The sequence below is a fragment of the uncultured Sunxiuqinia sp. genome (genome assembly GCF_963974515.1).
Taxonomy (GTDB): domain Bacteria; phylum Bacteroidota; class Bacteroidia; order Bacteroidales; family Prolixibacteraceae; genus Sunxiuqinia.
On the sequence record NZ_CAXBDD010000007.1, the window covers coordinates 1 to 57,671 of the forward strand.

Here is a 57,671-nt window from a genome sequence, read left to right on the forward strand (position 1 = left end):
TAATTATTAAATCGTATTCGCGTCAATTTTATCGTATTCAGAATGAGTACCGATGAATCGAACAAATGCCAGCTGATATTCAAGGTTGAATTTTATAACCAATCCATATGAATTGCCTTTGATGTTAAAAACAATCCTGCCGTCTTTTAAAATACTCGCATTGGCATAACTTTGCCTGACATCATTGGGCGTTAGCCAATCTGAATTCATTGCAGTATCGTACCATGTTTTTAAATATTGTTCCGAATCAGGATATTTTGCCCAAAACTCTCTCAATGTACTTTTTGCCAATATTCGCTTCATAGTTCTTAAATTGAGAACAAAGATAGTTTGATATTCCCAAATCGGGAACTTTTTTTTGACGAATGTTTTTCAAATCACACTTTATAATTCCCTTCCTATTCGCCTTTTCGACTTTGCTAACCCCATAATCGCCCAAAGCAGGAATAAGATCGATACAATCGTGCTTGCAGTCGCTATCAAATTGATCTTCTTCAACTTGCTCAAGGCAGCGACATTTTCTTTATTCTCAATTCCTTGGGAAGAAATTGTTTGGTCAAGCGCTTCAAGAAAATTGATGTTTTCGCTCAAAGTAAGATTTCGCGGTGGTGACTCTCCCTGATCATTGACCGCATTGAGTTGAATTTCCTTAAGATAGGTTTTAACGAATTTAAAATAGATTCCGGTCGACAATACAATCGTCGAAATAATCAGCACGGCAATCATCAAAGTTTTTTTTCTCATTCTATCGGGTTTACAAATTTAGTCAGATTTCGTTGACGGTTAGCGGATCATCCACGCGGCCCATAAACAGGATGGCTCCGGTGCTTTTTTCCCGAATCAGGTACAAAAACGGGCGATTGCCAAAGAAACGTACCGGCTCAACGGGCTCTGTCTGGCGGCCAAATCCGATCATGACTACAGATGTTGCGGCAGCCGCCTCGGTTCCTTCTTCGTTCACTTCAACAAAGGTTTTTTGCCTGATGTTGGAAACAAACAAATCATCATCGGAGATCTTGTTGAAGCCTCCGGTAAAGATTTTTCCCATGCCTGATTTTCTTGTGGGTTCATCGAGCAAAAAATCGTTTTCGATTTTGAAGCGTGGCAATTTCAACCAGACTTTCTGCCGCTTCATCTGGTTCAAGGCATTTCCCCATTTTTCGTTATCCAGATAGTCAATTAGTTGATTGATATGCTTGTCTTTCGACGGCAGAACCGCGACCATGCTGAACGCCCGGTTTCCATAATCCAATTCAACCAGCTGCAAGTGCTCATCGGTGTAATAAGCCAGGAACGAGGTCTGCTCCATCATATTCACCTTTTTCTTTTGATCATTGGTTTTGGTAAACGTGTCCGGTTTTGTATCCTCCTGATCAAACTTGACATCCTGCTGCCATTTGCTTTTGAAATAGACGGCATTGACCAAGTACATCATCAGATCATCGGGGATGGAGGCGCCAACGATTTGCTTGATCCGATTATTGGTTTGATCGGCCACCCAACGGTTGATCGTGCCGGCGGCATTGGAATTACCAAAATCAAGCGCCTGCACCTCCGCTTCAAAATATTCCTTCCCGATTTCTACAAAATCGCTCTTTGCCGAAAAGCTATCCCGATACCAAATCGAATTGGCTACAGCAAGCGCTGTCGTCGGGTCAACCCTTAACAAAGCCTCGGCTATCTTTTGGTAATATTCATTGATTTCGGCGTCGGAAAAATCTGCCAGCCCGAGTGCTTGAATCATTTCGTCGCGGGTATCGCCCGACGCACCGTTGTAGAGCATTCCAAGAATCATATTCAGGCTGAATGGGGAGAAGAGCACGTTCTCTCCCTCCTGCTTAGCCACTTCCCGAAAGAATTGAAAGGCAACACGATTATCAGCCTCCGCTTTCTCGCGCTGTTTGCTTGTCAGCTTAATGGCTTGCGCAGGCTGAAGCCCCTTCGTAAACTCATCTTCCACCATGACACAGTTCACCTGTTGGCTATCGACCGTAATGTCCTGATCGACAAAACCCAAATATTGGAAACGCAGAATTGCATTTTCGGGAACATCGATTGAATACGTTCCATCACTATCCGATAATACGCCTGTGGTTGTTCCCTTTATAGTAACCGTAGCACCAACCAGGGGCTCGCCCGAGTCGTCGGTTACGGTACCCGAAACGGCCCGCGTAGCAGTTGCCTCCTGAGCCTGTAAGTGTATGGTCGCCATGCAAGCCACTGCTATTGCGACAAATAAAACTGTAATTCGCTTTCTCATTTTATTGGATCTGGCTTTGATAATCATTGATCTCGTTTATTTTTGGGATTTTCACCCAATATTCTGATAAGCAACTGTTAAATTTAGAAAAAATATTTTTTATTATTGTTAGTAAATGGCGTGCTGAAAGAAAAAAGATTGACAACCCCAAACGTTTATTAACGGTTTCATCCGTACTTCTTTAAACTTTAACAGCTATTAGATACATTTTTAATACCGATGAGATTTTTTTTATGATGGGTATTATACTTTCAATACATTCTTCCCCATTATCCATCAACGCCTTAGACAAGGGGCATCAGGTACTTGTGCTTTATCGCTGATCTCGGGGGAAAAGAGAAGAGACTCCGACACCCGGGGTGGTGCAAGCCGCTGGCAGATTCTGAAACAAGTTCGCAATGACGCCGCGATTGCGCTGGTTCGTACAGTTAGACGGTTTTTAAATCATTCTCATTCCTGCATTCGTGGCTTATCCAGAAGTATGCCTGCAAGCAGATGTATCTTTCCCATATTTTTTGTTCTTTTGTGGCATCAAAATCAATTTATTTTGCGATGAAAAACGTGCTTGGATATTTGCTGACACCGATCTTCTGGCTGGTTTTTGGCTTGTTGCTGCTGGTGTTTCACCCCACCCAAATGATTTGCCGGCGGTTAGGTGGTTACCACCTGCGGAAAAAGTCGGTTGATGTGCTCAACTTCTTTTTGGTTTACAGTCTGACCATTATGGGCTGCCGGATTCGTTTCCGGGGTTTTGAACTGCTTCCTGAAGGACGCCCTTTTATTATCGTATCCAATCATCAAAATACGCTGGATATTCCACCCATCGTTTGGGGTTTTCGGAAACATCATCCCAAGTTTGTGTCGAAGAAAGAACTGGGCAAGGGCATCCCCAGCATTTCGTATAACCTCCGCCATGGCGGCTCGGCCTTGATTGACCGCAAAAATGGCAGGCAATCAATTGTGGAAATTACCAAACTGGGAAAACACATCGAAAAAGAAAACTACAGTGCCAGCATTTTTCCCGAAGGAACGCGTAGCAAGACGGGACAGGTGGGCCATTTTCAACCTGCCGGAATTGCCACCTTGTTGCGTGCCGCTCCCTCATCGTTAATTATTCCTTTTGTTATTGATGGCAATAGCCAGGTGATGAAAAATGGGTACTATCCAATGACTTTTGGGACACGGCTAACCTACACCGTTTTACCTCCCATCGATCCGGCCGGCCGGGATTTGAAAGAACTCACACTGGAGATTGAACAACAAATCAAAAAACACCTGGGACAGGAGAGTATTGGATAATTGGGGATTGGTCATTTTGTCATTTGATAGTCATTTATCGCCGGCTGTTGGAATTTGGAACTTGCTATCGCCCGCTTGGTGAGCCTTCCGGTCCGGCAACCGCTGGACAGGATCTGTCAACGAGTTGTAAGATACTGGATGCAAGATGACAAAAGGCGACTGAGACTGAAAACTTCTTGATTGAGGCTTGCAGCTGGATAAACCGCGCCTCGCTTTTGACTTATGCCTTGCAAAGGGCTTGGTGAGCGATTGTCAAAAGATCACTCCTTCACTTTTCAATTCTTTCAGCCCGCGCGAACAATTTGTTAGGTTGTGCGCTTTTATTGTAAGGCATCTGCCCAATGACGTTCGATTAATAACCACATCACGAAAAGTCAAGCCAATGAAAACGAAAGCTTACAGTAACGGAGAAATCACCATCTTATGGAAACCTGACCGCTGCATCCATTCCGGTATATGTGTGAAAACATTGCCCCAGGTGTACAAACCGGGAGAAAGACCGTGGATTCAAATTGAAAACGCAAGCACACAAGCATTGATTGACCAGGTCACCCAATGTCCTTCGGGAGCTTTAAGCATTGAAAAATAGTAGCCGATGGCCAAAATCACACGAGAAAACGAGGGGCAAAAGGGGCGCTTCACAATCTTCGAAGATGGCGAGCCAGCTGGAGAAATGACCTATACCTGGGCGGGTGAATCGCGGATAATCATTGATCACACGGGAGTTGACGACCGATTTGGAGGCAAAGGTTTCGGAAAACAACTGGTGATGGAAGCGGTAACGTATGCCCGTCAGACGGGAATTAAGATCCTGCCACTCTGCCCCTTTGCAAAAAGGGTATTTGACAAGGATTCTTCACTGCAGGACGTCAGGTTTTGAATGACCGCAAGGTCTTTCAAGCAAAAAAGCCAAGAGCTTCGCCACTAAATAAACCGCTCCCGTTTTTGCAGGTTGAACAAGCCGTAAAGGATAAACACCAGCGTGCCGGCCACAAGAAACACCCGGTTTTTCAAGGCGATCCCTTCCCAAATCACCTCGTTCATGTTGCGGGGCGGATTGAACGGATTCATGAAAATATTCCACATGGTTCGTTCAACAGCTTCACTAATAATGAGCAGAAAAACGCCCAGTATAACCATGACCACTGCTGTTCCGTTTCCGTTTTTGATGACCGTTGAAAACATAAAAGCCATGCCACCCAAAAAGAATACCGGAAACATGAGCTGTCGTGTCATCTCAAAGAGATTGACCGGAGTAAGAAAGACGTAGCTTATACCAGCAAAGCCAATCAGCAACAAAAATACCAACACAAACACCAACACCAGTCGCACCAACCACACTTTGTACCGGTAGTCGGGAATCCCAAACAGAATCTCCAGAATACCCGAATCCAGATCGTTTTGAATTCCGAAGGTCATTGGGTAGAAGATCAGCAGGATGGCCGGAAAAAGCAGGGTGTCATACACAAACTCTTCGTCGGGCAGCTCTCCATTCCACACGGCCATGATAGCCACAAAGGCATAAAAGGCAAAAGCTGCCAGCAAAAACCAGATAAATCGGCCGCCAAAGATGATCCGAAAATTGTACTGGATCATTTTTCCCACCAGGTGCAGTGTATTTTTCAGTTTGAGTGTGTTCATATTTCTCTCAATGAATGGTGTTAATAGATCAAGTCATCCTGGACTTGTTTCAGGATCTCATCACTCTGAAACAGATTCCGAAACAAGTTCGGAATGACTCCTCTTAAATTCAGGCAATAATATCGCCCTTCTATTTCAAATCTTTAATTAAGCACAAGTAAGCATCTTCCAGCACCGGCTTGGCCATGATGGCTTCGTCAGCCGGTTTTTCATGACTTAGCATGCGCACGCGAATGTTCTCGCCCACCCGCATGTGGTGGGTCACCATGTGCTTATTCGGCATTCTATCGAACTGAGATGCCGGGACATCGTACTGCCACACCAGGTTGTCAGCCAGGTTCACCATGTCGATCGGTGTGCCGTGGTATTTCACCCGCCCCCGGTTGATGACGGCCACCTGGTTACACGAGCTCGAAATATCTTCGATGATGTGGGTCGAAAAAATGACGATCCGGTTACGGCTGAGCTCCACCAGCAAGTTTCGGAACCGAATTCGTTCGCGAGGGTCTAAGCCGGCTGTCGGTTCATCCACCACCAATATTTTGGGTAGATGAAGCAGAATCTGCGCTATACCAATGCGCTGTTTCATTCCACCCGAGAAAGAGCCAATCTTATCGTTGCGTTTTTCCCACATGTGCACCGACTTCAGAACATATTCAATCCGTTCTTTCCGTTCTTTGGCATCCGTCAGCCCTTTCAGGATCGCCTGGTAATCCAGGAACTCCTGAGAGGGCATATTTTCATAGGTGCCAAACTCCTGTGGCAGGTAACCAATCAAGCCCTGCAGCTCTTCGCGTTTTTCCTGCGTGTCGATGCCATTGATCCACACCTTGCCGTAGCTCTGCTCAAAAATTCCGCAGATAATCCGCATCATGGTTGATTTACCAGCTCCATTGGGCCCAAGCAAACCAAACATGCCGGTACCAATTTCGAGCGAAACGCCATCCAGGGCTTTAAAGGGCACCCGACGTTTTCCGATAACCGGAATTTGTTTCACCAGTCGCAGGGTCGTTCTTCGCAGGTTCCCAAAACGGCCCGTAATCCGGTCGATGTTGACCTTTTCATCGTACAGCCGTTTGGCGGTTACCGAAATCATCAAAGCCAGATACCACAAAACGGCAAAAGCAATGACGAACCCAATAAAGTCGGTTTTCTTCCAAAGAATAAACAGTTCCACCAAAGGCAGCAGCCAGAATAACAGTCGTTTTACGTATTTCTTAATCGCCTTAAAAATGCCTTTCTGGCTTTCCTCGTACCGATGATCCAGGTAAATGGCCACCGGGGTCCAAATCTGGTTGAGGTACAGGTAAACCATAACCAGCATGAAACTGATCCAGAATACCGATCCCAGAAAGAAAAAGGTAAAATAGATCATGAATCCCAGCAAAGGCAATTGCCAGATCAGTTGGTCAAACTCACGGATTGAACGGAATTCCTTTTCCATTCCTGCCCGCCGCCTGATATTCAATCCGCCTTTCCATTCCCTTGCAAAACGCCCCGGACGATCGTAAATTTTTACCAGGTTTTGAATGACAATGTGAATCCCTTCATCGGGAGCAATTAGGCGGGTTCCTGCCTTTTTCAGACTATTCAAAACAAACCAGGTGATTCCCGGAATCAGCACCACGGCCAAAACAGTATCGAGCAATTGCCAGGTCAGATCGTCCACTTCCATGTAGATCATGGTCAAGGTTCCGGCCATTGCCAGTATCTGGAAGGTTTTTAGTTTCCAGTCAAGTTGGTTGAACCACTCCAGTGCACTTTCCAATCCCGAATAAAAGGTCGGAATAAAGATGAGAGTCAACACCGTACTTAAAGCCAGCCCGCCAATGACGATGATGGCAAACGGAGCCCCAATCACACTCACGTACTCGGCTTGTCCCATGGCCAACGGCACCATCGCGACAATGGTGGTGATGGTCGTAATCAAGATGGGCCTCACACGCGACAAGCCAGCAGTCATTAAAGCACGCGGCCGTCTGAAGCCCTGTTTTCGCAGGATATTGCTGTAGTCGATCAGAATAATGCCGTTGTTGACCACCACGCCCAGCAAGATCAGGAAGCCAATCATCGTGTTGGCATTAAACAGACTGTTACCCGTCAGAATGAGTGCCAGCAACGATCCGATGGCAGCCAGCGGAATGGAAAACAACAAGACAAAAGGTGTAGCGAACGATTCAAACACTGATGCCAAAATCATAAAAATCAGGATAATGGCTGCGAGAATCAGGAATTTGAATTCGCCCAAATCATCCTCTTCATGAATAACCTCGGCAGCTACTCCCGCCGGGAAGTTATACGAAGCTACCAGTTCATCAATCTCGAAGCGGTAAGATTCCAGCAGGTCCTTCGACTGCTGCGCTTCACCAATGAGGCTGTAGGTAATTTCAATTTGCTTTTCCTGGTTCACCCGGTTAATGCCAGCCAGGCCCCGGGCATAAACCAACTGGGTAAACTTCTGCAGGTCGTGTAAGCCGCCCGCAGCATCGCTAACCTGCAGCACCTTCAAATCATCCATGGTTCGGGGAGGCTCTTCTTCCAGCGGATCTTCCTCACCCTGCTTGATAATAATTTCGTATTCGTCAAGTCCCTGATTAAATTGCACACCCGTTGATATTTCTCCGGAAAAGGAGTTCAGCTCACTGGTCACTTGGTTCATGCTGATGTTATACTCGGTCATCAACAAAGGATCAAACAACATATGCACCTCCGGACGGTTGTCGGACACGTTGAGCCTGACGCGGTCAATAAAGTCCAATTCATCCAGAAAGTACTCAATATCTTCCGCCACGGTTTGCATCATCTCAAAATCCTGTCCCTTCAGCACCACTTTCTCCTCGTTGCTGCCGATGCCCAACAGCCGCTGAAAGTTCCCCATCATGTTGCGTCCGCCGCCAAAGCCGCCACCTCCGCCGCCGGAGCTACTTTGTTCGAATGAGATTTCGGCCGAACCAATATTTTTGGTCAGTTCGCCCACCGTTGATTTAATCTCGGCAAAGCTACGTCCGTCAATCTTCTCAAAATCTTCCAACAATTTTACGGTTACTACGGCCTCTTCTTCCTCGATGGTACTGATCACATCCTGCTTTTCCTTCAGGTCGGCCAGCTTTTCTTCGATTTTAGTCACTGTTTCATCGGTCGTTTCAAGGCTTGAACCCGACGGCATGGTCACATACAAGTGGATCTGGTCTTCTTCCACTTCCTGCAAAGAACTCACACTAATGGCCAAACTTCCAAATACCGTGATAAAAAAGATGACTACCGCACCGATAATCGTCCCCGCAGGATTACGCATACACGATTTGAGCAACAACAGATACACCTGCACCATCCGGTTGTTGGTCGTCACTTTCTCAAATGAAATGGCCTTTCCGCTTTTGCGCTTCAAAATAAAATGAATGGCCATGGGTACAAAAAGCAGCGCCACCACCAAGGAAACGACCAGCGTTGAAATGATGGAAACCCCGACGTTTTTTCCCAACATCTCGATCATGAAATTGGTCGAGAAAACAAAGGGCAAAAACACGGTGATGGTGGTCAGCGTGGCCGCCACAATCGACCGCCACACCTCGGTTGTCCCTTGGGTGACGGCTGCGTCCGGATCCATCCCTTTGCCGGCCAGCCGGTAAATATTTTCGAGCACCACCACACTGTTGTCAAGCAACATCCCGATGGCCAGCGCCATACCTACAAGTGTCAGACTGTTTAGGGTAATATCGTAGGCATAAAACAGGTTGAAAGCGGTAAACACCGACACCGGAATGGCCAAGGCGATAAACGCAACAATGCGAATATTTTTCAAAAACATCCAAAGTACGAAAACGGCCATCAGGCCTCCGACCAAAGCCAGGTTGATGATCTGATCAATGTTTTCCTCCATGGTTTCGGCGGAATTGTCCTGAATAAACAATTCAACATCTTTGCGTGCCAGTTTCTCATTCAGCTGTGCTACCAGCTCCTGTGTTTTATGCGACAGCTCAATTTGGTTGGCCTGCGAATCATTGATCAGGCGAATGGTCACGGCATCCTGACCATTCACGCGGCTGTAGCTGGTTTCTTCTTTCACGCCAAAACGGACGTTGGCAATATCTTTCAACAAGATTGGGCCTTCGGCAACGACCAGGTTTTCCAGGTCACTCACCTTGCTATACTCTGCGGTGACATGCACAAAGTAGTGCTTTTCCTTTTCCTTCAATGCGCCCACATAGGTACGCGACTGCGAGTTTTGCGAAAGCAGCGAGCGCACCTGCCCCGGCGTAATGTTGTAGGCTTCGCAGGCCTCCATGTTCAGAATCACCTCGATGGATTTTTCCTGCCCGCCGAATACGTTTACACCAGCAATGCCATCCAGGTTTTCCAAGGCAGGTGCAATGTCTTCGTCCGCAATGTTCCGAATCCGATCCACACCCCCGCTTCCACGCGCCTGCAACTCCATAAACTGGCTGCTCATTTGCGACAGGTCCACCCGGTTCACGCTCACCTGAATTCCTTCGGGCAGGTCACCTTGGATCTCATTGATTTTCTCCTGAAGTTTGAGGTAGGCGAAACTGAAATCAACCCCTTTCTGATAGTAAACAACAACGGTTCCCATGCGGGATGTGATGTTCGACTCCAGCGACTCAATGCCTTCGAGCGTTCCCACAGCGCCTTCAATGGGAACAACCACCTGATTTTCGAGGTACTCCGGATCAGCTTCCTGGGTTGAAACAGCCTGAACAAACAAGAACGGGAGCTCTGCGTTGGGCAATAGCTCCACGCCCAGTTGCTTATAGGACACGTACCCCAGCAGGGTCAATCCAATAAACAACATGCTGATCAGAGTCTTTCTATCGATTATAAATTTCATTGGTCTATTTCCTATTTCGCTGTTTGCCATTTACAAATTGTAAATGGCAAATGAGCAAACGTCAATTATGATTTTTGATCCGGTCTTTAATGCCTTCAATGGCTTCGTACATGCACGGAATAACAACCAAGGTCAACAAGGTTGAAGTCACCAGCCCACCGATAACAGCCAGCGCCATGGGTGAACGCAGTGAAGCGCTTTCGCCAAGTCCTAGCGTAAGCGGAAACAACGCCAGAATCGTGGTTAAACTCGTCATGATGATCGGCCGAATCCGTTGCTGTCCGGCCTGCAAAATTGCTTCCAGACGTTCCATGCCGTCATTTCTAAGCTGTAGAATTCGGTCAACAAAGATGATGGAGTCGTTTACCGCGATACCCACCAGCATGATGATCCCAATGTATGCCATGATGTTGAGCGTTTTGCCCAGCACAAAGAACACCAGAATGGAACCAACCACCGCCAGCGGAATGGTAAGCAAAATGGTGAATGGATGCAACAGCGACTCAAACTGAGAGGCCAATACCATATACACCAATACGATTGACAGAAGCAGCGCGAAGCTTAAACTGGCCATCGACTCTTTTCGCTTGGCTTCTTCGCCGCTGATGTTGATCTGGTAATCAGGTGGGATATTCACTGGCGCAATGGCTTCCTGAATGTCTTTAACTGCCCGGTCGAGGGGCATATCTTTTTCGAGTTGCCCGGTAATTTTACCTATACGGTTTTGGTTACGCCGGTAAACTTCTTTAGGCGATTGTCCAATCCGAATTTCGGCAAGTTCGTTCACCATAAAATCCTGATCGGCACTCGAAATCATTAGTTCATCCAACTGCGACAACCCTTTGTCGGGCACCTTTATGGTGATGTCCTGCATTTCGCCTTCACGTTTCACCTGCCCGGCATCCTGACCAACCAGTTGATCCTGTATCTGGGAAATAATATTGGTCACACTCAGGTTGTACATCCCGGCACGCAGGCGATCAACCAAAATCTCCACTTCAGGCGACCCTTCTTCCAAGGATGATTCAAAGTTGTACATGCCCGGCAAACCCTCTACCCGGCTTTTCACTTCGGCGGCAAGCGTTTCGATCACCTCCAGGTCTTCACCCTGAACTTCAATAACCAAAGGAGCTTCGTCCGTTCCCATGATGCTTTTCAGTGCTGTTTCATCCTGCTGATAGCTGATTTCCATGCCTGGAATCTCACCCACCGCCTGACTGATCTTACGGATCGCATCGGTGGAAGCCAGTCGACTTTCGGTACTCAAAATCAGTTTGATCGTGGCCGTATTCTCACCTTCAAAAATGTCGGTTGCCGCCCCACCTATTCCGCTTGATGGCCCCACATGACTGAAGACCGTCTCCAGGTTCTCGCCAAGCAATTCCGTCACAATGGCTTCCATGCTTTCAACAGCGGCAGCGGTTCGCGCCAGCCTCGTTCCTTCCTGCATCCGGATGTCCATGCTAAACTCGCGGGTTTCCGTTTTTGGCATAAACTCGGTCCCTATGAAGGGAAGCAACAAAGCCGATCCACCTACAAGAATGGTGGCCAGCACAATAATCGTCCACTTCAATTTCAATATTTTCGCAAGGAAACGTCCGTAGCCTTTCACCTGAACTGAACGTGACCGGACTTTCTTTTTCTTATTTCTGTAGAACAGGTCGAACAACATGGGAATAACCAGAATGGCTACTGCCAGTGATGAAACCAGCGAGAAAGCCACCGTCCAGGCCTGGTCCTTGAAGAGTTCGCCCGAAGCGCCATGCAGATAAACGATGGGCAAAAACACGATGATCGTGGTAATCGTGGAAGCCGTGATGGCTCCACCCACCTGGGCCGTTCCTTCAATGGCTGCCTCGCGAACAGACATGCCTGACTCGTGGTTTCGAAAAATGTTTTCCATCACCACAATGGCATTGTCAACCAGCATACCGGCGCCCAGCGCCAACCCTCCCAAAGTCATAATATTCAGGCTAAGCCCATTGAAGTACATGAGGTTAAAAGTTGCAATAATGGAAATGGGAATGGCAATGCTGATGATTAAAGTGCTGCCAACCCGACGCAGGAAAAGAAACAGCACGAAGATGGCCAGCACAATCCCAAACAAGGCCGATTCTTCCACTTCGTTAATTGCATCGCTGATAAAACTTCCCTGGTTGGTGACCAGTTGCAATTCGTAACCGGGCAGGGCTTTTTGAATGTTTTTAAGACCTTCGTTAATTTCCTCAACCGCTTTTACGGTGTTAAACTTGGTTTCCTTATAAATGGAGAGGCCCAGGCAACGCTTTCCGTTGAGCCGGACAATATTGTCGGGCTCCTTATTTTGAAAGCTAACCTTGGCCACTTCGCGTAAAAAGATGGGAGCAAATGCCGCTGCTTCGTTGTCGACTGCAACCTGTTTGTAACCCACAATTACATTTTCGAAATCTTCAATATCCGTCAGCAGGCTGACCCCCTTGACCACATAGCGTAATCCCATTTCTTCAATGCTTCCACCCGAAATGCTTTGGTTGAAACTCGCGATGCGACTACTGATTTCATCCATTGTCAGTCCAAAAGCATCGAGCAGGTAGTCACTGGTTTCGATCAACACCTCAATATCTTCGGCACCCGAGACTTCCACTTCGGCCACCCCTTCGAGGCGAATGAGTTCGTTGCGGATATAATTGTCGGCCACCTTCCGCAAATCATTCATGTTATCAATTGTCGGGTGGCTGAGCCCCACCAGCATGACCGGCGACGAGTTGGGGTCGTGCTGGGTGATATTGATGGCATCGATATCTTGGTTTTGAGAGAAGGAAGTCACCGCCTTCTGCAAATCCAGAAAAGCGTCATCCATATTCTTGTTCCAGGCGTACTCCACAGTAATCTGGGCGCTTCCCACCTTCGAAACCGACGACACTTCCACCACATCAGACTGCCGGATGGCCAAGGCTTCGAGGTTCTCTACAAACTGGCTTTCCATCTCTTCCGGCGGTCTTTCGCCCGACTCCAGTTCGATAAACAGGCGCGGGCTGTTCAGGTCCGGGAAAAGGTCAACGCCCAGCTTGTCATACGAGATGTAGCCCAACAGAACCACACCAAGCACCAGCATCAAAATGGTAACCGGGTATTTGACCGAAAATTCGCTTAACTTCTTCACGGTGTTTCCTTTCTATTTGATGATTTTTACTTTCGAACGGCTACGCAAGGTCTCGAACCCTTTCACCACCAGCCGGTCGTTGGCTTTCAGTCCGGAAGTAATCTCCACACGATCCTGATTTTCATATCCCAGGGTGACCTGCTTTTGCTCGGCTGTTCCCTGCTCAACGATGAATACGGATTTACCTCGTTGATTGGAAATGATCACGTCCTTTGGTATAACGATCACGCTGTCCTTCCGGTCCAGGATGATCTCGGCCTGCACAAACATCCCCGGACGCAACTTCAGATCGTCATTGTCAATACTCAGCTTCCCGGCAAAGGTGCGGGTTTCGGTACTGATCGCCGGAGAAAGCTCTTTCACCTCGCCTTGTAGCGTATCTTCAGGCAGCGTATAATTCATTACACGAACTTGCTGACCTTGTTCCAGTTGGTTAATGTATTTCTCAGGCAAATTAACTTCCAACTGCAGTTTTTCGTAGCTCATCAGGCTGACCACTTCGGTTCCATTGGCAACCCTGGTGCCTTGCGTATAGTAAGGCAATTTGGTAATCACCCCGTTGAAGGGGGCGCGTACTTTCATTTTTTCAAGCTGAATCTTGGCCAGTTCATAACTGTCCCGGGCATTCACAGCCGACACTTCAGCATTGCTCAACTCGCTTTGGGTTACCCCACCCTTATCGAACAACGACTTTTGCTTGGTATAGTTTTGCTCCGAAATCCTAAGGTTCAATTCTTTGGCTTCCATCCCCAGATTGTTGACATACTCCTCGTCTTCCAACTCAACAATCACTTGTCCCTTGGCCACGTGGTCGCCCAGCATAAATGGTTTTCCGGTGCGTGGGTTGGTACCCAGCGAATATCTGCCAGCCATTTCAGTCATCAAAGTTGCTTCCTTAGTGGCGGTCACAGTTCCGGTTGTATTAATGGTTTGTTCAATAAACCCGGGTTTTAAATCCTCAACAGAAACGGGAATGGCGATTTCAGCTTCCGAGTCGGCGCTTTGGTTGTTGCACGCTGCCAAACCCAGTAGCGCGAATAAAATAACGGAATGATACAAATTGATCTTCATGGGATTGCGTTTTTAAAAGGATGGCTTTTTAGTTTTCATTATTCTTGATTAATTCTTCGGGAACAATTCCTTTTCCCTGCTCAAAGTCATACAGCGTTTGAATCTTCAGGTTAAGCAATTCAACCTTGTAATCGATCAACGCCTGAGCGTAGGACATTTTCTTTTCCGAAAGCTGTGTTTGGAACAAGTTCAGGTCCATGCTGGTCAGGTCGCCGTTGGCATAACGTTCAAGGTTTATTTCGTAGGTGAGCTGCGCATTTCGTTCATTCTGCTCAGCAATATCAATCTGGTTACGGATATTTTGAAGCGACCGATACACCTGACGAATATCCATGATGATCTGAACCTTCTCCTGTTCAAAACTCAGTTCCTGAGTTTTAATCACGGCTTCCTGCGCTTTGATTCGTGATTTCTTTTCACCCCAGTCAAATAACGGAACGTTGAACGACAACGAAACCCGTGGATTGTTGGTTGGGTTTTCATAGATGTCGCCCAACTTCCGGTTGTCGCCGATAATTCCCACAGAGAGGTTCATGTTTCCCTCGAATTCGTTCAAGGCATTGGTTCTGACCAAATCAAACTGCGACGTTTCAATATCGATCTCGCGCTGACGTAGCTCCATCCGTGAGCCCAAACCATATTCGATGGCCTTTTGCAGATCAACATCCACCGGATTCACATCCACGCTGGTCATCACAGCAATTTCCTCAAAAATGTCCATGCCAATATATTGTTTGAACTGGTCTTTAAAATTTTCCAGACTCACCTGTTGATTTTGCACATTCGACTTGGCAGTCGCGTAGTTGAGCTCGGCCTGGTAGAGTTCTTCCCGGGCAGCCAAGCCAGCATCAACCTTGTTTTTGGTGATCTCATAGCTTTTCTCTGTATTGGCCAATTCATCTTCAGCAATGGTCAAACTCATTTGGGCCATATACACATTGTAGAAATATTGCGTCACCAGTCGCTCCAGGTTGAGTCGCTGCATGGCATAACTCAGGTTCGAGTTTTCCAGATCAAGCTGTAACTCCTTCAACTGCAAGCGCAACCGGTTGTAGGTAAACAGCGGCTGACTGAGGCTCACGTACAGGTTGTTGGTGAAGGAGCGGTCTTCGATATTGTTGATATCGCTGGTGCTCTTTTGCCAGCCAAAGCGATTCACCAGCGAAAGGGTACCATCGGTCACCAAAATAGGCTGCGCAACGGTAAAAGTACCCGATGTTCCTAGCGACTCGTTGGTATACCAGCTTGAATAATAATCGTCAAACGAACGGGTGCGGCTGTACTCAACCGGATTTAAGCTCAGCGAGAACTGCGATTTCAAGGCAGCTTTTTGGGCATTGAGTGATTCCTGCGAACGTTCCAGGTTAAGCAACGATCGTCGAATATCCGGGCTGTTTTGCGAGGCGATCCCCAGAGCCCTCTCCAGGTCCAGCAGTTGCTGACCGAAAACCATGCTGCCTGGAAACAAGGCCAGCAAAATCAGGAATTTGAGTCTTGTGAAAATTGGTTTCATAGGATTAAATTGTTTGCTTTCCAGGGTATCATATGGAACGCGCACTTTAATCATCTTCTTTTGCATTTTGAATGAGTCTGCTCGTTTCATATGAGTCTGTTTTTTATTGTTTTATCAGTTTAATTGCATCGGCCACCACCATACGGGCTTCCGACTGGTTTGTTAATTCTATTTTTGCCGTATCGGGCGAAAAGTAGTAACCACCTAAATAGTTCCAACCGGCCTCTGCTGTTTTCAGGTCAACCAATGCCTCTTCATCGCCATCGTCGTGATGCACAATGAAATGATATTCGCCACCATCATCGCCGCGGCGGCCACGGCCTTCTTCTTTGTAAATATGGGCATAGACCTGATAAAAGCCTTCTTCGGCGATCGGGACATTCCATGTAGCGACTTTTTCGCCTTCGCCCGAGCGCAGATAGTAAGCCGAACGGATGTAAGCACCATAAAAACTGGAATGGGTGGTTAGTGTCCAGTTTCGTGGTGCACGCCAGCCCGAAAAACCCGAATATTTACTCGTGCTTTCTTCCTCTTTGATAAGCAGCTTGCGCAATAAGCTGGTTTCATCCTCTCCAACCACGACAAAACCTGGATCTTCATTGTCCAAAATGATCTCATTGTCCTCGGCAATACGAACGGGTCGATCTACAATGCTTTCACCCTCATAGGGAACCGCTTTTTTATCTTCTTCAATATTGTCGAGCGGAAAACGGATTTCGGAAGGAATATTTTTCGAAGTGAGCGTGTTGATGTTTGCACCCCGCGGGGTACCGCTGAGCAAATAGCTAACTTCCTTGGTTTGGTTTCCTTGCAGATGAATCAATTTATTGATGGTTTCGGACGAACCGCCACCGCCTCCAAACCGACCCGGGCCTCCGCCCAAGCGAAATTCCACCGAAATAATCCCTTCCACATCTTCGGTATTGCTCACTTTAAATTTGACCATGGTTTTCAGTTGGTCACCATCCAACACATTCACAGCATTAACACTTCCGACCAAAAATGCCGGCAAACGGGTACTGCTGAACCAACCTTCCATGTAAGGAATCAGGTCAATGCCAAATTCATCCAGAATAGCATCGTTAAAATCTCGAATGCTCGAAGCTCTAAATTTGACACCCCGCAAATAATCGTACAGAAAGTCTTCAAAAGCTTCTTCCTCCGCTTTGCGTTTAATAATGGAAAATAAGGCTTTGCCTTTTAGCTGAATAACATTGTCTACGATCTGTTTATGGGCGGGATCATCCAGAATCTCTTCAAAACTTTGAGACAACAAAGCCAGGTTCCCCTGTTCATCCTCAGACATCCCTTGCAAGTCGCGCATCCACCCCATACCCGGATTGGCGGTTGCTTGCTTCTTATAAGCTTCAAACACCCGGTCGGCCACCGGCCAGCGATCGGAACGAATATAAAAAGCATAGTTATAGAAGAGCGGGAAGGCATAAAAGGGATTTTGCTTCTCCTCAATCTGCACTTCGCCCTGCGAACGGCTAAAGTCGGGCCGGCCCTGCTCCTGGGTAAAGGTTGCCAGAAAATTTTGTAACACCCGGATCTTTTTTTCTTCTGTTGTCAGGTTCTCATCATCGCGACCACCCCATCGGCGTCGTTGATCCATGCGCCCGTAAAAGTCGGCTTCATCAATCAGCAGGCCTTTTTCGGGATATAAAATCATTTCGGGTTGAATTTGCTCACGGGCACCGCTTAAGACGCGTTCATAGGAATAAAACTGAATGGGAACTTCAACCAGAGAAAAACGCTCAAAGGGATAATATAAATCCACATTTCGTTCAAAATCCTGGATTGCCTCCGTAATGATTCCGGGAATCGTGTCTTTTATTTCTTCAAAAAATTCAGAAAAATAATCATGCCCCTTCCGGTAGTAGATGCTGAACTCCAGCCCGTCAATTTCCTTGTTCATCCGCTCGTAAGCGCCAATAGCCAGCGAAATCTGGGATTGCGCATGCGAGTTGCTAAATACAAAGCGGTTGCCGTCCTCTTCAACGGTTCCCTGCGAAACAGCGGTTAGGCCCGGGCGGGTATTCACTTCGAGCCTGTAGTTGCTAAACTGGCGCGACAGCCATTGTTTGTTTTTCACGCCAAAACCTGCGCCGGGAATCGGATACCAGTTGTTTTCGCGGGTCAGCAGCACATAGTCGGGGGTAATAAAAGCGTGGCGCTTATCAATTTGGTACATGAAATTGCGATAGGCTTCCTGCCGGGTTTCATCATCGATATCCAGAAAACAAGCCGCTTCATTAATATTGCCGTCATACGAAAAAACGAACGTTAACTGCTCACCAGGCTCCACCTTCAAGCCAGTCAATTCAATCAGGCCGAGCTTGCGCTCAAACGCTTGTTCCTTTCCGTTAACAATTAGTCGATTCAATTTCAATCCGGGGTTCAGGCTGAACAAAACGGTTGACAAGGTTTCATTTCCGTCATTTCGTGCTTCCAGCCTGGCCTCGCATGCAATACTCTCACCCTGATGAGTGAGCTGAATGTCGTAGTCTGAAATGGCCAGTTGCTTCACATCCAGGAATTGATCATTCAGGCTGATCATTTCCTCACGCTGGTCCTGATTCTTCAAAAAGGAACCTATATGCAAACTTCCAAGGTAAATGCCTCCGGACAGGGCAATCGTCCCAAATATGAACGAAAAGATGCGCATCGAATCTGAATGCGGCAGACGGCGTAAAAGCAAGATGGTATAAAAAATAAACCCTAGGCCCAAGCAAAAATACATGCCCCGGTGGATCAAAATGGTCTGTAAGTTTCCGAATCCAACGAAATCGGAAAATGTTAGCGGGATGTTAAAAGCCATGTAATCGAACAAGTAATACACCTTATCTTGAAGATAAAACAAGGAAATAGCCACATAGCCCAGCAACACCACAAAGGTAACGGCCTGGTTCCGAATTAATGACATGATCAGAAAAGAAAGCCCCATAATAAAAATCAGGGTTGGCACACTAATCACCAGGAAATAAGCACCATAAGCCAACCAGTTCACCGATGTATTTTTGGTAATCAAATTAAAAATCAAGGCAATCGAAAGAATGATCAGGTTCAGCACGATAAAGACAACAAGGTTACCCAGCGTTTTTCCGATGACATATTCGCCGTTGGTCATCGGTCGCATGTAGATCACTTCGGTGGTGTCCAGCTTTTTATCACGTTTCAGAAAGTCAGACGCCAGAAAAATTGCAATCACCGCCTGAACCACGTTTAGAAACAGCAGATTGGTATAGGGAATAATGGATGGCAGCCCCTTGATCGCCCATTGTCCGGCACCTCCGTTTGATTCGATCAGGACACCAAAGTTGAAAAATGAAAGAAAGACCATCGCCAGAATAGCGAAAATCCGAAAAAACCAGCTTCGTAATAAGGTTTTGGTTTCGTAATGAGCTATTGATCGGATGTTATGGATTGAAATCATGGGTTCAGGAATTGAGGGTTAGATAGCTGTCCATTGGTTTAACTGACTTTCCATAAAATAAACGTAGGCATGCTCAAGATTTGGGTCAATGTTGTGCCCGGAATAGCCATTAATCTCATCAGCCACCACTTGAATTTCCCACCCTTCGCTGGTAGGAACATTGGAAATGACCGGATACTTTTCGTTGATTTCCTGGTACTCTGATTCAGTAGCATGGATCAGCCAGACTTTACCAACACACTGTTCAACCAGTTCGTCAGGCGAACCACTGTAAGCCAATTCTCCACGGTTGAGCAAAGCCATGTTTTTACACGTGCTGGAGATATCGCCAACAATATGGGTCGACAGGATAATGATCACGTCATTGGTTGAAATGGCAGACAACAGATTGCGAAAGCGGATGCGTTCCTCGGGATCCAAACCCGTGGTTGGTTCATCAACAATAATGATTTGCGGACTATTGATCAAAGCCTGAGCTATTCCCAACCGACGCTTCATTCCTCCCGACAATCGGTTGGCCTGACGGTCGCGCGCCTCAAACAAGCCTACTTCCTCCAACATTTTATCAACCGCACTGGCCCGTTCTTTCCCCGATTTCATTCCGGCCAAGCGCGCCGCATAATCCAAGAATTCGTAGGTGGTCAACTGAGAGAAAAAACGAAAGTCCTGGGGCAAATACCCCAGCATTTTGCGAATTTCTTTTCGGTTCTTCACCAAATCGTAGCCATTGACGGTTACTTTTCCATGGCTCGGCTTCATTAAAGTCACCAAAATGCGCATCAAACTTGATTTTCCGGCTCCGTTGGGGCCCAGCAAACCAAACATCCCATTCTCAATTTCCAGATGTACATTGTTCAGTGCCCGGTTCCCGTTCGGATAGATTTTGCTCAGTTGATCAATCGTAATTTTCACAGTAATATATTTCGTTTAGCTTAGTAGACTCTTATTTTTTCCAAACGTTTAACTCATTGGAACAGCATATGAAAAAGAAGTTACAATAAGGTCTGAAAAAATTGATCGAATATTGAAAAACGCTACCAAATCGCCTCATTTTTTAGACGAAATAGGAAAACTAATCGACCAAGTCCCGGTAATATTCCAACCTCCATCCAAAAAGCACAGCGCTATTGTGAAAGTAATTCCACAAAATTCAAGATTATTCTACATCCGGCTGGGCTCTGGCCTTTTAGCCTAAACCCCTGCATAATCCCCACAACATCAACATATCCAGCCATTAACAAAAACAAAAAAAACAACCTGGCATGGTATTCCTTGTTCCATTAACTGTTGATTGTCGTTTTCCGCGTCAACTCAATGAAGCGGAACATGACAATCAGAAAAATATAAGTTAAATCAGAAAAATAGGAGTTATTATGAATTGGAAAAGAAAATTGAGCCGAATTTACACAACACTAATAGCGTCATTTATTTTAGTGGCCGGAGCTTTTACAGCGACCGCACAAAATGATGACATGAAGTACGATGAGCTGGAAAAGATGCAGGACCACATGGAAGGCTACCTGTTTGAGGTTTATGAGTTGGTGGGCGACTATCCAAGTTTCGGTTATGAATACGTCTATCACGATGGTCATCTCGACCGGGTAATGGTATCGGGCATTGACGACCCGGCAACCAAAAAAGAGGTTGCAGAGCTTATGCACAAGTTTAGAAGTGCGAAGGACGACATGAAAAATTACTGCACACGCGTAGGTATCTACTATGCGCCAGAGCAGGAAGCTGAGCCAAAGATGGGCTATGAATCCTTTAGAGAGGAAGTGAGAGAAAATCTGAACTATCCGGAAAGAGCAGAGAATTTCGGTGTTGAAGGTACGGTGTACGTGAAGTTTATTGTTGAAAAAGATGGTGAAGTATCGTTTGTTACCGCAGACCATGCCATTGATTCACCGTACGAACAACGTGTCGACAGGCTGGAAGAAGTAGCCATTACTGCCGTGGAAGATGTTGATGCTGAATGGGAGCCCGCCATTGTAGATGGGGCAATTGTTGACTCATGGGCTGTCATCCCGGTAACATTTGATTTCCAGAAAAATCCGGCGTTGCCAGCTCTCATTCGATAATAATATGCACAACAATAATCCAAGGTTGTTCCAATCGGAGCAGCCTTTGGTTCTTTGCAGCGTGAAACGAACAGTAATTATTATCTCTAAAAATAAAAAACTATGAAAGAATTTTTCACGATCGATTTTTGGGAGACTTTTACCTCAAGTCTAGCGGGATGGATCATCACCGAATTACCGGCCATTATCATCTTGGTTGTCCTTTTAATAATTGCACTCAAAGTAAGCAGTTTCACGCTTAGAAAATTGAAAAAAGCCCTGGCCCACAAAACCGTGCATCAAACCGATGAACCCAACCTTGAGGTTGAAAAACGCCTCAACACGCTGATGGGAATCGTTAAAAAAGGGGTTGCTATAATCATTTGGACCATGTTCATTATGATCTTTCTGAAAAAAATCAACATCGACATTGCCCCAATTTTAGCAGGTGCCGGTATCATTGGTTTAGCTGTGGGTTTCGGAGCGCAGGAGCTTGTTCGCGATTTCATTTCCGGTTTCTTTATTTTGTTCGAAAACCAGATTCGAACGGGTGATGTGGCGATTATCAACGGAACCGGCGGCCTGGTTGAAAAAATTGAACTTCGAACGATCACACTCCGCGATTTGTCTGGTGTTGTCCATGTCTTCCAAAACGGGAAAATCAATACCGTTTCAAACATGACTAAAGAATGGTCCGCCATGGTGTTCGACATTGGCGTTGCCTACAAGGAAGACATCGACCAAGTGATGCAAATTATGAAAGACGTTTCGGAAGATTTACGCAACGACGACAATTTTAAAGACTCAATTCTTGAGCCGATGGAAATTTTCGGCCTGGATAGTTTTGGAGATAGCGCACTGGTTGTGAAAGGTCGAATAAAGACCAAGCCCATTCAACAGTGGACTGTAGGACGGGAATACCGGAAGCGATTGAAAATCGCCTTCGACAAACACAACATCGAAATTCCATTCCCACATCAAACAATTTACTGGGGCGAGGAGATTGATCCGCTCAAATTATCGATGGACAACACACTTAAAGTGACAGAGACAAAATCATCATCAAAAGAATAACAATAAAGGTTGATTGGCTTTGGATTCCAACTGCAATCATCAATGCTTTCCGTCAATCAATCAAATCTGCGTGAAGGTAGATAGAAAGCTGACCGGATTAACCGGTCAGCTTTTTTAATTGATCCTGAGTGAGTGCTGTCAACAAACCCGAAAATAATCATCGTGTCACAAAAACTTTAAACTATTTCTTCATTTCTAAAAAGTCGCTCTGCCTTTATTAGAATAACTTATTTATTTACACGAACTTATACCTATTTTAGTAAAACAAGTGCTTGTTCTAATAAAACTATAGCGTATTCTAGCAGAACTATTAACTGTTCCTGCAAATTTGAGAATCACTTTTACAAAACTAATAGTCCTTTTTTCAAAACGATTTACATTCTTACCCAACCGTCAGAAGCTGAACCCAACCATATTGCCCCCTTTGGGTTTCTGGCTTATTCGTCTTCTTCAATGATAATTTCATCTTCAAATTCTTGTGACTGATCTTCGTGCTTTTTGCGAATAATCTCTATTTTCTCGCGCCCACCGCTTAGGTCTTTCTTCTTATACGAAATCACGCCAGGGTCGTCCAAGTGAATGACCATCTTGTCATCGGGATGCCGATCCAAATACTGAATTCGCATGGGTGGGTAAGGAGCCTTTGGCACATGAACAAATGCCCGACCATGTCGAAAATGCCTGTTTGGTGCTACTGGTCCATCGCCCCGCCGGATCATCATCCTTGTCCGAAGCGAATCACACTCAAAAAGACTGTCTCTCATCATGATTCGGTTTCCCCGGTGATGCATAAACGGCCGATCGCCCGGACCAAAAACAAATACCTCTTCGTTTTCACCGTCCGAAAATTCATATCGAAAACGATTCAACTTTCTTTGCAAGTTCGAATCCAGTTGGCACGGCAGGTTCAGTTCATCCATCCAGGCAAAATCAGTTTCATCAGTTGATATCAGCGTATCCAACACGATTCGTTCTCCATTTACAACCTTCACCATTTTTACACGTCGTTGTTTTTCCGGTTGCTCATCGGTTTGTGCCGTCACCAAAACAGTTGGCATCAGCAAGAAAATAACCAGTACCCATCGGCTAATCTTTAAATTTGTTTTCATCTGTATCATTTTAAATTGATTTCTATGCAAACAAAGGTAGGATGAGAGGCAGGCACTTCTCAGTTAAGGTCTGGTTAAAATCTGTTAAGGGAAAGTTAAAGTCAAAAAAGGCCCGACTTGAAATAATTATCTTTGACAAATGAACAAACGATTTTTCATCTATTTAATGGCGCTCATGGGTTTGTCAATCCTGGGAATCATTGCCATTCAGCTCATCTGGATCAACAATGCCATTGAGGTGAAAAATGAGTTGTTCGACCGCAGTGTGACCGAAGCGCTCAACAATACCGTGCGGCGAATTGAAGTTCATCACGATGTGGAAGTGCTCACCGGCATTGAACGTCCTGGCCGCCCCTACTGGCAACGCAATGCTCACATCGCCCCGCCGGTTCCTCCACGCGCTGTCCGGATTATCCGTAACTCACAGTCGAACAAAGGCAGTCAGATTGAATTTGAAACCATTGAAAATGACAGCAATGTCCAGGTTTTTCAATTCACAAGCCCGGGCGATACCATCGTTGAGACCAACCGTTTTTCGTTTACTGAGGGCGACACCATTTATACTACCACAACAGCACTGGCAAGCTCAGCCCTCGATCAACTCGACTCGATCGAAACCATGACAAACAAGTTTGGTGAACTAAGTCCACAACTGCAGAAACGCCTGGAAATGCGTTCCGAAAATCTGAAAAGATTCGGTTCCCGTTTCATGCGCGAAATGGCAGCGCTGGATGTCAGCGCGATCCCGCTAAGTGAAGTCGCCAGCCTGCTCAAAAAAGAGCTGGAGAACCAAAACATCAAGCTGCATTTCGATGCTGCCATTCTGGAGCAAGACACCCTCCAATCGATGACAGAACAAGCGGACAGTCTGGGGCTTATGGCGACCCGTTACCAAACCAATTTGTTTCCCCGGGCCATTTTCGACCGCGACACCAAACTGGCTGTATTTTTCCCCAACCAGGAACGATACATCTACCGGTCTGTTTCCTGGCTTCTGGTCGCATCGCTTTTTTTCTCCATCTTCATTCTGCTGACCTTCAGCCTAAGCATCTTCTTTATGCTGAGGCAAAAGAAAATATCGGAAATGAAATCGGATTTCATCAACAACATGACCCACGAATTTAAAACCCCAATCGCCACCATTTCCGTAGCCGCCGATTCCATTCGAAACGAAAAAGTAATCCGCCAGCCCGAAAAGATCAATTACTTTATTGATATGATCAAAAAAGAAAATGCACGCATGAATCGGCAAGTCGAGGATATATTAACCATCGCCCGGCTCGATAAAAAAGACTTTGAATTCAAATGGGAGGCTTTAAATATTCACCAGCTGATTGAAGACGCCATCGGAGGCATTGCTTTGCAGGTTGACAAGCGGGGCGGAAAAATTGAAACGGAATTCCGGGCGGCAAACCCAACAGTAACGACCGACCGGATTCACGGAGCCAATATTATTTATAACTTGCTGGACAACGCCAATAAGTATTCGCCCGAACAGCCTGAAATAAAGGTTGAAACCTGGAACAATGCCAAGGGCGTGCTCATTCGCATTTCGGACCGGGGAATAGGTATGAACAAATCGGTTCAATCCCGGATTTTTGAACGCTTCTTCCGGCAAACAAGCGGCAACATTCACAATGTGAAGGGATTTGGATTGGGACTAAGCTATGTCAAAGCGGTGGTGGAAGCCAATCATGGACACATATCAGTTCAAAGCGAACCGGGAAAAGGCAGCCAACTCGAGGTTTTTCTGCCGTTCTTGAGAGACAACTGAAAAAATCACTGAATCACTAATGGTTGAAAAAACGCAAAACAATGGATAAAAAGCAACACCTGTTTTTATTGGAAGATGACCTGAGTTTTGGTGCAGTATTAAAATCATATTTGGAACTAAATGATTTTGAAGTGACTTGGGTCGACGACGGGAAACTGGCCATGGAACGTTTTCGTAGCACACCATTCGACCTGTGTCTGCTCGATGTGATGCTTCCACACGTTGATGGATTTACCGTTGGTACCGAAATCCGGAAAATTGACAAGCAAGTGCCATTTATCTTTCTCACCGCCAAAAGCCTGAAAGAAGATGTGCTGCGGGGCTTTAATATTGGTGCCGACGACTACATTACCAAGCCGTTCGACACGGAAGTACTCATCTGTAAAATCAAAGCCATTCTTAACCGAAACGGACAAGTTCCCCAGGTGAAATCCGCACAGCACCAGTTGGGCAATTACGTGTTTGACGTTCCGCTGCGCAAAATATCGATTGGCGAAAAACAGCAAACCCTTTCGCCTAAAGAAGCCGATTTACTGGAAATGCTTTGCCTGAATAAAAATGAGTTGTTGCTGCGCGAAGCCGCCCTGCTAAAGATTTGGGGCGACGACGGCTATTTCACCGCCCGAAGCATGGATGTTTACATCACCAAACTACGCAAATACCTGGCCGATGATCCTTCCATCGAGATTAAAAATGTCCATGGCAGCGGATTTCTTTTGAAAGTTGATTAAAGCTATCCGTCAATTTTTGTTAACTTCGGGCGAGAACCCTTAAAATAGTGAACATGAACACTGCCAAAACAGCCATAATCACAGGAGCAAGCAGAGGCATTGGAAAAGCCTGTGCGAAAGGACTCGCCAATTTGGGCTATCTATGTCTTTTAATTGCCCGAAGCCAGGAACAACTGGAAACACTGGCTGAAGAAATTCATTCCGCCGGAGGCCAATCCTCAATCTTTGCCGTTGACCTGACCAATGAGTCTGAACTTCAGGAATGTGTACTAAAAATAAAAAAACACTACGTCAGCATTGATGTTTTGGTCAATAATGCCGGAATGTATGTCGGTGGTAACCTGCAAATGGAAAGTGATGAATTCAGAAAACAACTGGAGCTGAACTTAACAGCTAACTTCAGTTTGCTGAAAGCTTTTGTCCCTGTGATGAAAGAGCAGAAAGCAGGCTACATTTTCAACATCGCATCACGAGCCGGGAAAGTCGGTTTTTCCAACAGTGGTGCTTATTCTGCCTCAAAATTTGGACTCATTGGGTTAAGCGAATCCCTTTACCGGGAATTAGCTGAATACGGCATTTCTGTCACCGCCATTTGTCCTGCCTGGGTAGCCACCGAAATGGCTACGACTGCCGGTTCCCCACACGAAGCCCATGAAATGATTCAACCAGACGATATTTTCCTGACCATTGAATACCTGCTTAAGCTGGCACCCAACACCCGAATAAAAGAAATCGTACTCGAAGCGCGGAAAAGTATCCGCTAACTGGTTAATCCGGCTGGTAGCCAGATTCGTTCAAGATTTGCAGATAATCCTGCGTCTCCATCAATTGTTTCAGACTCATCTCCGGATTCTTCATCATGTACGAACGCACAATTTGCCAGCCCAGCCAGGCTCCCACCCGCCCCGGCGATTCGGTGGTAAAACTCGATGTGTAAGGCCCATCATCAACGTAGCGCTTAATGTCCATCCGCTTAGTTGAAAACAGCAAATTATGCTCAGCCAGGTAAGCCCACATATCGGCCTCGCCGGCCTGGCAAAACTCTAGCTGATCGCTGGTGTATCCAATCTTCAGGCTATCGTGCACTTCGGGCTGCATCGCATCAACAAAATAGAGCAAGCTTCCTTCATAAATCATGCTTTCAATCACTTTGCTCGCTTGCGTACTGATTGGATACTCAGTCATGGCCCAAAAATAAAGAGCCTCGGGAACAATCTTCTGCGGGTGCATATTCCGGATTTTATAGGCCGGAAGCCCCAATCGCGGATAGTAATCAAAATCAGCTCCCAGGTACTTGTCCAGGCTGATTCCGATCAGCGAATCGGCCAGGACGACCGACTCATTTAATCCGCTGATGCAGGTATAAACGGCCGGCACCACTTGGCCGGGAAAATAATAGCGGTAATGCCTGAAAGCTTCGGTAAAATCGTTCTTCAGCCGCCCCCTGTCAATTCGAAGATCCGCCTCTGCTTTTAAATTCACAATCATGGTGTCCGACAAAAAGGCTTCCAACTGCGGGTAAAAATTTTCGTCTTCGGGCCCGCCAATACCAATCATATGATGATTGAAAAGATCGAAAAAAGTGCCATATTCCGCCTGCAGTCCCGCCACTTTTTCTTCCAGGTTTTCAGCCGACGCAAACAAATCATCGTCGTAACTCTTAAATGTCAATTCCAGCTCCACATCTGAAACATCAACCTTGAGCGGATTCCGCTGACAGGAGAACGCAAGCAGGCTTGCCAGCATTAAGATCATTAAGCGATTCATCATACAAGAGTCTATCAAGTCCAAAAAAAATCAAAATCGAATCAAGAAAAACCCCGACAATCCTTAAAAAATCGGGGTCAAACTAATAACTTGTTAAACTAACAAATATTTTCCAAGCTGAAAATTTAAATTTGGGGTTACTGAGAATAGCTACTCTTTCCAAACAGAATCAAGAACTTCCCACAATTCAGCACGGACATGACTTCTGGAATTATTGGTGCTAAGAAACAACTCATCCATATCTTTTCCTGCATGGGCTTTGTTAAAAGCAGCCTCGGTATCGGCAGCACCCAGTTTGGAAAAGTCGGCGAAATAGTCAACCGTCACATAATCATGGGGCATGCCTGTTCCGAATGGAAATACGCCCTCCCACAAGGACCAACCAGCACGCGAACCGGCATTAATCAGCTCCTGATGCACCGGTTTCCAAACCGTCAGTTCATTGTCAACATACGATCCTCCTTCTCCTTGTTTGACTTTCATGTAATTGACCTGAATGTATTTAAAATCTCCCGCCCCTCCTTCCGGATAAACGGCATCCACTCTACGGATCAGGCTTTGCCGGATCAGCTGTCGGCTATCCATTGTTTTCTGAAATAATTCATCCAGGTCTTTCTCTGGGTGTACCTTCTCGACATCCACAGAAAACGTATGTTCCAACTTGGCAGGGTCGTCAAAAAGGGCCACGGTCACAAAATTATATTCGTCGTCGGCCCCTGCATAACGAACACCGTACAAGATCCACCCAATAATTTCACCTTGGTTAATCCGTTCCTGATGAATCGGTTTCCACACCGTTTTTTCCAAATCCACATAGTTCGCTTCGCCTCCCTGCTTGACTTTCATAAAATCAACAACGGCAAAGATCGCTGGTTGGTCCTGAGCATAGACCGTCATCGGCAGTGCTCCAAAAACAAATGCCATCGCCATCGCCAACAGCATTCCTTTTTGCATCATGTTACTTTTTGTCTTCATTTTTAAGTGTTTTTAGTTAATCAATCAATTCTCTCACAAAAGTTACCGCTTATTTAGATTAAATAAAAACAAACATATTGCACAACATCTTCTTTTTCAGCTATCTAAGATAATAAACGGCGTTCCCAAATAAGAATCAATATTCGATCACACAAACCAATTGCCTATTTCAAAAGAAAGTTCGAGATTTGCAGATACAAAAAACCCTTGATCAACCGTTCAATTATTCAGAAAACGAAAACTCATGAAGCAAATTCGACACAAACTTTGGTTGTTGGCTTTTATTATTCTGCTTAGCCAGCCTACTTTCTCGCAACGAAAAACCCGCTTGTCCTTTACCGGAAGTCCTTCGATAAACTGGCTTTCGACAGACATGCAAGGCGTTGAATCAGGAAAAGCAGCCATTGGATTCGATTATGGAATCAATGCGGATTTCTTTTTCGATGAAGAAAACCGGTATGCCTTTTCTACGGGACTTTTGATCAACAATGTCAGAGGAAACCTTCGCTATTACGATTCATCAGGCATTGTGCGTTTTGCAGGCGAAGACTTCGCATCGGGCACCCTGTTTCAATACCGCTTAAAATACGCTGAGGTTCCGATCTTGATAAAACTGCAGACCAGTCAATTCCGACGGTGGGCGTATTGGGGACAGTTTGGCTTTTCATCCTTTGTCAATATTCAGGCTAAAGGAGATAGCAGTGATGGCGTATTGGACAAGCATAACATCCATGACGAAGTCAGTTTGTTTAACCTGGCGCTGAATATGGGGGTTGGTTCCAGCTTCGACCTGGGATCGAACAATGCTGTAACCGTAGGCCTGATCTACAAAAACGGCTTTCTTGATGTCACCTCAAACAGTCAATTTGATGATAAAACAACGTTGAACTCTGTGGTTCTCAAATTCGGGCTCATTTTTTAAACTCAAGGACAAGCATCCAATCCACACAGAAATTAAACCCTGATTCCACTCATCAATCAGACGGCTTTTTATTCTTTTTCAACTATTTTTGCGTTTCAGAAATGCCCAATGCATTGTTCCAATAATATTGCATGGCTAAAAACGAAGAGGGAATACGAAATAGGTCCGTGAACTTAAAACAAGATTGACCATGAAAATTGCACTGGCGCAACTCAATTACCACATTGCCAATTTCGAAGGAAATGCCAATAAAATCATCGACGCGATTCACAAAGCAGAGCAACAGGGCGCCGAACTGGTAGTTTTTTCTGAGCTGGCCGTGACCGGATATTACCCGCACGACTTACTGGAACGGAAAGAATTCATCGAAAAAGCCGAACAGACAATCTTGAAAATAGCGACGGAATGTACCCGGACAGCGGCATTGGTGGGAGCGCCAAGCATCAATCAAAGTCCGCGGGGGAAAAAGCTGTTTAACTCGGCCTACCTGCTAAAAGATGGCCGGATTGAAACCGTACGCCATAAATCATTACTCCCAACCTACGATATTTTTGACGAATACCGCCATTTCGAACCCAATCGGCAATTCGATGTCATTGATTTTAAGGGGAAGAAACTTGCCGTAACCATTTGTGAAGATCTGTGGGATGAGCAGCCCACGCAAAATGAATTTGGAAAAGACAAATTGTACACCCGGTCACCCCTCGAAGAGCTCAGCAAACTCAAGCCCGACTTGGTGATCAACCTTTCGGCATCCCCTTTTTCGTACAACCAGGAGAACTGGCGGAAAGATATTTTGATTAAAAAGGCCATCAAGTACCAGCTTCCGATCATTTACGTCAACCAGGTCGGCGCGCAAACCGAAATCGTGTTTGATGGCGGCTCATTTTTCTTGATGAAAGACGGCAGCATTCCTGTTGAACTGGCTTATTTCGAGGAAGATTTCCAGGTAATTGACACCGAAAACCCACTTCCGAAACACCAAAGCCATCCAGATTACATCGGCAAAATTCACCAGGCACTGGTTCTCGGTATCCGCGATTATTTTCAGAAGATGGGATTCAAAGACGCCGTTTTGGGCCTTTCGGGGGGTATTGACTCCGCGCTGGTTTGTGCCCTGGCGGTTGAAGCTTTGGGAAAAGATCATGTTCGGGGCATTTTGATGCCCTCGAAATATTCATCCGGGCACAGCGTGGACGATGCCATATTGCTGGCCGAAAACCTCGGCATTCGTTACGACACCATCCCTATTCAAAGCATGGTGAATGATTTTGAAGACCAGTTGGCTCCACTGTTCAATAACCTTCCACCCGGCGTCGCCGAAGAGAATATCCAGGCACGTACGCGGGGGATTCTGGTCATGGCAGTGTCGAACAAGTTTGGAAACATCCTGCTGAACACCACCAACAAAAGCGAATGTGCGGTTGGATACGGAACCTTGTACGGCGACATGAACGGCGGCTTGTCTGTTTTGGGGGACGTGTACAAAACTGATGTTTACAAACTGTCGCACTACATCAATCGCGAACGTAAAATTATTCCACACAACAGCATTGTAAAACCGCCTTCAGCCGAGCTTCGTCCGGACCAAAAAGACACCGACTCACTACCCGACTATGACATCCTGGATACGATCCTGTTCAACTACATTGAACTGAACATGTCTCCGGACGAAATTATCAAACAAGGCTTTGATTCAGAAATCGTATTTAAGGTAACCAGAATGGTCAATCAAAACGAATATAAACGATTTCAGTCTCCCCCAATTTTGAGAGTCAGTTCAAAAGCTTTTGGATTTGGAAGAAAGATGCCCCTGGTAGCACGATACCACTAGGTCAGAAAACAGCAGTATTTTCTACCAACACCCCGCAATACACCGGGGTGTCAATCAGCACGTCTTGCACCAAAATATGTCTTTAAAACGTTTTTTATTTGTCGAAATTGGTTAACTTTGATGCTGTATAACATATAAAGTTGGAATCTATGCTGAGTCACGAAATGGGGATTAAAGAAATGCTTGGAAATCCAAAATCGGTTTTCAGTTTGCTGACTCCCGAGGAAAAGGAACAACTACTCAAACACATTACCCTGACCAATTTTCAAAAAAACGAATTTATTTATAAAGAAGGCGACAAACCAACCGGATTCTCGTTTTTGATTGAAGGAAAAATCAAAATTTTCAAGGAAGGTGTTGGTGGCCGTGAGCAGATTATCCGGATGACAAAACCGATGGGTTACATTGGATACCGGGCGCTTTTAGCCGAAGAAATCCATATTGCCTCAGCAGTTGCACTGGAAGATTCACTTGCCTGCCACGTTGATCCGGACTTCTTTTTCAACCGGATGCTGAAAAATTCGGATGTCACAGCAAGAATCTTACGCAAACTGGCCCGCGAACTCGGATTCTCCAACTCACGAACCGTTACACTGACCCAAAAACACATCCGTGGGCGATTGGCCGAATCCTTATTGCTATTGAAAGAAAAGTACGGATATGAAAACGATGGCGCTACACTCAAAGCGTTCCTTTCGCGCGAAGACATTGCCAACCTTTCGAACATGACTACCTCCAATGCCATTCGGACACTTTCAACCTTTGCCGGTGAAAAAGTCATTGCCATCGATGGTCGCAAAATTCGCATTTTAGATGCCAACAAACTGGAACGAATCAGCAAATTAGGCTAGGCGCACATGACCGGCGCAATACCAACCGGATACCTTATTTATTTTTAGCGTGTGGCAGATTTTTATCTTGACGAACACAATCGAAGACAATTGAATACAACGGAAAATAATTGTATCCAACAGTTCCCAATCGTTTTCAACTTCTTTTAAAAAAACCCAACAAATTAATTATTTGATTCTTACTCCCCTGAAATTGAATCTAACTCAGGTTATTCCTGGGAATAAACACGCTTGACACGCTGCGAAATCCCGGTCAGAATTTCGTAGGGAATGGTGTTGGCCCACGCGGCCAGCTCGCTTAGTGGAATGTGCTCACCCATCAGCTCAACCAAATCGCCTTCTTTCACATCCACACCCGTCACATCAATCATGGTCATGTCCATGCAAACATTTCCAATTACCGGAACGCTTGCCCCATTCACCCACATCTTGGCTCCGCCGTTGCTAAACCTCCGGTCATAGCCATCAGCGTACCCCACTGGGACAACGGCAATTTTTCTTTGTTGATCCACCTGTCCTTTCCGCCCATAGCCAACGGTCTCCTCCCGCCCGACTATTTTCACCTGCGAAATGGTGCTGGTCCAATGCGTAATGGGACGAATGCCAAGCTTGGTAACAGCCACACCGTAAAGGCCAATACCTAAACGGACCATGTCGAGCTGAAATTCAGGAAAGCGTTCGATACCGGCAGAGTTCAGCAAATGCCGGATGACCTTATGTTTTTGCCTGGAGATCACCACATCGGCCAGTTTCACAAACCGCTCATATTGCTTTCGGGTAAACACGTCATGCAAAGGCTCATCCGTAGCTGCCAGATGCGAGAAAACGGACTGCACCCGCAGAATTTCTTCCGTCTGAATTTGCTCAGCCACCTGTTGCAGTTCTTCCACATCCGAAAAACCCAGTCGGTTCATGCCGGTTTCCAATTTGATGTGTACCGGATACTTTACCACCGCGGCACTGCGCGCCGCCAGGTTGAACTTATGAAAAACAGCACGCGAATAAATATTAGGTTCCAGCCGGTACTCCATCATCGCTTCAAAGCTGTGCTCCTCAGGGTTCATCACCACAATGGGGCTTTCAATCCCGGCTTGTCTCAGCTCAATACCCTCGTCGGCCACAGCAACAGCCAGGAAGTCCACTTTCTGAAACTCCAACGCACGGGCAATTTCAACAGTTCCACTTCCGTAGGAAAAAGCTTTTACCATCACCATCATCTTGGTTTCCGGTTTCACAATTGCCTTAAACGCATTCAGGTTTTCAACCAAGGTATTCAGGTTGATCTCGAGTTGCGTTTGGTGGTATTTCTTTTGAAGTACGGAGGCTACTTCTTCAAACCGAAACTCACGGGCCCCCTTAATCAGAATCACCTCATTCCGAAAGCGTTCAGACTGAAGATCATGAATTAAATCGCGGGTGGTTGGATAAAACTGAGCAGGCAACTGAAAAGCAGCCCGATGTTCTCCGATCGCTTTTCCGACGCCAATCAACCGGTTCACCCGGTTCAATTGCAGCAAGCGGTTCACCTCGGTGTACAATTGATAGGGGGCAAAACCCGACTGTTTAATATCGGACAAGAATACCGTCCTGGACTGTCCGGTGGAACTGGTTTGCTGATTCAAAAACTGAAGCGCGATTTCGAGGGAATTGATGTCGGAATTGTAAAAATCGTTGATCAGCGCACAGCCGTTCACACCTTGCTTCAATTCCAGGCGCATGGCCACCGACTGCAAGTCGGCAAAAAGCTGAAGCACCGAATCATTTAGCCAACCATTGGCGCAAATTAAAGCCAGGCAATGACAGGCATTTTCAATGGAGGCTTCGTCTGAAAAAGGAATATGAACTTCGTAAGTCCTTTCGCTCCAATGAAACTGGATCTTCGTTGACAGCTCGTCAGGCTGCGTTTCGAATGCAAGATCCGCTGGTAAACCCGTTGTGGACCAACTGACAATTCGGGTGGCTGTATTTTCAAATTTCCGGCAAGCCAGCCCATACACCAATTCCTGATCACGCCGGCAGACCAGCAGTTTGGCCCCCTCAAAAAGCTGAAGCTTTTCTTCCACCTTCTCATCCATCGACCGAAAATTCTCCTGGTGCGCATCGCCGATGTTGGTGAACACACCAATCTCCGGCCGAATGACAGTAGCCAAATGCGCCATTTCGCCCGGCTTCGAAATACCTGCTTCAACAATTCCAAGATCCATTGTGCCGGCCATATTCCACACTGAAAGGGGAACACCCACCTGCGAGTTGTAACTTTTCGGACTGCGGACAATGCGAAGCTGGTGCTGCAACAAATCGAACAGCCACTCTTTCACAATCGTCTTCCCATTGCTTCCGGTAATGGCGACTACCGGAAACCGGAATTCATCCCGAATCGATGCTGCCAGTTGCTGCAAGGCTTTCAAGGTATCTTCCACCACAATAAAACTGGCCTCCTTCATCACCTCCCGGTTAACCGGAAGCCCTGAAACCACAAAACTGCGTACCCCCTTCTCATACAACTCGTGCAAAAATTGATGCCCATTGTGGCGTTCACCGACCAGGGCAAAAAACAAACAGGCCTCCGGATCAACCAAAGTGCGGCTGTCAATCGACAAAGACGAAATCAGGCGGTCAACGGCTGCAGGTTCCTGGTTCAGGTCACCTTCAATCGCCGTCGTAATTCTATGAAGTGAAATTGGATTCATTGATTTTTTACCTTATTGTAACAGATCCGGCAAAGCGGCTCATATTCAGCCTGCTCTCCCAGAAGCACCTGCTTATCGTTTGAAACCAGGCGGTGCGAAAACTGCGCCACACTTCCACAACCAACACAAATGGCGTGAACTTTGGACACATAATTGGCGATGGCCATCAAGTCAGGCATGGGTCCAAAAGGCTTGCCCTGAAAGTCCATATCCAAGCCGGCCACAATGACACGAATACCCATGTCGGCTAACTTTTGGCACACCTCCACCAATCCTTTATCAAAGAACTGCGCCTCGTCAATGGCCACCACATCCACGTTTCCGGCCAGCAATAAAATATTGGCCGAATTCTCGACCGGAGAGCTGGAGATCGAATTTTCGTCATGCGAAACCACCTCCGCCTCCGAATAGCGGGTATCCATCGCCGGCTTGAAAATCTCGACCTTCTGACGGGCAAACTTTGCCCGCCGCAAACGCCTGATCAACTCTTCTGTTTTCCCCGAAAACATAGACCCGGCAATAACTTCAATGGTACCACCGTTTTTATGGTGACTGACATCCCTTTCAAGAAACATTGACGTGATTCAATTTGGATTTTACTACTTTTACAAAAGTAACGAAAATGTCGGGTTAGGGTCACGAACCGATTTGTTATTTTTAGGCCACCTTAAGCTCAGTGTGATACAAATCCATACATGATCGGTGAAATTCGACAAGATTTTAAACAGTACTCAAATGATGATGGAAAAACATAAATTGATCCGGTTGATTTTAAAAGACCTGGAAGAACTGAACGAAATTGCGAACCAACTGCGGCAAGCTGAAAAACTTTCGCGCTTCGAACTGGATATCGCCTTAAGCAAATCAAAACTTGTCTTTCAGGAGTTTGAGTTTCTGAAAGAACTGAATGGTCAGGACACCGAAAAAGAAACGCCAAAGCAAGAACCAATAAGGACTTCGCCCCCCATCCAACCGGAGGCAAGAACGGAAGAGGTCAGAGAAAAACTGGCAGAGATGGAAGCCGAATCAAAACAACAAGTGCAAGAACAAGACAAGCCAGAACTTCAGGAAGAACGGGCTCAGCCAGTCTTCAATCATAAACCCGAAATTCCGGTAACGGCGCCACCTGAACCTTCTGAAGACGAAACCCCCGCTGCCAGACAGAGCGAAACCAGAGAAGAAACTCCGGAGCCGGAGCAAGAACCTGCGGAAATAGAAGCGGAAGAAGAAGCAGAAAAGATCAAGAAAACTGTTGGTGAAAATTTCATTAAAGGAAAATCGTTGAATGATTTGATGCTGGAAAACAAAACACTGGATAAAAAACTGGCCAGTTCGCCAATCACCAAACTCGAAACGGCGATCGGATTGAATGACCGTTTTCAATACACCCGTGAACTTTTCGACAACAAACCCGACTTGTTCCGAAAAACGGTTCAGGAAATTGATCAGGCCGACAGCCTGAATGATGCCATCGCTTATTTAAATAGCAATTTCAAATGGAAAAAAACAGACACCAGTATCCAGTTTGCACAACTGGTTAAACGTCGGTTCATCAAGTAATATGGGAAAATTATATATCGTACCAACACCAATCGGCAATTTGGATGACATGACCCTGCGGGCGATTAAAGTGCTTCAGGCGGTCGACCTGATTTTGGCTGAAGACACCCGCACTTCGTCCAAGCTGCTTCATCATTTTGAAATTCAGAAAAAGGTGTTTTCACACCACAAATTCAACGAGCACAAAACAGTGGAGCACCTCGCACAGCGCATGGCAGGCGGCGAAACCATCGCCCTGATTTCAGATGCCGGCACACCAGCCATCAGCGATCCGGGCTACTTGTTGGTTCGGGCTTGCATTGATGCGGAAGTGGAAGTGGAATGTCTGCCGGGCGCCACCGCACTCATTCCCGCGCTGGTCAACTCGGGCCTGCCCAACGATCGGTTTTGTTTCGAAGGTTTTCTGCCACCAAAAAAAGGAAGACAAAAAAAACTCTTACAACTGGCCGAAGAAGAGCGAACCTTGGTTTTTTACGAATCGCCTTACAAGCTGGTCAGGAGTCTGGAACAGTTTGCCGAATTCTTTGGCGCCGACCGGCAAGCTTCGGTGTCACGCGAACTAACCAAGATTTACGAAGAAACCCAGCGGGGAACGGTTACCGAACTGGCCAACTATTTTAAATCAAAGCCCGTCAAAGGCGAAATTGTCATTGTCGTAGCTGGCAAAAAAGAAAAGGCCTCGCCGAACCGTTCCGAAGAAAATCAAGAACACAACGAATAACCATACCCCGGACTTGAGCGACTGAAGCCGTGGGCTAAGGTTCTTTAAGTCCAAGTCGAACGAATCCGGTAAAACCTGACATGAAAAAATACGAACAACTTTTCTTCGATCTCGACCACACCCTCTGGGATTTTGAAACCAACTCCCGGCTGGCCATGCTGGAAACAGTAGCCGAGCTGAAGCTTGATACTCAGATTCCCGACTTCGACGCTTTCTTCCGCCACTACGAAACCATCAACACCAAACTTTGGGAGGCCTACCGAAACCAACAAATCCGAAAACCGGAGCTGATCCGTAAACGCTTTGAAGAAGCACTCCGGCACTTTAACATCACCGGAGTGGACCCGCTGAAGATGAATGAGCTTTACCTGCAACTGATGCCCATGCAAAAGCAACTTTATACAGACGTGATTGAAACACTGGACTACCTGCAACAACGGAGGTACCAGATGCATATCATTACCAATGGTTTCACCGATGTTCAGCATCGAAAGATTGAATCCAGCGGGCTACGCCAGTATTTCGACCGGATCTTTATCTCCGAAGAAATTCAGGCACCAAAGCCGGACAAACGCATTTTTCAACATGCTTTAAAATGCTGTAACTCAAAAAAAAGCAAAAGTATCATGATCGGTGACTCCTGGGATTCGGACATACTTGGAGCAAGAAGCATGGGAATAAGCCAGGTATTCGTCCTTAAAAAGGATAAAATACAACAGACACCCCCCAGAAAAGAGTGGGGAGAATTCAAAAAATACTATTTCGAAAACAAGACCCCCGCAAGCACCACCTATATTATTGAAAAAATAGCCCACCTAACAAAAATTTTCTAATTTAGAATCACTTTACACAGACACTAAAAACACCGGCTCGGCGAAAGTCAAACTCCTGAAAAAAAGACAACTATCTATATTTATCCATATATACTACAAACTCAGCAAAAATGCAAAGAATGACTTTTGTCATATGTATTCAATTACTAAAAACTGCCTGAATTTTTTTGATAGTTATATATTTTTAAATTTGCATTCGTTAATGTTCTTTAACATTTCGACACAAAAAGTTTTAAATTGAAATTGAAGGTTTCAAAAAATGAATTTTAAAGTTGAATAAATAACGATTGTTTGGGGGAATAAGAGTTATTAAATGAAGTGTTTTGAACAAGGGGGTATCACAATCATGATCCTTATTTTTCAAATTTAGTGGCCCAGCCAAGCTGAAGCTTAAATTTGTTTAAGCTACTTGCTCAGTTTTCTCAACGATAATCCTGCACCAGTGTGCATGACATAAGAACCAATCTGGGAAAATAATAAGAGATATAAGCAACACTAGGCACTAACTCCAAAGGACTTACAGCCCAACAATGAGATATATCAACTTGGGATCTATTTTTGATAAAAAACTTTCAGGAGAACTTTATTTTTATATTTTTGTATTCTATTAAGGTTTTTTAACACTTTAAGAAAAATTGAAATTGAAGGTTTCAAATTAGCTTTATTTATCAGAACGAATTATTTGGGGGAATAACCGCTCTGAACACACTCCAAGGGGGGATAAAAATTGAAAGATTTAATATCCTTATTATAAACATGTAAAAGAATTGATGCTGTTTAATTATTAAAATTATTTCTATGAAAAAAATCGCATTATTGCTTGCAATTTTTGCAATTGGTTTGCAGTCGGTTTTCGCGCAAACCAGGGAAATTACAGGTACAGTAACTTCCGCGGAGGATGGTCTATCCATTCCCGGAGTTTCTGTATCAGTCAAGGGTACCACATTGGGTACCATTACCGATCTTGACGGACAATACACTTTGAAGGTTCCTCAGGATGCTGCTTCGTTGGTTTTCTCCTTCGTGGGCATGCAAACCCAGGAAGTGCCCGTCGTTGGAACTCCCATCAATGTGGTGATGGAATCTGATGTCGTTGGTATCAACGAAGTAGTTGTAACGGCTATGGGGATCAAGCGTTCAGAAAAAACACTGGGCTATGCTGCAACAACTGTAGCCAGTGAAGAATTGATGAAAGATCGTAGCACGAATGTGGCAAACTCTCTATCTGGGAAGGTTGCTGGCGTGCAAATTCAATCTACGTCTTCTGATCCGGGTTCAGCAACATCAATGACTATTCGAGGTTTTGGTTCCATTAACGGAAGTAATCAACCTCTCTATGTTGTTGATGGCGTACCCTTGCAGAATAGTTCCCTAAATCTGGATGATCCTGCAATTGACAAATCGGGTAACGCACTCACAACAAGCGGTCTGTCGAATATATCATCAAACGATATCGAGTCAATGACGATCCTTAAAGGTGCAGCTGCAACAGCCCTATACGGAAGCCGCGCTTCTAATGGCGTTGTCGTGATTACAACCAAGCAAGGAAGCAAAGGTAAAGGTAAAAACTTCACGATTCAGTACAACGGAGGGCTGCAACTACGTCAAATTTCACTACTGCCCGAATTCCAGAATGAATTTGGACAAGGATGGGATGGAACGCAAACCTATATTGAAAATGGTTCATGGGGACCACGTTTAGATGGTTCAACACAAGTGTATGGGCCCATCTGGAACAACCAACAACTGATTCACGAGTATTCTGCTCGCAAAAATAATGTAAAAGACTTCTTTGAAATTGGGGTTTCTACAAACCAGAATATTTCACTGAGTGGAGTTTCAGAAGATGACAAAGTAAGCTATTATGTTTCTTTCTCAAATTCTGACGACGATGGTATTATGCCTACCGATGCGGACTCTTATAAACGGAACACCTTAGCATTCCGTTCAGCTTATCAGGGTAATGATTGGTTCAAAATCTCATCTTCTATCAACTTTGCTAAGTCAGAAACTGATATGACAAGTTCCTACCAAGGAACATCGGTAATTGATGGAGTTTACGAAATGCCAAGAGATGTATCTATTCTTGATATGCAAGATCTTAGCAGCCCGTTTAACACCCCCGAGGCCTATTTCACGCCATACGGTATTACCAATCCTTACTGGTCGTTGAAAAACAATTATAACCACTTAGAGTCAAAACAATTTTATGGAAAATTGCAGGCAGATATCATGCCGATGGAAGGCCTGACGTTGACCTATCGTTTTGGATTTGATTATACTGATTATGATTTTAAGATGGGGATTCCGCAAATTAGCCTGGACGATGCTTTAATCAACGAAGATTACGGTTATGCGCCTAGCAACATGAATCAAGACGGTAACGTATATGCACGCTACAGAAGAGCATATGAGATCAACCATGACTTCCTTGGGAGCTATGATACCAGCTTTGGCGATTTCACCCTGACAGGGATCGTTGGTGCAAACATAAATGAAAGATATTCAACCGTGATGGTCGGTCAAACTGATGTTCTTACATTCGAAACCGGATTCTGGGATTTGAGTAATGGTGCTACCCGATCGGTACTTTCAGAAGCACAATCAAAGCGTCGCTTGATCGGCCTGTTTGGGGATGCAACATTTGGTTATAAGGAAATGCTTTTCTTAAACATGACAGCTCGTAATGATTGGTCTTCGACTTTACCTATTGGTAATAATAGTTATTTTTACCCCGGAACTACATTAAGCTGGATTTTTTCAGAATTAATGTCAGACAACAAGGTGCTTTCTTTCGGTAAGTTACGAGTTGCTTATGGACAAACGGGTAATGATGCAGACCCGTATTTTACAAGTAACAGATTTATCCAGGCTTATGCTAACGGGTATTACGGAAGTGATATTGCCGCATTCCCGATGAATAGTACGAACTCCTTCATTTCCTCAAATAGGGCTGGAGCCACTGCACTTAAACCCGAAATGACTTCTGAGTCAGAGGCTGGATTAAACCTGCAATTCTTAAATGGACGAATTGGTATTGATGCAGCCTTTTATAACCGAAAAACAAAGGATCAGATTTTCACCTTACCGGTTGATCCATCAACGGGCTACAGCTTTACGGTTACCAATTTCGGTGAGGTTCAAAACAAAGGAGTTGAATTGTTATTGAGCACCACTCCCGTAAAAACCAAAAATTTCCGTTGGGATTTAGATGTAAACTTTGCACTCAACCGTAACAAAGTCCTCTCTATGCCTGAAAGCTTAGACGGAGGAAAAGTGAATATCTACAGTTTTTCTGCAGGTAATGATGCCGTATATATGTATGCGGAAGAAGGACAAGCAATGGGTACGTTTTATACCTACTTGCCACAATACGTAACAGACGAGAGCAGCGAGTATTATGGATATCAAATCGTTGATGAAGCTGGGCAACCTGTATTGGGAACAGACGTAGAAGATACCGGCTTAGATATGAACCATGATTGGACTGGCGGTCTTTCGACTACCTTATCGGCCTACGGTGTATCGCTAAGTGCAACACTTGACGTACGCTACGGTGGATCAATGTTTTCACGCACCAAGAACTTAATGCAGTTTACCGGCAATAGTGTGGTCACAACCTATAATGACAGAAATCCATTTGTGATTCCAAACTCAGTTCTGGTGACTGATGATGGAAGTTATTTAGAAAATACAGTTCAAATCAAAACAACCGATGATAGTTTCCAGAAATACTTTGACACCTATGGATATGGAAACGGAGGGCTTGCCTACATGGTAGATCGTACATTTGCTAAGTTACGCAACGTCACACTTTCGTATAGCTTACCAAAAAAGTGGACTAATGATTTATCATTAAGTGACGTTTCGCTTTCTGCTTTTGTGAACAATGCTTTTGTTTGGACCGCTGAGGACAATCATTTCATCGATCCTGAATCGAGCACTACAGGTACGGACCTGGAAGGATCTTTCGGAGAAATGTATGTGAACCCAGCTACCCGCATTTTTGGTTTCAACCTTAGTATAACATATTAAAACTCCAAAATATATGAAAAAGATAATATTTTTATTCGTAATACTTATACTGGGTATGACCTCTTGTGAAGACTACCTGGATATAAATCAAGATCCAAACTCCCCTTCGGAAAATAACGTGACCGCAGGTATGATTTTCCCGGGAGCGGAAATGAACGTAGCTGCAAGTTACGGGAACTTTCTACGTATTGTTGGTGGGTACTATTCTCAACATTACTCGCAGAATTTTGGCACCAGTAACTATGTCGATTATTCACGGTTTATCATGTCTGCTACCCGTTCGAGTAGCACGTATACGCAACTGTATCAACGTGCACTTAAAAACCTTGAAACAATTCGCGAACAATCGACCGAATCTGAAGAATGGGGAACATTTTTAGCGGCTACAACATTGAGAGTCTTTACTTATCAAGTCTTAGTGGATGCTTATGGAGAGGTTCCCTACACTGAAGCGCTCGACCCAACGAATCTGTCACCTGCCTATGATGATGGCTTGACTATTTATCAAGGTATTTTAGGAGAGCTGGATGACGCACTATCTAAAGCAACAGCTTCAAGTGTTGTTGGAACAAACTTCTTGTTTGGAACATCGACTGCCGAAGAATGGATACAATTTGCAAATGCCCTGAAATTAAGGATTTTAATGAGAATAAGCAATGTCCAGAATGTACAGTCTGAAATCGCAGCACTAATTCAAGAAGACAACTTCCCAACGGAAGATATTTCCTGGGATGATATTTGGACAGATGAAACTGGTAAAGCCAGCCCCTATTATCAAGAAGAGTATGCGACATATTTTGGATCTAATCAGGTGAATGTGACAGCGAATATCGCGTACATGCAAACCATGCTTGACAGCAATGATCCTCGCGTACCTGCGTTCTTTGAAACTAATGAAAGTGGAGACTATAAAGGAGGTGTTTCCGGTACTAACTTTAGTACTTCCGCCCAATATAAATCTCCGTATTTCTGTCGGCCTGTATTTGCGTATGACATGCCTGTCAATCTCATTACAGTAACTGAGACTGAATTTTTCCTGGCAGAGTATTATGCTCGCTATGGGTCAGCCACTGATGCAGAAGCACACTATAAAGCTGCTATTGAAGCATCATTCAGTGCTGCGGGGGTTAGTGGTGCTGAAGACATTTACACCAGCTACTATCCGTATGACAATGATAATTATGCCGAAGTAATTGGTATCCAAAAATGGATCGCTTTAGGTGGTACCAATAACTTCGAAGCTTGGTGTGAAATGCGTCGTTTAGGATATCCTGAATTTGGCGATGTAACTGGAGCTGATATTTACGATCGAGCAAATGATGTATTCTCTCCCGAATTGTATGTTGCAGGTACACTATACACACCCATTGATTATAATACGGAATTGGGAGCTGACAAGATTTTGCAACGCTTCCCCTATGCTGAAAGTTCGACAAGCCGTAACAGTAATGCTCCTTCTAATAAAGGAGTTGCTACACCGGTATTCTGGGCTGAATAAAATAATAAATGTTTAAACTTAGAATATGATGAAAAATAAAATATTATATCTATTGGTCTTACTACTTGCAGTTGTAGGATTGTCAAGTTGTGAGGATGAAACCACCAAAGGCTTTACCGACATAACATTTTATCCTACTCTTGAAGTACTAGGTGAGCCTGAAATCTTAGTACCGATCGGTTCTACATATGAAGACCCCGGTGTAGCTGCAGAACTGAATGGTGAAGATGTTACCGATCAAGTTGAAGTAACCTCCAATGTTGACACAAGTACAGGTGGTGTTTATTCAGTTAGTTATGAAATTGTAAATGCAGAAGGATTTTCAGTAACAGGGTCCAGAACTGTTTATGTCTTTGATCCAACGCCTTCAATCATCTCAACAGGAATTCATACTACCGCCGAGGGAACAAATAGATTCTGGTTCTCAAGTGAGGCCGTAGTAAATTTTAGTGGTTATGACATTCTAATTCTTCAAGTTGAGCCCGGAGTGTTCTATATCTCTGACTTTATGGGTGGTTACTATGATCAACGCGTTGGATACGGCCCTGGCTATGCCATGAACGGTTACTTCGAACTAAATGATGATAATACAATCACTCCTATTTCTAGTATTGTTCCTAGCTGGGGCGATTCGATGGATGCGATGACTTCCAGTTCAGTTAACCCCTCAACTGGCCAAATCACCTATGTAATGGAATACGCTGGTTTAATGGAATTTACGATTATTATTAATTAACAAAAAGACGATACGAATATGAAGAATCTATTTTTATATACTGTTCTGCTTATTTCCGGACTGTTCTTTGTCACTTCATGTGAAAAAGAAGAAATAGGCGGTACCGCAACAGAATCAATGGCTGGTGAGTGGTATGTTACTGGCGTAGCGGTAGATGCAGATGGCAACATCGTCTATAGCGATGACGATCTCTTCGGACTTGGCCATTTTCACCTAGACACCTATAATACATCCGCGAATAACACAACAGAAATGTGGATTGACGATAATGAGAATTTCTGGGACTTTAAGGCAAAAATAAGTGTCGATCTCAATACTATGACATTTCAAGCCAGCGATGCTCAAAACGAATACTATGACATGCAAGTGACGGTATCAGATGGAAAAATTATGCTCGGTGCAGCAACCACTCCAAGTGGAATGCCTGCCGACAGTATTGTTTTTCTTGTGAATTTTAGCGACGACACTTATCCAGAAGACTTCGGATTTGATTCATATCGAATTGCTGGATTCCGTTATACCGGACTTACGGGCGATGAATAAGAGGAACGTAATATTATGCCAGAATTATCATACAATTTTTGATAGGGTATTTAGGGCATATTAAATCCATTGAACCGGAGTCAGGCACTTCTTTCTCCTTCAATTTCAAAGAAAAGTTCTCAGTAACTGCCGCTCCGGTTCTTTTTACACAACAAAAAAAAGGGAAGCTCAAATTTGAGCCTCCCTTTTTTTGTGCACTATTTCTCAGCTTATATCACTGAGACGTTCAGAATAACAATCATCGACCCGTTCCTCAACCGCCCTGCAAGCAATAGAAACAACTGATTTAAGTGAACTATTTCTTAATTGATCAAATTATCGTTTTTTTAATTCAACCAAATTCTTATTTTTGCTTCGGTTAATACTTTTTAACACTTGGGTTAAGTGTTCAAATTGAAATTGAAGGGTCAATTGAAAACATCAGCTTAAGGCGCTTTTTGGTTGGGGGACCATAAAGGGCTACATCAACAAGGGGAAGAAATATTCACTGTCCTTATTATTATTATTATTATGTATACACGCAAAAAAGATTAATGCTGTTAAATTTTAAAATTAGTTCTATGAAACAAATCGCATTGTTACTTGCAATTTTTGCAATTGGTTTGCAGTCGGTTTTCGCGCAAACCAGGGAAATTACAGGTACAGTAACATCCGCGGAAGATGGTCAATCCATCCCTGGAGTTTCTGTATCAGTTAAAGGGACCACGCTGGGAACCATTACGGACCTGGATGGCAGATACGTGATCAATGTCCCTCAGGACGCATCGACTTTGGTATTTTCTTTCGTTGGGATGCAGAGCCAGGAGGTTGCTCTTACCGGAAACACGGCCAATGTAGTGATGGAAGCTGATGTGGTTGGAATCAACGAGGTTGTCGTAACCGCAATGGGAATCAGCCGACAAGAAAAATCTTTAGGATATGCTGTCACTAAAGTCAAAGGAGAAGATCTGGTTAGAGCAAAAGATGCTAACATTATTAATAGTCTTACAGGGAAAGTTTCCGGAGTAAGAATTAGTCAGCAATCAGGGAGTGTTGGATCATCCAGTCAAATATTAATTAGGGGAAATACCTCGTTAGGGGGAGACAATCAACCTCTTTTCGTAGTTGATGGAATGCCTATAAACAATGACTACGTAGACAATGGTATTACCGCAGCCGTAGACTATGGAAATGCTGCGGCTGATATTAACTCCTTGGACGTTGAGTCAATTAACGTCCTGAAAGGTGCGGCAGCTACTGCCCTATATGGGGCCAGGGCAAAGAATGGTGCAATTATTATCCAGACGAAAAAAGGATCAGAAGGCAAAATCAGTGTCAGTTACAATTCTAGTATGCGTATCGACAAAGTCGCCAAGCTTCCAGAATATCAAAACGAATATGCACAAGGATTAGACGGGGAATACCTTTTAAAGGAATTTAATGGATGGGGACCCAAAATAAGTGATGTAAGTGACCAAAAATTTGAAGATTTTTTGGGCGATGAAGTTACACTAAAAGCATACCCAAATAACGTAGAGGACTTTTTCGACACTGGACTTACGCAAATTCATAACTTTGAATTAAGTGGAGGAGATGCCAACAGTGATTTCCGCATTAGTTACACCAACACAAACCAAACCGGGATTATTCCTCAAAGTGAATACAAAAAGAATGATTTTTCTTTCAATGTTGGGCGAGAACTTGATGACTGGATCGAAGTTAGGACTTCTGGAAACTACAGCAGAAGCACTAGAGACGGATTAACTGCTCAAGGATCAAACGATCCAAATGTCATCGTTGGAGATATATTGGGGATGCCAAGAACAACTGACATTAAGAAGTTGAGAAACAACACCTACAATGAGTTCGGGAACCAAAACTCATGGGATGGGGACGGAAGGACAAATAACCCCTATTTTATTCTTGATAATAATAAAATCACAAGTGATAATGAAAGATTCTATGGGACGGGAGTGCTAACCGTGACACCAACCCCATGGCTTACGATCAAAAATCAGACAGGCCTAGACTTTAATGTCGAAGAAAGGAAAACAGTCTGGGCAATGGGTACCATTGGAGAAGAAAAAGGGGCCTGGAATACGCATGTACGCCGCAACCGTGTAATTAATAGTGACTTAATTGCAACAATCAACACAACTATTACAAGCGATCTGAAACTTTCGGTATTAGCGGGTTATAACATCTATCAGAAGGAATTCGACCGCAAAAGTAATTTGGCTCAAGAGTTGACTGCGCCTGATTTGTACACTTGGTCAAACGCTAAGATAAATTCACCTACAAATTTCTACTCCATGAAGAGAATTCATGGCGTTTTTGGAGAAATTAGCACAGAATACAAAGACATGTTATTCCTATCTATTACTGGTAGAAACGACTGGTCTAGTACTCTTCCAAAAGAGCACAACAGCTATTTTTTTCCCTCTGTCAGCTTAGGATACATTTTCACCAGTAGCTTTGACGCTCCGGCGTGGTGGAACTTTGGAAAAGTAAGATTGAACTGGGCAAACGTAGGTAGTGATGAAGAACCATATCAGCTTGACTTCGAATACCTATCGCAAAGCACCTATTATTCTCAATACAGCTTAAGCGGTACTTTCCCTCATATGGGTGTAAGTGCGTTCTCGATACCAAGAACACTTCCAAACTCTCTGCTAAAACCTCAAAATCAAGTTAGTTACGAGATTGGCCTGGACCTTCGATTCCTAAACAACAGAATTAGCTTGGATGCAACAGCATATAAAATTGATACGAAGGATCAAATTATCGGAATTGATGTGCCTCTTTCTACAGGTTATTTTGCGAAAAAGATCAACGCAGGACTTGTCCGGAACAAAGGCATCGAAATTACTCTAAATGTGGTCCCCGTTAAAACGAGACGAATTGAATGGAATTCAAGTTTCAATTTTAGTTCGAATGTTAATACCGTTGAAGAACTCTTTGGAGACTTGAAGAGCTATGACCTAACGAGTGGTTGGTCAGGCCTACAAATAAAAGCAGAACCGGGAGAACCTATGAGCTTATTTGGGACTGCATGGAAACGCAATGATGCTGGTGAAATAATTATTAACTCCAGCACCGGTCTCAGAGAAATCACACCAGGTCAAAATCTTGGTAAAATTGATCCTGACTTTATGCTCGGATTTAATAATCTTGTTAGGATTAAAGATTTTATACTTTCTGCTACTATTGATTGGCGTCAGGGAGGAGTCATCTATTCAGGAACTGCTGCAACACTCCGCTCGTCAGGCATTGCTAAAGAAACCTTGGAAAATAGAGGAGAAACGTTTATTGACAAAGGTGTCAATGAAATTGTTTCAGGAGAAACCACTACTTATACCGAAAATACAACTCCTGTCAAGAATATGCAGGAGTATTGGCAACATACAAGTGCTGTGAGTAATACAGAAGGTAACGTTTATGATGCCAGCTATATGAAACTGAGAGAAATAAGTCTTACTTATACTTTGCCCGACAAATATCTGCCGAGTGATTATATTAAAGGGCTGACTATTGGCATTGAAGGAAGAAACCTTTGGAACATTGTTGATAACGTCCCCCACGTTGACCCAGAATTGAATTTCTTCGGACCAGGCGAAATCAGTGGAGGTGTTGAATTCAATAGCGTGCCAATGTCAAGAAGCTTCGGAGTAAATATTAAATTGAACTTCTAATTTCTAAGAAAATGAAAAAGCAAAAAATATTAATAATTTTTCTCTTGGCAATTTTCGTTTTGCCAAGTTGCGAGGACTGGTTGGATGTAAACCAGAATCCAAACGCAGTTTCGACAGTAGAGCCTGAATATTTATTTGGTTATGCAATTACAAGTTGGAGTGCAAACAGAACTGGAGGTGACAATTATTGGCCTATCGGGTTTATGAGTCAGCTGATAGCAACTGGAGGAAACTATGGATGGGGCTACGGCGAAGATCGTTATGATATTAGCCCTTACTCTACAGGTAATACCTGGAAAGTTTACTATGCAACTGCCGGAGCAAACTTCAAGAAGGCAATTGATATTGCGGAAGAACAGAATAAACCTAATGTTGCCGCTCAATGTAAAATTGCATTTGCCTGCATGTTTTACGAGTGTACCATGATATGGGGAGATGTGCCCTACAGCGAAGCATGGACAGATGAAAGTTATCCAGCTTTTGATTCACAAAAGGATGTACTTGAAGGCCTGGCTGCACTGTTAGATGAGGGAATTCAACAAATTGACAAAAATTCTCCTCAAAAAGTTATCACAGAGGACTTATACTATAATGGAGACTTGGATCAATGGATTAAGTTAGCAAATAGCATGAAACTAAAAATTGCGATGACCATGCTCGACTCAGATCCTTCAAAAGCAGATTTGGCAAATGATTTAGCATCTGCAGATTTGATCCTGACCGCAGCAGACAATCTAAAATTCCCTTTTGCAGATGCAGGAGGTAATGAAAACCCGATGTATAAGATATTTAAAAAATATTCAGGCGGGCAAAACGTATGGATGATGGCTAATAGCGTTATGCTTGATAGCATCATGAAACCGTTGGATGATCCAAGAATTGAAAAATACTTTGCCCCAGGTGATGAAGCAGAAGGTGAATACCATGGAGTCTACACCGCGACAGATGCTGATGCCACTACGGCATTAATGAGAGTGGGTACTGGAACTTCTATAGCGGCAGACTCACCCGATTTAATTATTAGTAGTTCAGAAATGAACTATTTCTTAGCGGAAATTTACTTGAGAGGTATCGGAACATCCCCTGATCTATTAAAAGCTGATCAGTTTTTCAAAACAGGACTTCGCCACTCACTGGAGTATTATAATGTCGCATCATCTGACATTGAAACTTTCCTCAGCAAGCCCGAATTGGATTTAACAACCTCCTCAGATCCATTGACAACGCTCCAGGAACAACAATGGATAGACCTATACAATAGAGCGCTTGAGTCATGGGTACAACAGAGACGTAGCGGAGTTGAAGGAAGTGAAGTGCCAGCCCTTAAAACGCCGAACGGAGCACCAGTGCCAGAAGGTGAAATTGCAAGAAGATGGCCCTATCCTGATGATGAACTAACTGGAAATATCAATGCTCCAAATGAAGTCCCACACTTATGGGATAATCTTTGGTTTGATAAGTAGAATCGAAATGCCAGAGTAGTATCTTTTCAGTTTCAAAGAAAAGTTCTCAGTTACTGCCGCTCCGGTTCTTTTAGATGAACTAATAAAAAAGGAAGTTCAATATGAGCTTCCTTTTTTTGTGCCTTTCCCCCTGCTTTTTAACCCTTTTCAGCTCGTTTAGATCCTCTTTCCATGGGTCCTCCGTAAGCCTATCGGTTCTAACCCAGTTCATGCCCATATTTTCTATGTATCTTCTATGTTTATATACCCATCATATACACGGAATATTCGTCGAAGATAAGGAGAGAAAACAGGGAGCCTGTCTGCCGGAGTAACCGAATCTAAAAGCGCATTTGAAGAGCAGTAACGAAAAATAAGGTCTAATCTAAATGTCACAACGCAAATAAATAAAAAACCCCGGCTGAGTTTCAGCCGGGGTTTTTTATTGATATTGTGAACCGTTTATTTGACTTCGCCGTTGGCAATTAACCATTCGGCAATTTGAACGGCATTAAGCGCGGCACCTTTTTTAATTTGGTCGCCCACACACCAAAAGGTAATTCCTTTGGGGTTTGTCAGGTCTTTACGCAAACGGCCAACATACACATCGTCTTTGCCCGCGACAAAAAGCGGCATCGGGTATTCTTTGGCTTCTGGCTTATCAACCACGGTGAGGCCTTCGAAATGATCAAACGCCTCGCGTACTTGCTGCAGGCTCAGTTCATCTTCGGTTTCAACCCAAATGGCTTCGGAATGCGAACGTGCCACCGGCACACGCACACAAGTGGCGCTCACTTCAGCATCGGTGTGCATAATTTTTTTGGTTTCCCAATTCATTTTCATCTCCTCCTTGGTATATCCGTTTTCAAGGAAAACATCGATATGAGGAATGATATTCATCGATAACTGATACTGAAATTTCTCGATGGTCGGTTCTTCGCCATTGGCAATCTGCCGGGTTTGTTCTTCCAGCTCGGCAATTCCCTGTGCTCCTGCACCACTGGCTGCCTGGTAAGTCGCCACCTGAATTTTGGTAATCTTCGACAGGTTTTCAATTGGTTTCAAGGCAACCACCATTTGAATGGTCGAACAATTTGGATTGGCAATAATATTGCGCGGACGGTTTTTTGAATCTTCCGGATTCACTTCGGGCACCACCAAAGGCACATCGTCATCGTAGCGGAATGCACTGGAATTATCAATCATGACCGCACCATATTTTGTAATGGTTGATGCAAACTCCTTGGAAATGGAAGCGCCAGCCGATGTCAAGGCAATATCAATATCCTTGAAGTCATCGTTGTGTTTCAATTCCTTCACAGTCAGTTTTTTTCCTTTAAAATCATACACTTTACCGGCACTGCGGGCCGATCCAAACAAAACTAACTCATCGAGTGGGAAATTACGCTCGGCCAGAACTTCCAAGAATTCCTGTCCTACAGCACCACTTGCACCAACAACTGCAACTTTCATAATTAAACAAATTTTGTTAATTTCAATTCATTATTTACGTTTTTCCGAACGTCGTATAAAGTCCGCAAAATTAGTAGTTTGCTTTTAAATTTTCACACAATGTGGCGTATAAATAGTGTTTTTATTTTTATGCTTTCAATATTATTAACAAATGAAAGCTACGGCACGGTCATTTGGGAGGAAAATTTCGACACGCCCAACCTGGGTGTTTGGGGTGACGACGATGGCGAAAGCCTGCATATTAATCTGAATCAAGGAGAAAACTGGAGCATCAATTTTGATGACTGCAGTCTGACGGACGGATATGACTACTACGTAAAAACCGTTTCCACTTCGGCTGGCAGGTTTGAGGCGCTAGACTGCGACGGCGGGGCCATTTGGGATTCGCCGTGGATCAACATCAGCAACTACACGGAGGTTAATTGTGAGTTGGAAAACAAAGAGCCTGCCGGAAATGAGGGCGAATGGATTTGGACAGACCAACAAAGCGATGGTACAAAATGCCAGCTGGATATCTACTCGTCAGGCTCGAACTCCACGACCAAAATGGCACGATCAAACAGTATAAAAAAGCATGCAGCCTCTCCTACCGTTTGGAATGATGCGGCCACCACGCTCAGTACAACCCCATAAACATCAACCAATAATTAAAACCCAATTTTTAATGAACTACAGCCTTAATTCGTTTGCATGGAAGGAAGTCACCCGGTCGTCGGCTTTTGGGAAAAGCGTGGCGACCACCATCATGCTCGGCTTTTTAGCCCTCTATTTTGCCATCAATTTTTTGGCCCTCGGTCTGATGATTCCCAAAATGATTGCTGAAAGATTTCCGGACGCCAATCCGGTGCAAATCTTCAACAGTTACCTGCTGGTCTATTTTGGCTTCGATTTGCTGTTTCGACAAGTTTTGCAAAGCTTGCCGACCGTCAGCCTCAAGCCCTTACTGATTCTGAACATCAAGCGAAGCCGGATTGCCCGCTACTTGTTGCTTCGTTCGCTGCTTCATTTTTTCAATTTCCTCCCCTACTTTCTACTCATCCCAATAACCTTTTCGCTGGTTGCAGCAAACCACACATCAGCCGCCACCTTCGCCTGGTTTGCGGGGATTGTCCTGATGATTTTCACCAACCATTTTCTAACCATTTGGTTGAAGTGGTGGATTAACAACAGCGGCTATGGTTTTTACATTTTCATGCTCGCTTTTTCGGCACTCTATGCCATCAACTTCTTCAAAATTGTTAACCTGACTGGCCTGTTTGGAAGCTACTTTGACCTGATATTGGCTAGCCCGGCTTGGGTGGTGGCTGCTGTTATCCCAATGGCTGCTGTCATTATTCTAAACTACAAGTTTTTACGCAGCAGGCTTTACCTCAACTTGGTTGAAAAGAAACAAAAAGACAACACCGTACGTGACTTTTCGTGGATGAGCCGGCTGGGCGAATATGGCAAATTCATCTCACTCGAAGTCCGCATGATCTGGCGAAACAAACGTCCGCGAACGTCCTTTCTGATGACGATCCTTTTCCTCTTTTATGGCTTGCTGATTTACAAAGACAGCGGCAATGGAATTCCCGATTTCATGTTTATTCTGGGAGGTTTACTCATGATCTCGATGTTTTCGATTTCTCTTGGACAATTTTTCCCGGCATGGCACAGCAACTATTTCGCGATGCTGATGACCCAGAACTTCAAAATGAAGCAATTTTTGCAATCTTTTTACTACATGAATGTGGCCATCTCCTTTGTATATTATTTACTTACATTGCCCTACATGCTGATTGACACCCGGATTGGATATTACCATTCGGCTATGTTGCTCTACCACCTTGGGGTGAACATGAACCTGATTTTTTTATTCGGAAAAAACAGCAAGCGTGCACTTGATCTAAGCAGCTCGTCCATGTTCAATTACCAGGGAATGGGTGCTGCCCAATGGCTGATCACCTTTCCGCTGCTGCTGGGGCCCATGCTGGTTTACCTACTTTCGAAACTGGTGCTGGGAGCCAACGGCGCTTTATTGCTGCTGGGTGGACTCGGTATTGCAGGAATCTTGCTTCAACCACAACTGTTCAACTACTTTGGCAAAGCCTATCTTCAACAAAAACATCGTTTAATCAAAGACTATAAAAACTCCTGATCATGATTGAAATTAACAGCCTGATAAAAGCATACAACAAGGAAATTGTTCTGAATATTCCGGAATTAACGATTCGTCAAGGCGAAGTATTTGGATTGGTGGGTAACAACGGTGCGGGAAAAACCACGCTGTTCAACTTACTGCTCGACCTGATTATGCCCAGCAAAGGGTTTGTAATCAGCAACCAAATTAAGGTGCAGGAGTCAGAAGACTGGAAGGCGTTTACCGGCGCCTTCATTGACGAAAGCTTTACCATTGGCTACCTGACCGCCGATGAATATTTTGGTTTTATCGCCGAGCTTCGCGAAATGAATCAAGCCGACGTGGACCAGCATTTAAATCGCTACACCGAGTTTTTCAATGGCGAAATCCGTGGAAAGAAGAAATTCATCCGTGACCTTTCAAAAGGAAACCAGAAAAAAGTAGGCATCTCCGCCGCCATGATGGGCAATCCCGGAGTGGTGATTCTGGATGAACCGTTTGCCAACCTCGATCCCGGGTCACAATTCAAACTGCGTCAACTGATCAAGGACCAAACCGCAGATTTTGGAACAACATTTCTGATTTCGAGCCACAACCTGGATAACATCACCGATGTTTGCAGCCGCATTGTCATCTTGGAAAAAGGCCAAATTGTGAAAGATGTTCCGAAAACAGCCACAACACTAACCGAAATTGAAGCATTCTTTACCGGTGTAAAGGAGGCAGTAGGATTTAGTATCGATTAAGCTTAGCCTTATTTTATGTTCTGCTAAAAAACTAAAATCAATGAGCACAGTAAAAATTAAAATCGCAGGAATCGCAATCCTGCTGGGAATAGTTGCTTCGTCGTTTCGTGGTGAAGCCTCAGAACTGGAGCTTAGCACGAACTGGAAAATGGCCTCGATGGAGCAGGTGAATGCTTTGGGCGAAGAAATTTCCAACCCGAACTATCTTTTGAACGGATGGCAGGCTGCCATTATTCCGGGAACCGTACTAACCAACCTGCTGGAGCAAGGTGAAGTGCCCGACCCTTTTTATGGCATGAACAACGAAAAAATCAAAGACATTTACGAAACCGGGCGGGACCATTATACCTATTGGTTTGCGAATGATTTTTCAAAAAAATTAAAGGGCGACGAACAGGTCTGGTTGCATTTTCGTGGTGTCAACTATAGCTGCGATGTTTTCCTAAATGGCCGAAGGGTAAACGACGAGAGACACTACGGCATGTTTCTGCGCCAAACTTACAACATCACAAAATTGCTGGCTACCGATGGCAACAACCGGCTGGCAGTCATTGTATATCCTGTCGATCCGGTTGGTAACCCCAATGGCGGACAGGGGGGCGATGGCGAAATTGCCCGCAATGTTTCGCACCAATATGTGGCCGGCTGGGACTGGATTCAGCCTGTTCGTGACCGCAATACTGGGATATGGGATAAAGTAACCCTGGAAACCACCAAGCTTGTAAACCTTCAAAATCCACATATCGTTACGCATGTGCCCGGTATTCGTTTTCCAGGAAAAATGCAGGCTCCGGCTCACATCGAAACATCGGCCGAATTGGTTAACCCCACCTACAAAACTGTGAGCGGAAAACTAGTGGCTGAGCTCGATGGTATAAAAGTTGAACAAGCTGTATCGCTGCCGGCCAATTCAACTCAACTGGTAAAATTGCCCGAACTGCTTGTCGAAAATCCAAAACTTTGGTGGCCCAACGGTTATGGTGACCAAAATCGTTACAGCCTATCGATGAAATTCTTGATCAATGAGCAGTTGGCAGATGAGGAAACTCTCACGGTAGGTATCCGCGAAATTCAACGACAGTGGAACGAACGAACCCGTAGCATGCAAATCATGGTCAACGGCCAAAAAGTATTTATCAAAGGTGGCAACTGGATAATCTCCGATGCCATGCTTCGTTTCTCTCCGGAGCGTTACGATGCCGAAGTCCGCTACCACAGCGACATGAACCTAAACCTGATTCGGATATGGGGTGGCGCACTGGTCGAGCGACCAGCGTTTTACGAGGCCTGCGACAAACATGGGTTGTTGGTGATTCAGGACTTCTGGATGTCGGGCGATTGCAACGGACGCTGGATGGATCCGAAGAAGAAACACGACCAATGGACTCGCCGGCAATACCCCGACGATCATCAGTTGTTTATTCAGTCAGCTGCCGATGCCGTTAAGCTTATTCGCAATCACCCATCGCTGGCCATGTGGTGCGGGGGTAACGAAATAAAACCACCGGTTGATATTCTGGAAGTACTAAGAGATTCTGTATTGAAAGAACTCGACGGCACACGCTGGTTTATTGAGTATTCGAACTCCGACAGTATGTCGTATAACTTTTTGGGCGGAAATGGCGATGGCCCATACGGCATTCAGCCCGACTCCATCTTTTGGCAGCACCGCACCTGGCCATTCAACTCCGAAGTGGGCTCTGTTGGCGTGGGCGATGTGGAATCACTCCTTCGTTTTCTGCCTGAAGAGAACCAGGTTATTCCTACTGAAAAGCGTGGAACGGAGTCTGTTTCCGATCCGGTTTGGACTTACCACAAATACATTGGCTATGGCAATTCGATCGCAGCTTATGGCGAAGCAACGAACATGGAAGACTTTGCCCGGAAAGCCCAGCTCGTGAACTACAACCAGTATCGGGCACTGATAGAAGGATTCAGTGCACACATGTGGGACTGGTACACCGGAACAATCATCTGGAAAACTCAAAATCCTTGGACGGCGCTGCGCGGACAGATGTACGACTACTACCTCGATCCAAATGCCGGTTTGTTTGGACTGGGTGCAGGAAGCAAAAGCCTTCAGGCCATCTGTAACCCGGCAACGAAAATGATTTCGATTGTAAACAATGGGTTTGAATCAGAGAATGATTTGATGCTAATTGCCAAAGCATATGACATGGAAGGAAATGAGCGGCTCATCACCCAGGTTTTTGTCTATGTCGGCCCAACGACAACCAAAAAAATACTGTCGGTCGACCCGGCGCTTAAACGGATTGGTGAGCAGAAAGATGGTTCATTTCTCTTGTTGCAACTGCAAAATAATCAACAGGAAGTGGTAGCCGAGAATTTCTACTGGTTTCCGAATGCAGGAGGAAACTATAGCGGTCTGCAATCCATAGCTAAATCAAAGCTCGAGGTTTCGGCCAAAAGAAATGGGGACAATAAAGTCGTAGTTCATCTGAAAAATCCATCCGATGCTCCAGTCGCATTTTTCAATCGGCTGGCCATTGTCGATGCCAAAACCAACGAACGGATCTTACCGCTGTTTGCCAACGACAATTACGTTTCACTGGTACCAGGAAGCGAAAAAATCATCGAGTTGGAATGTCCACAGGCTGATTCAAGTAACTGGAAAGTTTCGATTGATGGGTGGAACTTCGACAAAAAGGACTTTCCAGTCCAGTAGGCAAGTCATTACCTCAATTCAAGCTGCATAAACAAACAACCTGCTGATGCAGCTCTTTTGATCCCGTACGAATGCAGCCCATTCGACATAGAAAAAGCGGAACGCCTAAGGTTGTTCCGCTTTTTCTATATCAGATCAGCTATAATCTGTTATTTCATCTTTTCGAGATACAGCTTTTTCAACTGCTGCAAATACTCCAGGCTTAATTTGTTACTGTAAATCCGGGCAAATTCGCGCAACCGCCCCTGGTGGTAGAAAGCGCCCACTGCAGCATCAAACTTACTCTCCTGCCAGTTGTATTTTACGCGGTTGCTCAAGGCATCGAAGGCCTCCCAACCACAATAAACCGGAAGTTCGATATAGGCATGAAACCGCTCTTTCCGATCCAGATAGATTCCTTCATCAATTTCTTCCAAAGTAAAAAACTTCACCACTTTGATACTGGCTTTTTCCTTCAGACTTTTTTTATTCTTGCTCAAAAAGTGAATTCCGTTATCCTCGTACGCTTTTTGCAGCGTACCAATCAGGTCATATCGGTTTAAGTGTCTTACCCGTAACACATAGTACGTTTTATCATAAATAGTCAAAAAACCCTTCCCGGCATCAAACTTTTCGT

At 44.8% G+C, this 57,671-nt stretch carries 41 protein-coding genes (1 of these 41 running past the window's edge); 24 read left to right on the forward strand and 17 right to left on the reverse strand.

The window, feature by feature from the left end; translation table 11 throughout:
* Positions 1-6: 6 nt before the first annotated feature.
* The 3 genes from AAC033_RS03370 to AAC033_RS03380 all read right to left on the reverse strand — a co-directional run bounded on the left by AAC033_RS03370 (position 7) and on the right by AAC033_RS03380 (position 2,260).
* Positions 7-303 (reverse strand): type II toxin-antitoxin system HigB family toxin, encoded by a 297-nt coding sequence (locus tag AAC033_RS03370; RefSeq protein WP_339735389.1) that lies wholly within the window; start codon positions 301-303, stop codon positions 7-9.
* Between the two features lie 81 nt (positions 304-384).
* The gene (locus AAC033_RS03375; RefSeq protein ID WP_339735391.1) at positions 385-744 is read right to left on the reverse strand and encodes a hypothetical protein; all 360 of its coding nucleotides are present in this window, start codon (positions 742-744) and stop codon (positions 385-387) included.
* Between the two features lie 22 nt (positions 745-766).
* On the reverse strand, positions 767-2,260 hold the full coding sequence (locus AAC033_RS03380) for a serpin family protein (protein ID WP_339735393.1): 1,494 nt from the start codon (positions 2,258-2,260) through the stop codon (positions 767-769).
* 552 nt (positions 2,261-2,812) lie between these two features.
* On the opposite strand from AAC033_RS03380, the gene AAC033_RS03385 reads away from it, so the two are divergent.
* The 3 genes from AAC033_RS03385 (at position 2,813) to AAC033_RS03395 (ending at position 4,439) form a co-directional block, all read left to right on the forward strand.
* Positions 2,813-3,559: a lysophospholipid acyltransferase family protein gene (locus tag AAC033_RS03385; protein ID WP_339735395.1), complete on the forward strand. Its 747-nt coding sequence runs from the start codon at positions 2,813-2,815 to the stop codon at positions 3,557-3,559.
* Positions 3,560-3,941: 382 nt separating this feature from the next.
* On the forward strand, positions 3,942-4,148 hold the full coding sequence (locus AAC033_RS03390) for a (4Fe-4S)-binding protein (RefSeq protein WP_339735398.1): 207 nt from the start codon (positions 3,942-3,944) through the stop codon (positions 4,146-4,148).
* Between the two features lie 6 nt (positions 4,149-4,154).
* Positions 4,155-4,439 (forward strand): GNAT family N-acetyltransferase, encoded by a 285-nt coding sequence (locus tag AAC033_RS03395; RefSeq protein WP_339735400.1) that lies wholly within the window; start codon positions 4,155-4,157, stop codon positions 4,437-4,439.
* A 44-nt stretch (positions 4,440-4,483) separates the two neighbouring features.
* On the opposite strand, the gene AAC033_RS03400 is transcribed toward AAC033_RS03395, so the two are convergent.
* The 7 genes from AAC033_RS03400 to AAC033_RS03430 all read right to left on the reverse strand — a co-directional run bounded on the left by AAC033_RS03400 (position 4,484) and on the right by AAC033_RS03430 (position 20,120).
* The gene (locus AAC033_RS03400) at positions 4,484-5,200 is read right to left on the reverse strand and encodes a hypothetical protein (protein WP_339735402.1); all 717 of its coding nucleotides are present in this window, start codon (positions 5,198-5,200) and stop codon (positions 4,484-4,486) included.
* A 130-nt stretch (positions 5,201-5,330) separates the two neighbouring features.
* Positions 5,331-10,046 carry an efflux RND transporter permease subunit gene (locus AAC033_RS03405; RefSeq protein WP_339735403.1) on the reverse strand — a complete coding sequence of 1,572 codons (4,716 nt, stop codon included), beginning with the start codon at positions 10,044-10,046 and terminating at the stop codon, positions 5,331-5,333.
* A gap of 61 nt (positions 10,047-10,107) precedes the next feature.
* On the reverse strand, positions 10,108-13,188 hold the full coding sequence (locus AAC033_RS03410) for an efflux RND transporter permease subunit (RefSeq protein WP_339735405.1): 3,081 nt from the start codon (positions 13,186-13,188) through the stop codon (positions 10,108-10,110).
* A 12-nt stretch (positions 13,189-13,200) separates the two neighbouring features.
* Positions 13,201-14,259 (reverse strand): efflux RND transporter periplasmic adaptor subunit, encoded by a 1,059-nt coding sequence (locus tag AAC033_RS03415; protein WP_339735406.1) that lies wholly within the window; start codon positions 14,257-14,259, stop codon positions 13,201-13,203.
* Between the two features lie 28 nt (positions 14,260-14,287).
* Positions 14,288-15,862: a TolC family protein gene (locus tag AAC033_RS03420; protein WP_339735408.1), complete on the reverse strand. Its 1,575-nt coding sequence runs from the start codon at positions 15,860-15,862 to the stop codon at positions 14,288-14,290.
* A 13-nt stretch (positions 15,863-15,875) separates the two neighbouring features.
* A complete protein-coding gene (locus AAC033_RS03425) occupies positions 15,876-19,208 on the reverse strand; it encodes an ABC transporter permease subunit (protein ID WP_339735410.1) in 3,333 nt (1,110 codons plus the stop codon).
* Between the two features lie 18 nt (positions 19,209-19,226).
* Complete coding sequence (locus tag AAC033_RS03430; protein WP_339735412.1) at positions 19,227-20,120, reverse strand: ABC transporter ATP-binding protein; 894 nt, start codon at positions 20,118-20,120, stop codon at positions 19,227-19,229.
* 461 nt (positions 20,121-20,581) lie between these two features.
* Between AAC033_RS03430 and AAC033_RS03435 the strand changes: the two genes are divergently transcribed.
* Together AAC033_RS03435 and AAC033_RS03440 are read left to right on the forward strand one after the other, a co-directional pair.
* Entirely contained in the window at positions 20,582-21,286 is a 705-nt protein-coding gene (locus AAC033_RS03435; RefSeq protein WP_339735414.1) for an energy transducer TonB, read from the forward strand.
* A gap of 102 nt (positions 21,287-21,388) precedes the next feature.
* On the forward strand, positions 21,389-22,339 hold the full coding sequence (locus AAC033_RS03440; protein ID WP_339735416.1) for a mechanosensitive ion channel family protein: 951 nt from the start codon (positions 21,389-21,391) through the stop codon (positions 22,337-22,339).
* Between the two features lie 437 nt (positions 22,340-22,776).
* On the opposite strand, the gene AAC033_RS03445 is transcribed toward AAC033_RS03440, so the two are convergent.
* The gene (locus AAC033_RS03445) at positions 22,777-23,448 is read right to left on the reverse strand and encodes a hypothetical protein (protein ID WP_339735418.1); all 672 of its coding nucleotides are present in this window, start codon (positions 23,446-23,448) and stop codon (positions 22,777-22,779) included.
* Between the two features lie 139 nt (positions 23,449-23,587).
* Between AAC033_RS03445 and AAC033_RS03450 the strand changes: the two genes are divergently transcribed.
* The 3 genes from AAC033_RS03450 to AAC033_RS03460 are packed head-to-tail and all read left to right on the forward strand — an operon-like array spanning position 23,588 to position 26,717.
* Positions 23,588-25,222, forward strand: coding sequence for a HAMP domain-containing sensor histidine kinase (locus AAC033_RS03450; protein WP_339735420.1), 1,635 nt, complete (start codon positions 23,588-23,590; stop codon positions 25,220-25,222).
* 41 nt (positions 25,223-25,263) lie between these two features.
* Positions 25,264-25,953, forward strand: a complete 690-nt coding sequence (locus AAC033_RS03455; RefSeq protein ID WP_339735422.1) for a response regulator transcription factor — start codon at positions 25,264-25,266, stop codon at positions 25,951-25,953.
* 53 nt (positions 25,954-26,006) lie between these two features.
* Positions 26,007-26,717, forward strand: coding sequence for an SDR family oxidoreductase (locus AAC033_RS03460; RefSeq protein WP_339735424.1), 711 nt, complete (start codon positions 26,007-26,009; stop codon positions 26,715-26,717).
* A gap of 4 nt (positions 26,718-26,721) precedes the next feature.
* Here AAC033_RS03460 and AAC033_RS03465 read toward each other — a convergent pair whose 3' ends face one another.
* Positions 26,722-27,723 (reverse strand): hypothetical protein, encoded by a 1,002-nt coding sequence (locus AAC033_RS03465; RefSeq protein ID WP_339735426.1) that lies wholly within the window; start codon positions 27,721-27,723, stop codon positions 26,722-26,724.
* A 147-nt stretch (positions 27,724-27,870) separates the two neighbouring features.
* Positions 27,871-28,695: a hypothetical protein gene (locus AAC033_RS03470; RefSeq protein ID WP_339735428.1), complete on the reverse strand. Its 825-nt coding sequence runs from the start codon at positions 28,693-28,695 to the stop codon at positions 27,871-27,873.
* Positions 28,696-28,939: 244 nt separating this feature from the next.
* Between AAC033_RS03470 and AAC033_RS03475 the strand changes: the two genes are divergently transcribed.
* From AAC033_RS03475 to AAC033_RS03485, 3 genes are all read left to right on the forward strand, one after another.
* Positions 28,940-29,617: an outer membrane beta-barrel protein gene (locus AAC033_RS03475; protein WP_339735430.1), complete on the forward strand. Its 678-nt coding sequence runs from the start codon at positions 28,940-28,942 to the stop codon at positions 29,615-29,617.
* Between the two features lie 190 nt (positions 29,618-29,807).
* Positions 29,808-31,451, forward strand: coding sequence for an NAD+ synthase (locus AAC033_RS03480; protein ID WP_339735432.1), 1,644 nt, complete (start codon positions 29,808-29,810; stop codon positions 31,449-31,451).
* A gap of 149 nt (positions 31,452-31,600) precedes the next feature.
* Positions 31,601-32,302 carry a Crp/Fnr family transcriptional regulator gene (locus tag AAC033_RS03485; protein ID WP_339735435.1) on the forward strand — a complete coding sequence of 234 codons (702 nt, stop codon included), beginning with the start codon at positions 31,601-31,603 and terminating at the stop codon, positions 32,300-32,302.
* Positions 32,303-32,511: 209 nt separating this feature from the next.
* On the opposite strand, the gene AAC033_RS03490 is transcribed toward AAC033_RS03485, so the two are convergent.
* Positions 32,512-34,992 carry a bifunctional UDP-N-acetylmuramoyl-tripeptide:D-alanyl-D-alanine ligase/alanine racemase gene (locus tag AAC033_RS03490; RefSeq protein WP_339735437.1) on the reverse strand — a complete coding sequence of 827 codons (2,481 nt, stop codon included), beginning with the start codon at positions 34,990-34,992 and terminating at the stop codon, positions 32,512-32,514.
* Complete coding sequence (locus tag AAC033_RS03495; RefSeq protein ID WP_339735439.1) at positions 34,989-35,567, reverse strand: thymidine kinase; 579 nt, start codon at positions 35,565-35,567, stop codon at positions 34,989-34,991. Before AAC033_RS03495 ends, AAC033_RS03490 begins: the two co-directional genes overlap by 4 nt.
* Before the next feature lie 160 nt (positions 35,568-35,727).
* Here AAC033_RS03495 and AAC033_RS03500 point away from each other — a divergent pair, with 160 nt between their 5' ends.
* From AAC033_RS03500 to AAC033_RS03540, 9 genes are all read left to right on the forward strand, one after another.
* Complete coding sequence (locus AAC033_RS03500; RefSeq protein WP_339735441.1) at positions 35,728-36,552, forward strand: hypothetical protein; 825 nt, start codon at positions 35,728-35,730, stop codon at positions 36,550-36,552.
* Between the two features lies 1 nt (position 36,553).
* A complete protein-coding gene (rsmI, locus tag AAC033_RS03505) occupies positions 36,554-37,273 on the forward strand; it encodes a 16S rRNA (cytidine(1402)-2'-O)-methyltransferase (RefSeq protein WP_339735443.1) in 720 nt (239 codons plus the stop codon).
* A gap of 80 nt (positions 37,274-37,353) precedes the next feature.
* The gene (locus tag AAC033_RS03510) at positions 37,354-38,106 is read left to right on the forward strand and encodes a YjjG family noncanonical pyrimidine nucleotidase (RefSeq protein ID WP_339735445.1); all 753 of its coding nucleotides are present in this window, start codon (positions 37,354-37,356) and stop codon (positions 38,104-38,106) included.
* A 798-nt stretch (positions 38,107-38,904) separates the two neighbouring features.
* Positions 38,905-42,141: a SusC/RagA family TonB-linked outer membrane protein gene (locus AAC033_RS03515; protein ID WP_339735447.1), complete on the forward strand. Its 3,237-nt coding sequence runs from the start codon at positions 38,905-38,907 to the stop codon at positions 42,139-42,141.
* Positions 42,142-42,154: 13 nt separating this feature from the next.
* Positions 42,155-43,639 carry a SusD/RagB family nutrient-binding outer membrane lipoprotein gene (locus tag AAC033_RS03520; RefSeq protein ID WP_339735449.1) on the forward strand — a complete coding sequence of 495 codons (1,485 nt, stop codon included), beginning with the start codon at positions 42,155-42,157 and terminating at the stop codon, positions 43,637-43,639.
* 25 nt (positions 43,640-43,664) lie between these two features.
* Complete coding sequence (locus AAC033_RS03525) at positions 43,665-44,375, forward strand: BT_2262 family domain-containing protein (RefSeq protein WP_339735451.1); 711 nt, start codon at positions 43,665-43,667, stop codon at positions 44,373-44,375.
* Positions 44,376-44,393: 18 nt separating this feature from the next.
* Positions 44,394-44,918, forward strand: a complete 525-nt coding sequence (locus AAC033_RS03530) for a lipid-binding protein (protein ID WP_339735453.1) — start codon at positions 44,394-44,396, stop codon at positions 44,916-44,918.
* 560 nt (positions 44,919-45,478) lie between these two features.
* The gene (locus AAC033_RS03535) at positions 45,479-48,589 is read left to right on the forward strand and encodes a SusC/RagA family TonB-linked outer membrane protein (protein ID WP_339735455.1); all 3,111 of its coding nucleotides are present in this window, start codon (positions 45,479-45,481) and stop codon (positions 48,587-48,589) included.
* 11 nt (positions 48,590-48,600) lie between these two features.
* Positions 48,601-50,052 carry a SusD/RagB family nutrient-binding outer membrane lipoprotein gene (locus AAC033_RS03540; RefSeq protein ID WP_339735457.1) on the forward strand — a complete coding sequence of 484 codons (1,452 nt, stop codon included), beginning with the start codon at positions 48,601-48,603 and terminating at the stop codon, positions 50,050-50,052.
* A gap of 441 nt (positions 50,053-50,493) precedes the next feature.
* Here AAC033_RS03540 and AAC033_RS03545 read toward each other — a convergent pair whose 3' ends face one another.
* Positions 50,494-51,504: an aspartate-semialdehyde dehydrogenase gene (locus tag AAC033_RS03545; protein WP_339735459.1), complete on the reverse strand. Its 1,011-nt coding sequence runs from the start codon at positions 51,502-51,504 to the stop codon at positions 50,494-50,496.
* A gap of 129 nt (positions 51,505-51,633) precedes the next feature.
* On the opposite strand from AAC033_RS03545, the gene AAC033_RS03550 reads away from it, so the two are divergent.
* Genes AAC033_RS03550 through AAC033_RS03565 form a run of 4 tightly spaced genes read left to right on the forward strand, consistent with a single transcriptional unit; the run spans position 51,634 to position 57,055 of the window.
* Positions 51,634-52,137 (forward strand): hypothetical protein, encoded by a 504-nt coding sequence (locus tag AAC033_RS03550; protein ID WP_339735461.1) that lies wholly within the window; start codon positions 51,634-51,636, stop codon positions 52,135-52,137.
* A gap of 31 nt (positions 52,138-52,168) precedes the next feature.
* Complete coding sequence (locus tag AAC033_RS03555) at positions 52,169-53,641, forward strand: DUF5687 family protein (protein ID WP_339735463.1); 1,473 nt, start codon at positions 52,169-52,171, stop codon at positions 53,639-53,641.
* A 2-nt stretch (positions 53,642-53,643) separates the two neighbouring features.
* A complete protein-coding gene (locus tag AAC033_RS03560) occupies positions 53,644-54,369 on the forward strand; it encodes an ABC transporter ATP-binding protein (protein ID WP_339735465.1) in 726 nt (241 codons plus the stop codon).
* 40 nt (positions 54,370-54,409) lie between these two features.
* Positions 54,410-57,055 (forward strand): glycoside hydrolase family 2 TIM barrel-domain containing protein, encoded by a 2,646-nt coding sequence (locus tag AAC033_RS03565; protein WP_339735467.1) that lies wholly within the window; start codon positions 54,410-54,412, stop codon positions 57,053-57,055.
* A gap of 149 nt (positions 57,056-57,204) precedes the next feature.
* On the opposite strand, the gene AAC033_RS03570 is transcribed toward AAC033_RS03565, so the two are convergent.
* Positions 57,205-57,671 carry the 3' portion of a hypothetical protein gene (locus tag AAC033_RS03570; RefSeq protein WP_339735469.1) on the reverse strand. Its footprint extends 238 nt past the window's final position, so the window shows 467 of its 705 coding nt (coding positions 239-705); its start codon lies beyond the right edge, outside the window; the stop codon is at positions 57,205-57,207.

Bases quoted from the DNA above. Each gene is read 5' to 3' on its own strand.
- AAC033_RS03370 (WP_339735389.1), bottom strand. From the start codon at position 303: ATGAAGCGAATATTGGCAAAAAGTACATTGAGAGAGTTTTGGGCAAAA.
- AAC033_RS03455 (WP_339735422.1), top strand. From the start codon at position 25,264: ATGGATAAAAAGCAACACCTGTTTTTATTGGAAGATGACCTGAGTTTT.
- AAC033_RS03500 (WP_339735441.1), top strand. From the start codon at position 35,728: ATGATGATGGAAAAACATAAATTGATCCGGTTGATTTTAAAAGACCTG.
- AAC033_RS03525 (WP_339735451.1), top strand. From the start codon at position 43,665: ATGATGAAAAATAAAATATTATATCTATTGGTCTTACTACTTGCAGTT.
- rsmI (WP_339735443.1), top strand. From the start codon at position 36,554: ATGGGAAAATTATATATCGTACCAACACCAATCGGCAATTTGGATGAC.
- AAC033_RS03485 (WP_339735435.1), top strand. From the start codon at position 31,601: ATGCTGAGTCACGAAATGGGGATTAAAGAAATGCTTGGAAATCCAAAA.
- AAC033_RS03460 (WP_339735424.1), top strand. From the start codon at position 26,007: ATGAACACTGCCAAAACAGCCATAATCACAGGAGCAAGCAGAGGCATT.
- AAC033_RS03400 (WP_339735402.1), bottom strand. From the start codon at position 5,200: ATGAACACACTCAAACTGAAAAATACACTGCACCTGGTGGGAAAAATG.
- AAC033_RS03390 (WP_339735398.1), top strand. From the start codon at position 3,942: ATGAAAACGAAAGCTTACAGTAACGGAGAAATCACCATCTTATGGAAA.
- AAC033_RS03420 (WP_339735408.1), bottom strand. From the start codon at position 15,862: ATGAAACGAGCAGACTCATTCAAAATGCAAAAGAAGATGATTAAAGTG.
- AAC033_RS03380 (WP_339735393.1), bottom strand. From the start codon at position 2,260: ATGAGAAAGCGAATTACAGTTTTATTTGTCGCAATAGCAGTGGCTTGC.
- AAC033_RS03560 (WP_339735465.1), top strand. From the start codon at position 53,644: ATGATTGAAATTAACAGCCTGATAAAAGCATACAACAAGGAAATTGTT.
- AAC033_RS03395 (WP_339735400.1), top strand. From the start codon at position 4,155: ATGGCCAAAATCACACGAGAAAACGAGGGGCAAAAGGGGCGCTTCACA.
- AAC033_RS03510 (WP_339735445.1), top strand. From the start codon at position 37,354: ATGAAAAAATACGAACAACTTTTCTTCGATCTCGACCACACCCTCTGG.
- AAC033_RS03535 (WP_339735455.1), top strand. From the start codon at position 45,479: ATGAAACAAATCGCATTGTTACTTGCAATTTTTGCAATTGGTTTGCAG.
- AAC033_RS03515 (WP_339735447.1), top strand. From the start codon at position 38,905: ATGAAAAAAATCGCATTATTGCTTGCAATTTTTGCAATTGGTTTGCAG.
- AAC033_RS03465 (WP_339735426.1), bottom strand. From the start codon at position 27,723: ATGATGAATCGCTTAATGATCTTAATGCTGGCAAGCCTGCTTGCGTTC.
- AAC033_RS03480 (WP_339735432.1), top strand. From the start codon at position 29,808: ATGAAAATTGCACTGGCGCAACTCAATTACCACATTGCCAATTTCGAA.
- AAC033_RS03520 (WP_339735449.1), top strand. From the start codon at position 42,155: ATGAAAAAGATAATATTTTTATTCGTAATACTTATACTGGGTATGACC.
- AAC033_RS03405 (WP_339735403.1), bottom strand. From the start codon at position 10,046: ATGAAATTTATAATCGATAGAAAGACTCTGATCAGCATGTTGTTTATT.
- AAC033_RS03445 (WP_339735418.1), bottom strand. From the start codon at position 23,448: ATGAAAACAAATTTAAAGATTAGCCGATGGGTACTGGTTATTTTCTTG.
- AAC033_RS03440 (WP_339735416.1), top strand. From the start codon at position 21,389: ATGAAAGAATTTTTCACGATCGATTTTTGGGAGACTTTTACCTCAAGT.
- AAC033_RS03490 (WP_339735437.1), bottom strand. From the start codon at position 34,992: ATGAATCCAATTTCACTTCATAGAATTACGACGGCGATTGAAGGTGAC.
- AAC033_RS03495 (WP_339735439.1), bottom strand. From the start codon at position 35,567: ATGTTTCTTGAAAGGGATGTCAGTCACCATAAAAACGGTGGTACCATT.
- AAC033_RS03545 (WP_339735459.1), bottom strand. From the start codon at position 51,504: ATGAAAGTTGCAGTTGTTGGTGCAAGTGGTGCTGTAGGACAGGAATTC.
- AAC033_RS03530 (WP_339735453.1), top strand. From the start codon at position 44,394: ATGAAGAATCTATTTTTATATACTGTTCTGCTTATTTCCGGACTGTTC.
- AAC033_RS03540 (WP_339735457.1), top strand. From the start codon at position 48,601: ATGAAAAAGCAAAAAATATTAATAATTTTTCTCTTGGCAATTTTCGTT.
- AAC033_RS03450 (WP_339735420.1), top strand. From the start codon at position 23,588: ATGAACAAACGATTTTTCATCTATTTAATGGCGCTCATGGGTTTGTCA.
- AAC033_RS03550 (WP_339735461.1), top strand. From the start codon at position 51,634: ATGCTTTCAATATTATTAACAAATGAAAGCTACGGCACGGTCATTTGG.
- AAC033_RS03565 (WP_339735467.1), top strand. From the start codon at position 54,410: ATGAGCACAGTAAAAATTAAAATCGCAGGAATCGCAATCCTGCTGGGA.
- AAC033_RS03555 (WP_339735463.1), top strand. From the start codon at position 52,169: ATGAACTACAGCCTTAATTCGTTTGCATGGAAGGAAGTCACCCGGTCG.
- AAC033_RS03415 (WP_339735406.1), bottom strand. From the start codon at position 14,259: ATGAAGATCAATTTGTATCATTCCGTTATTTTATTCGCGCTACTGGGT.
- AAC033_RS03425 (WP_339735410.1), bottom strand. From the start codon at position 19,208: ATGATTTCAATCCATAACATCCGATCAATAGCTCATTACGAAACCAAA.
- AAC033_RS03385 (WP_339735395.1), top strand. From the start codon at position 2,813: ATGAAAAACGTGCTTGGATATTTGCTGACACCGATCTTCTGGCTGGTT.
- AAC033_RS03470 (WP_339735428.1), bottom strand. From the start codon at position 28,695: ATGAAGACAAAAAGTAACATGATGCAAAAAGGAATGCTGTTGGCGATG.
- AAC033_RS03475 (WP_339735430.1), top strand. From the start codon at position 28,940: ATGAAGCAAATTCGACACAAACTTTGGTTGTTGGCTTTTATTATTCTG.
- AAC033_RS03435 (WP_339735414.1), top strand. From the start codon at position 20,582: ATGAATTGGAAAAGAAAATTGAGCCGAATTTACACAACACTAATAGCG.
- AAC033_RS03375 (WP_339735391.1), bottom strand. From the start codon at position 744: ATGAGAAAAAAAACTTTGATGATTGCCGTGCTGATTATTTCGACGATT.